The following is a 57,671-nucleotide window of genomic DNA, read 5'->3' as shown; positions in this document are numbered from 1 at the left end:
AGCTTGCAGCTTCTTGGCAATCGTGGTTTCGGAGAGGCTCAGGCGATCTGCCGCCGGAGGACAGAGCAATGGAAAGCCAGGCTTCATCCCACCAAGCTTGCCAATGGAAGCATTGATATAGTCCGTCACCCCTGTACGTTGCGGCCACTTGCCCGTGAGAGCCGATGCCCGTGTGGGTGAGCAGACCGGACACGCGGCGTAGGCGTTGGTGAAGCGCACTCCCTCCTGGGCTAGTTTATCCAAGTTTGGCGTCTCGTAGAACGTACTTCCCTGACATCCGAGGTCGGAGATGCCGAGGTCATCGGCGAGGATAAAGACGATATTGGGAGGCGTCATCAATTTTGTCTCCGGAGCTGGAGCTGCACGAGGCGCTCCTCGATCGCTTGCGAGGTAGGGCTGATGGAGAGTCCCCCAAGGTTGGTGCAGCGCAGCTCACGGGGCATCTGGGCGGAGACGCGCTTGGCGGTCTCGATCACTTCATCAAGGGGAATCAGTGGGTCGTAGCCGGAGAGAGCCATGTTGGCACACGAGAGCGCATTGCTGGCGGCCATGACGTTTTTACCTAAACACGGGGCCTCCACACGGTTGGCGATGGGGTCGCAGATCAGGCCGAGCATGTTTTGCAGTGCCATTGACGCCGCCGCGAGCGATTGCGTGAGTGTCCCCCCGCCGAGCTGCACTAGGGCTGCCGCTGCCATGCATGCCGCCGAGCCACCCTCGGCCTGGCACCCCCCCACTTCCGCCGCAAAGCTCCAGCGCGTGGCGATAAACACCCCGATCAGGCCGCTCGCTAGAAACGCCTTCGCCATCTCTATTTCATCCAGACCCAGCTCCTCCGCCATCGCGATCACGGCACCGGGAAGCGCGGCGCAGGCTCCCGCTGTGGGGGCGGCGACGATTACGCCCATGCTACTCTTCACTTCCATCAGCGCCGTGACATAGAGCACGATGCGATTCAGCGCCCCGCCCCCGAGCAACGTCCCCGCCTGCATCTTCTCCGCAAACTTGCCACACTGGTGCCCCAGAATCCGGTCTTCGTAGTGTGTCCCGGCGATCCCCTGGGCAATCGAGCGGCGCAGAATCTGGATGAGATTCAGCGCCTTGGCAAGCACCTCGTACTCGGTCAGCCCACCGCGCTGCATCTCGTACTCGGCGGCGAGCTTCCAGAGCGGCGTCTCGCGGCCCGCGTCGTAGCGCAACATTCCCAGGGCGCTCTTGAACGGGACGGTAGAGTTGGGGAGCGTGAGCACGGGCAAGACGGGCTGAAGAGTGCGCCCCGGTATTCCCAGCGCATCCAACGGCTCCGCGCGGTCGCCGAAAAAAGAGACTTTGTGGCCATCTATCCGGAGCACCTCGATCATCCCGCCGCCGGTGGAGATAGCGATGAGCGTGTGAGTCTCGGTGGCGTTGGTGAGCGTTAAACGGTAGGTATTGGGGTGCGGGTCGCCCACATCCACTGTCTCGATGCACACCTCAATTCCTGCTTCTCGGAGCGCTTTTGCAGAATCCGGCAGGCGCTTATCGGCGGCGTCCCATCCGAGCAAGCCGCCAAAGAGGCCCATGTCCGAGCCCTGGCTGGCGTGTGTGGTCGGCAGCGAGCCGCTGCGATCAAACTCCACCAACACTTTTTTGATCTTGCCACCCATCAGATCCCGCGCCAACCGCCCAATGCGCAGCGCCGCCGCGCAGTGCGAGCTAGACGGCCCGCGCATCACGGGGCCGAGGACATCGTTAAAAATACTGACGAGCATGAATTACTCTTTCGTTTTCTCTAGCGCCTGTTTCACGTAGGCATCCCACTGCGCCTGCCAGAGCGCGGCCATTTCTTTCACACGCTCCGGGTGCTTTTGGGCTAAGTTCTCCGTCTCCGCGCGGCTTTCCTTGAGGTTGTAGAGCTCCCACGGCGCGTCTTTGCCTGCCGCGACAATCTTCCAGTCTCCAACACGCAAGGCGCGGTTGCCCTCATGTGCCCACCAGAGCGAGTCGTGGGTAAGGCCAGTGTCGGCGGCGAATAACGGCGTCAGGCTCTTGCCTGGTGCGGCGTGGCCGAGTGCTGTGTTTCCCCCGGCCAGCTCTAAGATCGTCGGCACGACGTCCACTAAGTGTGCGGGAGCTGTGCGAAGTGCGTTATTGGCCGAAATCCCCTTGGGCCAGCTCACGATTAGCGGAGTGGAGATGCCGCCCTCGTGCACCCAGGTCTTGTGGCGACGGAGCGGGGTATTGCAAAGGCTCGACCAGCCGGGGCCGATACTGAGGAAAGTCCCGTCGGCACCCATTGGGAGCGATTGGTCGTTGCCGTCGCCGCGCACCATCATCTCGGCGCTCGCTCCGTTGTCGGAGAGAAACAGAACGAGCGTGTTGTCCTCCGCGCCCATCGTTTTTACTTGCGCTAGCACGCGCCCGATTTCGCGGTCCATTCGGTCCACCATCGCGGCGTGGATCGCCATCTTGGTCGCTTGAAACGCCTTCTGCTCTTTGGTCAGCGAGTCCCAAGCAACGGGCCGGTTGACCTCATTAGGGCCGAGCTTCTTAATGGCATCAGGGAACGCATACGGCGGCCCCACCTCGCGCTCGATCTCCGAGAGCTTACTGGCACCAATTCCAAGCTTCTTTTGCTTGGCATAGCGCACCGTGCGAAGCTCGTCCCAGCCTTTGATGTAGGCATTCTTATAACGCTCAATATCCTCAGGAAGCGCCTGAACCGGAAAGTGCGGCGACGTGAACGCGAGATAGGTAAAAAACGGCTGGCTCTTGTACTTTGCCTCGTGCTCTTTCAAGCACTTAATCGCATGGTCGGCGATATAGGTCGTGGAGTAGTAGCCGCTCTTCGGGTCCATCTCGGGAAGCGGCTTGTCGTCCTCGGTATGCTCTTTCGCGGCAAAGTAGCGGTCGTGGTCTTGCAGGCTGTAGCTGTGATCGAAGCCATTTTGCAGCGGCTTGCCATCAATATGCCACTTCCCCGAGTGGTAAGAGCGGTAGCCGAGCGACTTCAGCCGTGTCGAGAGTAGCGGTGCCCACTCGGGGCGCACGCCCGCATTGCCACTCTTAATCCCTGGAACTGTATCGCGGCGCACCTGCTGAGCGTAGTAGCCCGTGAGCAGACCCGCTCGGCTTGGCCAGCAGCGTGCGGTGTTGTAGAACTGCGTGAAGCGCAGGCCATTCTTGGCGAGCGTGTCTAGGTTCGGGGTCTTAATCTCGCTGCCGTAGCAGCCCAGATCCGACCAGCCCATGTCATCGGCAAGAATCAGCACGACATTGGGCTTCTCTGCCGCGTGAACCGTGAGGGGCAGTGCAAGGGCCAGGGTAAGTAAGAGAACGAGAATTCCGGTGCTCATAATTTATTTTGTGCTTTCTTCTTTTTGTTTTTCCCGGCAGGCTTTGCCTCACCTGAGAGCCTGGTAGCGAGCCGCTTCAGGTACTCGTTGGCGTTGTCGTCCTTGAGAGTACGATCCACCCAAGAGATCGGAATCGTGTCGAGGGCATTGAGCTGCGTGAGCGTATTGACTGCAAGCTGCGCGACGTACTCCTCCTTGGTCTCGTCTAGCTCGGTCGCGATCATTTCCTTTGCGGTTTTCTCGGCGCTAAGCAGCGCGATAGCATGGAGCGCGGTGATGCGCACCGTGGGGGAGGACTCATTGATCATCTTGATGGTGAGGGCCTCTTTCGCCACTTTTGCCTGCCTGCCCAGCGTGACACAGCCCAGCGCGCCCCAGTAGCGGACCACAGGGTGCGGGGATTCGAGCGCCTTGATCAGGGCGGGCAGGTTCTTGGGATCGCGCGCCGAGGCCAGAAACGCGAGGTTCAGCACTTCCTGAAGCGGGAAGGCGGGGCTATTCACGTAGCCACGGATGGTTCCCTGGCCGATGAGCTCGGCGAACATCGGCTCGGGAACAAGCGCTGTATCGCGTACCTCCGTCATGGTGGCTTTGAGCTGCGTACGCATCGTCGCGAGTCGTTTGGCTTGTGCGGGCTCACGGGCGAGATTCTTTATCTCCCAGGGATCGCTCTGCGTATCGAAGAGTTCCTCGGTGCTCTCAGCGGGCTCCCAGAGCGCTTTGTGGTAGCCCGTCAGCTTGCCGTCTTGCCAAGCCTTTTGCCACGCGGCCCAGCCGGGAATGGTCATCTGGTAGTAGCTATAAGGAGCCGACGGCAGGTGGGGCATGAAGCGCCGGATGTACTTAAAGCGTCCATCAGTAACGGCGCGGCGCATGCCGTAGAGCTCATCGAAACGATCCGCATAGAGAAAGACAGTTGACTTTGCGGGCGGCGCGGCTCGCTCGGTGCCTAAGAACGCACGGCCTTGCATTTGGGCGGGCTTCTTCAGGCCACAGAGTGAGAGAAGCGTCGGGGCGAAGTCCACAAACGAGACCAGCTCACTCACGCGCTGGCCCGGAGTAAACGGCGAGAGGGCTTGCCACTTCTTAGGCACATGGACAAGCAGCGGAATATGCACGCCGGTGTCTTCTAGATACCGCTTGCCACGCGGCGTCGGGCCACCGTGGTCGGCGTAGTAGAAGACAATCGTATTCTCCGCCTGTCCACTGCGCTCTAGCTCATCGAGCTTCACGCCCACTAGCTTGTCCATCGCTGTGATGGTGTCGTGGTAGACCGCCCAGTCCGAGCGCATCTCGGGCAGATCCGGCACATACGGCGGTAGAAAGAGCGTCTTGGGATCGAGGCGCGGCGTCTCTGGTGTCTGGCCCTTCTCGCGGTTTGTCTTGACCTTTGCCGGAAAGAGATTGCTCTCGTGGCTGATCTCGATATTGAAAATAGCAAAGAACGGCTTGCCTACTGGGCGATTCCTATAGTGCGCTTGGTTCGACGACATATCCCAGAGCGCATCGTCGTTGCCCTTGAAGTTATAGTCTGTTTTCGCGTTGTTGGTGCAGTAGTAGCCCTGTTCTCTTAAATAGGAGACATAGGGCTTGAACGTCTCCGTGGGAATAGCGTGCCGCGAGCGCATGTTCTGCGTCCCCAGTGTGACGGAGTAGGCTCCATTGAGGAGTGTACAACGTGACACGGCGCAGACCGGTGCATTGGCGTAGGCTTTCTCAAAGAGCACGCTCCGCTTTGCCAGGGCGTCAATGCGCGGTGTCTGCGCTTCTTTGTTCCCGTAGCAGCCCAGCCACTGCGCCGCGTTGTCCTCGCTGACGATCCATAAAATATTAGGCCGCTCCGGCGTCTGCGCCCAAGTCGTGCTGGCAAGCAGGGCCAGCGTCACAAACAAAATCAGTCTCTTATGCACGTCTCTCTCCCAGATTTCTCGAACGTCGCTTCATCGGGAGGCATACTCCCTCCGACTTCCTTGAGGAGATTGCTACCCTTCTCGGGGTTAGCGGCGGCGAGCACGGTGATTTTATGCCCGAAGCTATCGGTGAAGCGCCCTGTGATGCTTGCTCCCTCAGGCCACCAAGCGCGCGGCCAGCCGTTGGCGGTACCGGGCACCGTAGAAATTATACGAAGAAGCCACGCGGGCTGCAAGTTACTATTTCTTTTTACCACGCGCCGTGTTCAACATCGCTGTCAACCAATCTAAATACCAGTCCTTGAACGCGTACCGCTCCGGCCAAAGTGGCTCCCAGCAGTCAAGCTCGGCAGGTGTCTCGGGGGAATTCGTGGTTTCTTCGTGTGCTCCGGGAAGTCTTTTTCGTAGCGCTTCAGGAGATCAGGGAGGTTGTTGGGGACGAGATAGATTTTCCCCCGGATTTTCTTTGTCTCGCCCGGCAATAGCCCTCCGAGGCGAAAGTCGGAATGGAGGCAACGGATAACGCCCTGGAAGAGCTCTTGATACGGCTCCCAGGCGGTGGCAAAGAGCCATTTGCCGTCGCCACTGACCGCCCCGATCAGACCGTTGCTGGGAACAAGGGGGCTGAGGGGGCGCGGGTTGACATCGGTGCGGGGAATATGCGCCGGGCACCAAGTCTGGCCCGGCATGTAGCGGCCTTTCGTTGCCCAATCGCGTGTGGGGAGAGCGGTTTGCTTGCCGTCGAAAAAGAGAAAGCAGCGCGGCAGATAGTCCGTGGCATTGCTGGCGGATTTTTCATCGAGGCCCAGAAATGCACTGAGTCGGATGCAGGGCTGCGCCCAGTGCGCCTCGGAACGCTGCACACCGGGGTTATGCGCGACCAACTGGAAATCAATATTGTCCGCCTTTGCGGTGAGTGTGTGGGTCACGGTGACACCATCGGCAAGCGTATCCCTGAGCCGTACCTGTGTCCCCTCCGTGCGCTGCGCGAGCACCTCGGTTTTATGGGGAATCACCGTGTGCGTCACCCAGTCCGCATCGGTAGAACCCGCCCGGCAGTAGGCTTCCAGATAGTGAATCGTCAGCGGCCCCGGAAGATGTCCCCCCGATACTGTGAGCCAACCCGGCTCGTAGGTGAGAGTTAGCTTCGGCTTCATAGACGTTGCGGGATTTTCGGGAGGAGCGCTGCAACAAAATCAGGCTCACGACTAGCAAGATTTACCGTATTATCCAAGTCTTTCGATAGATCGTAGAGGGCGATGTCTGTAAAGCCTGTGCCGTCTTTGGTGCGCCGGGCGATGAGGCGGTGCGTGGCGGTTCGCACGGTGACGGTGTCTTGCCAGTAGCTGATTGCAGAGTCGCGGACCGTGGATTGCTTGCCTGCGAGCACTGCGGCAAAGCTCTTGCCATCGAGCGGATAGCGGGTCTGGGTGAAACTTGGCTGGCAGAGCTGGGTGAGGGTCGGGTAGAGATCGCCACTCTCGATCAACGCGTCGCTGATTTCTCCAGGTTTACCGACGCCCGGAGCGCGGACGATGAGGGTGCTGCGCACGGCGCGCTCGAAGGGGCTGTGCTTGCCCCAGATCTGCTGCTCACCCAGATGCCAGCCGTGGTCGCCCCAGACCACCACAATTGTATTTTTGTCTAAGCCCTCAGCCTTGAGCGCATCGAGCACTTTTCCGACTTGCCGATCCGTGTAGCGAACGCAGGCAAGATACGCCCGCCGCGCCGTGCGCTTGGCTTCGTCGTCGAGGGGCTGCGCTTTGGCAAACGGCAGAGAATATTTATAGAACTCGGAGCTGGCGTGCCAGTAGGGTGCATCGGGCTTCATCGGCGATTTTGGGAGCGAGATAGCCTTCCCTTCAAACGCGTCCCAGTCCTGCTTCGGAGTGACAAAGGGCAGATGCGGTTTGAAGAATCCCAGCCCGAGAAAGAACGGCTTACCGGAGTTTTTAAAACCCTTGAGCTGCGAGATGGCCTCCTGTGCCATCTGACCATCGGGGAGGTCATCGTCGTTCTTGGCGGTGAACTCCATCAGCGCGTTATTGCCCTGGCCATCCTCACGGTGCTTACCGTTTTCGTAGGCAAAGAAGATGCCCCAGCCACGCTTCCAACCGCCAAACGGGGTCGGGAGCGCGTCCCAGGCATGGGGCAGCTCAGGGCGACCGTCGCCCGTGCCATTGTAGGCGTAGACCCTACCATCGGCGGTGTGGGAGATTTTCCCGATATTGACGGTCTGGTAGCCACTGCGCCGAAAGAGCTCAGGCAGTGTCTGAGCGCCCGAGAGCAACGTGGGATCAAGCGCTGTCTTGCCTTGATAAAACGCCTCGTTGCTGGCCGTGACGCCGGAGCGAGCGGGCGAGCGCCCGGTGAGAAGTGCGTAGCGCGAGGCCCCGCAGGTCGCGACGGCAGCATAGTGGCGTGTGAAGAGCATTCCGGACTTGGCCAGACGATCTATATTGGGCGACTGTGCCTCTTTGACACCGTAGCAGCCTAGCTCCGGTCGCAGGTCATCCACGGCGATAAAAAGCACATTAAACCTCCCCCCGCTCGACTGCTCGCGACCCCCTCCGGCAAGCGAAGGGGGAACCAGGAGGAGGGTGAGGGCTACAAGCGCGAGCTTCACGGTCGGGTTGCTCCGACGCCACGAATTTTTTCTAGCGCGGCGGCCATCGTGATGACGCGTTCGGGGAACTTAGCGGCGATATTGATGGTCTCGCCGGGGTCTGTGGTGAGGTCATAGAGCTGACGATTCTGCTTGATGAACTTCCAGTTTCCCTCGCGCAGAGTGAGTGTCCCCGCATGCTCCACCAGAGTCGTGCGGCCTGTTTTTGATTCGCCCAGAAACGCAGCGAGGATGTTCTCACTATCAGGAGCAGTGCGCTTGTCGTAGCTCTGGCCTGTGAGGGCAGCAAGCGACGCCAGAAAATCCACTTGACAGACCAGCGCCTCGGAAGTACCCGGCTTGACACGCGCCGGCCAGCGAACCAAAAACGGGACGCGTGTCCCGCCCTCAAAGAGGCTATACTTGCCACCACGCCACGGCCCCGCGGGCTTGTGGTCGCCGAGCTTTTCGACCGCTCCATCTTTGTAGCCATCGTCGAGCACGGGTCCGTTGTCGCTAGAGAAGATCACAAGCGTGTTTTTCGTGAGCTTGAGCCGGTCAAGAGCCTTTAAAATCTCCCCAACACACCAGTCCAGCTCAGCAATCGCGTCGCCGCGTGGCCCCATCGGGGTCTTGCCGACAAAACGCTTGTGTGGGACGCGTGGGACGTGAATATCATGGGTGTTGAACGAGAGGAAAAACGGACGCGCTTTGTTCTTTTCTAGGAAGGCAACGGCTTTCTTCGTAAAGACATCGGCCATGTCCTCATCAATCCAGTGCGCCGACTTGCCACCTTTCATGTAGCCGATGCGCCCGATTCCAGTGACCACGGCCTGATTGTGTCCCTGGCTCCAGTCCATACGCAGGCTGGCTCTATCGCGGACACCGTCAAGCTCGCCATCGTAGTTTTCCTTGCCGTAGCGTACTTGGATGGGGTCGGTTCTGGTCAAGCCAACAACCTGCTCGTTCTCGATATAAACACAGGGCACACGATCTCCCGTGGCGGCCATGAGAAAGTGGTAGTCAAAGCCGACCTGGGATGGACCAGGAGTGATGCGCTCGTTCCAATCTGGCCCTCCCACGGCCCCAAGACCTAGGTGCCACTTCCCCACGATCCCTGTGGCGTAGCCTGCCCTCTGAAGCACCGACGCAACCGTGGTGCGTCCCGGCTCGATAATCATCGCGGCGTTGCCCGGCAGCACCCCCGTACCGGGCTTGCGCCAGGCGTACTCCCCCGTGAGCAAGGCATAGCGCGACGGCGTGCAGGTTGCTGACGGCGCATGGGCATCGGTGAAGCGCAGCCCCTCGCGAGCAATGCGGTCTATATTTGGGGTCTTCACCAACTTCGCACCGTAGCAGCCCACATCGCCAAAACCTAAGTCGTCGGTGTAGATCAGGACAATATTGGGTTGCATGCTTAGCTCTGTTTTCCCATCTTCACAAACTCCTCGCGGCTTAACACACCGTCTTTGTTCGCATCGAATTTTGCGAAGCGCTCTTTGGCCTGTTCTGGGTCTTTCTGGCCCATCATGAACTCCTCAAATGTCAGCTTGCCGTCTTTGTTGGTGTCGCGCTTGTCAAAGAGTATGTTTCGATCCGTCGCAGGCTTTGCCGCAGGCAGAATCTTTGGTATTGCTACTGCCCCGATTCCCTTGTAGGCCACCTCTAGCTCCGCCGTCAGTCGTGCGATTATTACCGCATTCTCGGGCTTGCTGGCGACATTGACAAGCTCTTTGGGGTCGTTTTGCTCATCGTAGAGCTCTGTGGCGATTGTCGCGTTGGTCTTTCGGCTCCGCCAGAGAGTGAGCCGCCAGCGCGGGTCACGGACACTGTAGCCCATCACCGGCTCACCGTCGGCACTGCGCGGGTACTGGCTGATCGCGACTTTCTTCACGGAGGCCGACGGATTGTCTAAGATCGGCTTCAGGCTCGTGCCATCCAGACCCACTGGTACGGAGAGTCCGGCCAGCTCCGCCAGCGTCGGGTAGATGTCCACAAACTCGGCAAGCGACACGGTTTTCTTCCCCGCGTTCTTCATGCCGGGGACACTGATAATCAGCGGCGCATGCGTGGCTCGCTCAAAGTTGGTGTGTTTGTGCCAGAGCCCGTGATCCCCGAGCTGCCAGCCATGGTCGCCCCAGAGCACGACAATCGTGTTTTTATCCAGCCCCTCGGCCTTCAGCGCATCCAGCACTTTCCCCACTTGAGCGTCCATGTAGCTAATCGCCGCGTAGTAGCCGTGGCGCAGCTCGCGGCTTAGCTCCGGCGAGATTGGGTTGCCTGCGGGGATATTGGGGTAGCCGTGAAGCTCGCCGTTGTCGTGTCCGGCGAACTTGGGCGCACCCTCGGGGAGCGTGTCGTTGTCCGCACCGGGAATCTTACTCGGGTCGTAGAGGTCCCAGTACTTTTGCGGCGAGATAAACGGCAGGTGCGGCTTGGCCATGCCCACCGCGAGAAAGAACGGCTTGCCCGTCTGTTTCAGGGAGTGCAGTCGCTTGACAGCCTCAGCGGCGGCAGCGCCGTCGGGGAGCTGGTCTTCGGGCTTGGGGCTGCGCTCAAATGCCGGGCCTTTCTTCGCCTTGGGATCGTCGGCATCGGCGGTGGGAAGCTCTTTGGAGAACTCTTTGACGCCGCCGGGAACTCGGACAACCGTGCGCTTGGTGTAGTCGGTTTGGTCGGTATCGATGGTCTGACCGCTGGAGTACCAGTGTGGCTCGCTCCACGAGCGCCCGTCTTCATAGCCGTGGTGGTAGATCTTATTGAGCGCTGCTGTGTGGTAGCCGTTTTGCTTGAACGTCTGCGGTAGAGTTACGGCATCAGGCAAGGCGGCGCGGAAGTGCGTCACCAAGTCCCAGACCTTGGTCGCATCGGGGCGACGGCCCGTAAGTAGCGAGCTACGAGACGGGGAGCACACGGCTTGCTGGCAGTACGCCTGCAAAAAGACCATACCGGATTTTGCAAGACGGTCAATATTAGGCGACTTAATAACCGTGTTGCCGTAGCAGCCTAGCTCGGGACGAAGATCGTCCACGGCAATAAAGAGCACATTGGGTTTCGTGGGTGGAGCCTGTGCCCGTGCCGGTTCGGTTAGCGTGCCCAGAGTCAAAGCGAAGGCGCATAAATTGAGGAATGAAGAGTGTTGCATAAAGATCCCATGTCTAACGGCGCGTGTGTTTATTGAAAAATTCGAGTGTCCGCTTCCACGCCAGCTTGGCGTTTGTTTCGTCGTAGCGCGGCGTGGTGTCATTATGGAAGCCGTGGTTGGCTCCCTCGTAGACATGGGTCGTGAACGGGACATGGTTGGCCTTGAGCACTTCTTCAAAGGCAGGCGAGCCGTCGAGGATGCGCTTGTCCAGACCGCCGTTCTGAATGAGCAAAGGCGATTTAATCTTCGCGGCATCGGCGGCAGGCGGCTGAGCACCGTAGAACGGCACGCCCGCAGCAAGTTCTGCCCCAAGAGTGACGGCTAGCATATTAACCACGCCGCCCCCAAAACAAAAGCCGACGGCACCAAGCTTGCCGTTGCTATCGGGGCGCGCCTTCAGCCAGTGTGCCGCCGCGATAAAATCCTCGTTCATCCTCTGCTTATCTACGGTCCGAAATAGTGTCCCGCCTTTTTCATCGTCACCCGGGTAGCCACCCACGGACGTGAGCCCATCGGGGGCGAAGGCGATAAAGTTCTCCGTCGCCAGCCGCCGCGCCACATCCTCAATATAGGGATTCAAGCCACGGTTTTCATGGATTACCAGCACCACGGGCAGCTTCCCCTTGGCTGTTGCTGGCTTTGCGAGATAGCCCTTGATACTCGTATTGCCCTTGGGCGAGGGAACTGTGACGATCTCAGTCTTGATCCGTTTGTCGTCTTTGGGGACTTGTTGAGCCCACGCATAGTTGGGCCGCAGGCTCTCCCAAATCATAGTCGCCGTGAGTGTCCCGGTGGCGAACTTCTGCGCTCCCTCCAGAAACGTCCGGCGGTCAATTCCCCCATGCACATAGATGTCAAATAAGTTGAGTAGCTCTTGCGGATAGTCTGTCGCTTTTTTTCGTTCCATAGCCAAAACTCCTTTCCAAAACGAGACTTTCTCCTACAGCGATTAAGCAATCCCACAGGAACTTTTCCTAGGCTTCTTTTCGCAATAGGAGGAGGCCGCATTTATTATGACACTAGGCTGACCGAAAATCTATGTTAAGTATGTCGGACTTTGTCTTTCTGATTCAGGAGCACTGTCCTATGCGGCAGTAGAGAAACTCACCAATCAATGGGCACATGCCCTTCAGTCGCGAGGCATCCGGCACGGTGATAGAGTTACTTTGGTGCTTCCTCGTGGCATCGAGACCATCTTAGCAATGGCTCTGCGACCTGAGAGACGCGGCACAAACCGAGTCGGAGCCGGGGCAAATCTGGATGGGCGTGCCCAGCTTGCGCCTCCCCCAGCGGGAGCACTTTGAGGGTTTCCCGGATACTACTTCCAGGCCCGGCCTCACTTAGCATTACGACGAGTGTGCTACTTGCCTTCGGGGTGGTCTTTGGGGCAAAAAAATCCTCATTCGAACCTATAAATCGCAAACCTAGCCGCTTTGAGGACCGCGTGATGAAATTGGGTACTATTTCTATCGGGGAGGGCTGTAGTGTCGGCAGTGGAGCGATTGTCCTCTACAACAAACAGCTGCAAGACGACTCACAGCTCGGCCCCCTCTCTCTCTGGTCATGAAGGGCGAGACGATCCCCGCCAAAGCCTCCTGGGCAGATTCGCCCGCCCAGCCAGTCACCGCAAAAAGTGCACTTGTCCCTATGGCTTTCACGACTCAAAAAATGCTCTGGTAAGCTCAGGGCTCTGGCCGTCTGTGAGAATCAGCAAGATATTGGGTTGTTTCATTTGTTCGTCTTGTTCAGAAGCTTAGCCATGGCCCAGCCCAGAGCATTACCGACTTCCATGTAGGTCTCCGCATTACGGAAGTAGTGGTAGTCCTGTTTTTGGTTCGGGGAGACTTCCTTGCTTTTCCAGAAATCCCGGGATTCCACGCATAGCACATTACCAGCAAACTCTGGATGCTTCTTGGTATCGTTCATCGCAAGCTGCGCCTCGGCGATCTGCAGCCCGAAGCTCGCACGCCCAGGGTTCCCGCAGCCCACAGCCAGCACGAACGGCGCTTTTGGGGCATTGAAGTCTTTGCGAAGGCTCTTGATCAGGTTCACCAGGTTTTGCTCGTAGCGGCTGGCATGCGCCGGATTCTGATCCTTGTGCCCCTGCCACCAGACAAACCCTGCGATCTCATACTTTTCTGCACCGGGATAGTACTTGCCAAGCTCGCTCAGGACTTTCTTTGCGTTGGTGGTATCGTCGTCGTACTGCTTGCCAGCATACCAGGCAACGGGCTTCTTTGCTTCCCCCTCCACCCACGATGGCGTATCGTCTTTGTATCCCGCGTAGGTCTTGCCCTCAAACACGAAGCGCTCGCTCCCCGGCGGAAGTAAGTCCCAGCCGAGGCTTCGGTTCCCAATGCAGGCTTTGAGAATCAGCACGGGCTCGTCCAGTGCCTGGCCTAGGATATGACCGAGCTGAACCTCGGGTCCGATCGCCTTGCCGCGCACCGAGAGCCAGTCGTTCTGCACGACCTGCATGCTCCCTCGGTTCTGCATGACAAAGGCGTAGCGGACATCGCGACGCTCCGTCCACTGCCCCGCCGTATCGACCAAGTGCGGGTACTTCTTCTCCGTCTTGGTCACGTACTCCAGAGTCCCCTTGGTCGCCTCGGGGCCAACGTCCCCCATTCCGAGCATGTTCGACTGTCCCAGCAGAATAAACACCTTGACCGGCTTTGTGAGGTCGGCTGGTTTTGCATCGGGCCTCGGTAGTGACTGCCCCGCCGCGCCATAGCCCGAGATAAACAACCCTGCCAGCAGGCAGAGCACCATAGATACTTTCTTCATTTTTTTCTCTCTGAAACTGTCGTCCGAGCAAGCTCGGTGAAACGATCGGTCTGGCGTTGCCAGAGACTCTCCAGCTCCTTGACTTTGCCCGGCAGCTTCGCGGCAAGGTTGAGCTGCTCGGCGCGGTCGGTTCGCATGTCGTAGAGCTCCCAGGGATCGCCCTTGGCCGCGACCAGCTTCCAGTCGCCTACACGCACGGCGCGATTGCCCTCGTGTAGCCACCAGAGGCTCTCGCGTGCGATGCGTGCATCCTTGGCAAAGGCGGCAACGAGACTCCGGCCCGGTGCCTCGGGGATCGGCTCACCCTTCCATTCCTTGGGTTTCTGGACACCGGCGAGATCCAGCACGGTCGGCACGATATCAATGACGTGCCCAGACGTGTGACGAAGTTCACCTCGGGCGCGGATGCCCGCAGGCCAGTGTGCAATGAGTGGCGTGGTGATACCGCCTTCATGTACCCAGGTCTTGTGCCGTCGAAAAGGTGTGTTGCAGGCACTGGAAAATCCAGGGCCAAGACACAGATAGCTCTTCGCACTGCCGGGCGGCGCAGCGGGATCGTGCCCGCCGTCGCGCACCATCATCTCGGCACTGGCACCGTTGTCGGACGCGAAGAAGATAACCGTGTTCTCGTAGGTCTGCATCGTCTTGAGCTGCGCGATAATACGTCCAATCTCCTGGTCCATCCGATCCACCATCGCAGCATGGATCGCCATCTTCGTCGCTTGGAAGGTTTTTTGCTCTTTCGTCAGCGAGTCCCACGCCACGGGGCGATTGACCTCACCAAGACCGAGCTTCTTAATGTCGTCGGGGAAGGCGTAGGGCGGGCCGATATCACGCTCCAGCGCGGAGAGAGTTGTCTGGGTAACGCCCATTTTTTTCTGTCGGCCAAAGCGCGCGCTTCGCATCACGTCCCAACCCGCGAGGTATTTATCACGGTACTTGGCGATGTCCTGCGGCAGCGCGTGCAGTGGGAAGTGCGGTGCGTGGAAGGCAACGTACTGAAAGAAGGGCCGGTTGGAGTAGTTGGCCGCGTGGTCCTTCAGGCACTCTATCGCATGATCCGCCGTGGCAATCGTGGCATAGTAGCCACTCTCATCCGCGGGGGGACGCACCGGCTTATCCTCTATGGCGTTGCCCCTCGCCGTGAAGAAGTTGCCTGGGTTGTTCATGTTGAGCGACCGGTCGAAGCCACCATCGAGCACCTTGCCATCGATGTGCCACTTGCCACTGTGGTAGCTACGGTAGCCTGCGGGCTTGAGGAAATCGGGCAGCAAACGGGCCCACGGTGGCCGTACGCCCTGGACCCCGCCAGGCACCGTGGGCAGGGCATCACGATGAACCTGCTGGGCGTAGTAGCCTGTGAGCAGGCCCGCTCGGCTGGGCCAGCAGCGCGCGGTGTTGTAGAACTGCGTGAAGCGCAGGCCATTTCGGGCGAGAGAGTCTAGGTTCGGGGTCGCGATCTCGCTACCGTAGCACCCTAGGTCGGAGTAGCCAAGGTCATCGGCAAGAATGATAACAATGTTGGGCTTGGTCAATTTAGGCATCTCTGCGATTATTTTCATGTTTGTTGTTTGTTAAGTGATCGTCAGCTTGCGCAGAACGGTTTGCGCTTTGCCTGAGTGGAGGGTGCATTCGAGGCCATCGGGTGTCCAGTGCAACCGACGCCCAGTGCAACCGACGCAATGAAGCCACGCTCTGGAGGCGTCACTGCGACGCTAGGTTTCACGGTCGCGATCTTTTCGAGGCGCTACGCCCCTGAGCCTTACTGCTTTCCAAAAGCGCCTTCAGCTCCTTGACGAGCTCCGGGTGCTTGAAGTAGAGATTTGTCGTCTCGCCGGGATCGGTTTCGAGATTGTAGAGCTGGCCGGGCGCGTCGGGGGCGGTGTCGGGTAGGGCGAAGCGCTTTAGCTCCGGGTTGTTGTAGTTGTTGCCCCCTGAGCCTTTGTGATCTAGGTACTTCCAGGGGCCTTTACGGATGGCGAGCGCGAGGCTGATGGTCTGATGCAGGGTGTAGGGACGGGCCTGCCCCCCACCCCCTTTACCGAGCAGCACGGGCAGCAGATCGAAGCTGTCTTGGGCGGAATTGTCCGGCAGCACGGTGCCGGTTATCGCCGCGCAGGTCGCCATGACATCGGTGAGGCAGATCGTCTGGTCGCTTTTACTGCCCGCAGCGATCTTCTGCGGCCAGCGGACGATAAAGGGGACGCGATGTCCGCCCTCCCACTGATCGCGCTTCACCCCGCGCCAGGGCCGTGCGCCGTCGTGGCCATAGTCGGCGCGCATATGGACGATACTGGTGGTCTCGGGGCCATTGTCGCTGGAGAACATCACCACGGTATTGTCCGCCATCCCAAGCCGCTTCAGGGTCTTCATCAGCTCGCCAACAATGTAGTCGAGCTCATGGATGAAATCCCCGTGCGGCCCGGCTTTCGTACTGCCCTGAAACCGCTTCGACGCAAACGAGGGCAGGTGCACCGCGTTCATGGAGTGCAAAAGAAAGAACGGTTTCTTTGGATCGCTCTTTTTATGTTTCTCCAAAAATTCCTGGCTTTTTTTCAGGAAGACCATGTCCACTTCCTCAAGATCAAAGCCCGGCGCGATCATGCCGGCCCGGTTGTCGTTGGCATAGGGGTGCTTAGGGAGCTTGGACTTATCGAGCATCCCGGTGGGCGGCACCGGAATCCGATCGCCCTCAATAAAGGCATAGAGATAGTCCGTACCCGGGCAGCACGCGGTGCCGAAGAACTGATCGAAGCCGCGATGGATCGGGGCATCCGGAATGGCACGCGAGTAGTCAATCTGCTTCACGCCCTCCACGCCACCTTGGGTGATGTGCTGCCCGTTTTTATCAAAGAAGCTCAGGCCGACATGCCACTTGCCCGTCATGGCGGTGGTGTAGCCCTGATTGCGGAGTAGCTGCGGCAGAGTGAGGTGATCCTCCTTAATCAGACAAGGGCCACCGACGCCCTCAAAGACACTCCGATACGGAATCCGAAAAGCCATCCGGCCCGTTAAGAGGCTATAGCGGCTGGGCGTGCAGACCGTGGAGGGCGAGTGCGCATCGGTGAAACGCATCCCCTCGCGTGCCAGCCGGTCAATGTTCGGGGTGGCGACTTTGGCTTCTGAGTTATAGCAACCGATATCGCCATAGCCCAGGTCGTCGGCGAGGATAAAGACGATATTGGGCTTGTTGGCATGGGCTCTCGCTGTAGCCAGCGATCCAATGCAGAGAGCAAGTGCGATAATTTTGACCAAGGCTATCCCAATCTTGACAGTCATGTTAAATCCTTCAGCGACGGCTCGTTTTTGTCTTTGTCGCCGGTGCGGCAGTGACGCGACGCTCGCCTGGTGCGCTCAGTCGGTTCTCTTGATGGCGTAGAGAGGTTCCCTCCCCAAGATAGAGTACCGTCGCCTGGCTTCGCTCACCGAGAGTGACAACCGCAAACTGCCCCATGAGCTCCAGGCCGAGCGTGGGGAGGCGACACGGACGAACCAGAACATGCTGGGTAAGTGTCCACCCGGCGAGCTTACTCACGACAGTCAGGCCCGCCAGCCCTTTCTCGTCGGTGAGAGGCGTGACGGAGACGATGCTTCCCTTGCCCTCACCGTTCCCTACCGGCTCATAGACCACGGCGAAGGGACGGTTCCAAGCCTCGCCGCGCTGGCGAACGACAAGAACCGGAGTCGGGGCGCTGTCGTAGGGAGTGGGAGCGTCGTGGGTAGACGGAGCGAGGGCGCGTGCGTACTCACGTCCCGCAACGCCAGGCAGAAAGAGCCGCATGCCGGGCAGTGCCTTGGCGTGAAAATGCGCTGTGATGCTCCCCGAAAACACCGCCGATGTCTGCACCTTGTCAAAGACATGCCAGCCGGGCCAGAGATAGCTACTGTTCTGCTTCCACACAGCGCCCGGCACCGGACGAAACCGCCCCGGGGCGTCAGAGAGTGTCAGGCCGGACGGCTCAGATATCAGCTCTACCCCATCGCCGACATTATGGTAGACATAGTCGTGAAACTGCTCCAGGGTGTCGGGGAGGGCGCGGGAGCGGAAGATATCGACGTAGTAGCCGGTGGTCGCCGACGTTCGCACCAGCGCAACGAGGCGCTCTTGGGTTGCCTTCGCCCCGGGGCTCTTGTTGTCGGTGAAGCGCGTGAGCGAGAAGGAGCACGACGTCGAAAGTGGCTTTTCTCCCGGCTTGGGCTCCATCGCGGCTATCTGCACCGTATCCGTTCCGAGGTTTACCCACCCGCCCGAGCTCCGGCTGGCCCCGTTGACAATCACCGTGTTGTAGGCGGCAAAGAGGCGGCGGTAGTTCTCGTGCTCATCGGTGGTGTAGCTGCCCTTACCCGCGTTCGCTCCGAGAACCTGCCCCTTGCCGTAGAGCTCCAGCGCCATCCCCGATGCGTGCCCATGAACATGCGAGCCACCACTAACCACTGCCATCAGGGCGTCTTTCGGATCCCGCGTCGGCGAGAGATTTCGCTGGAGAACGGCTCCCACAAACGGCAGTGTATCCGTCACCTTTGGTACGGGAGGCACGAGCTTGCCTGAGATTGAGATCTTCGGGGAGAACCAGAGAAGCTGTAGTGGCGCAAAGTAGGGATTGGCTCCTCCACTGTGGCCATCGGCCTTCGCACGATCGTACTGCTTGCTCGCCATTCCTAAATTGATCAGCCCCCCGAAGAGCGTCTGGAGTTTGGTATCACCGAGGCGCTGTCCTAGGGCGTAGGCGATCTCAAACGAGTCGTAGGGGGCGCCGCCCTTGCGGGGTCCGTCGCCGAAGCGAATATTCTCCCCATTAGGGAAGCGCAGCTCCTGAATCCGCGCCAGCGAGAGCGGGATATTGGCGTAGTTTTCGGTGAGCGAGGCGGCAAGTCCCTGGCGCTCCATCAGGGCCACAAGATAGGTAGCCAGAGACGACACCCCGCCCGAGTACTGGAACGACTCGGGCCAGATCTCGTCGGGCCTTGCGTACTGTCCCAACACTTTCTTGAGCGCGTCCTGGTGGCGCGTGCTCTCCTGGGTGACAAAAGTCAGCAAGTGCGCACGCTCAGCGGGATCGTCCAGAGCGAGGACATTGTGCGCTAGAGACGGCATCTCCAAGACGGGCCAGTTGCAGTTGATCAGCCCATGGTCAATGGCGAGCCTTGCGTAGCGCCGAAAGACCGTCTGCCCGTTCTCGAAGTTAAAGCGCCGTGCCTGACGAGTCGCCAGATCGTAGACCGTGGCTCCAGCTTGCAGATAGCTTGCCACGAAGTCGTAGACTAGCGGAATCTGCGCCCCAAGAATACGTGCCTCGAGCAGATGATCGCTGGGGTAGAGATAGCCGCCATTGCCGACCGCCTCGGAGGGCTTGAGCTGCACCATAGCCTCGGCGAAGACGGTTAGAATATCCGCGGCGCAGGCGGCGTAGGCCTTGTCCTCGGTCAGAAAATACAGCACCCCACAGTCGATCCCCACCTGGACATAGTGCATGAGCTTCTGCCGGGCCGCCTGGTTGGGACGTGCGCCGTTTGCCCCCTGGTAGGCAAAAGTGGGGTGGGCAGTGGGGCCAGCGGGGCTTGGGATCAGCGGGAAGCCGCGCAGGTAGGCATCACGGTCGCGCTGGTGCTGCACGAGCTCGTCTTTGACCCCGGCTTGGAGGGCGGAGAAGACTGTCTTGGCCCAGGGCTGCGCGGCAATCTTCGCCAGAATCGGGGTACGGTCGGCCGGAGTCACCCAGATCAGCGGTCGTGTGGTGGGGAGCGGACTCACTTGCTCCCCCACCGTGCCAGCACCTTGGGGCTCTCCGGTAGCCCGGCCCGATCCGCCCCAGGCGTATGGAGCAGCTCCACGGCTGTCACCGGGCCATCGTCGCCGCGCAGGTTCACCGCCGCTGTCGCCAGCCCGAGTGGCTTGCTCGTGTCGGCGCCCTCGGTTCCACTCACCGGAAGCAAGTACAAGCGCTCTTTACCCCCTTGGGTGACCTTGAGCGAGAAGTCACAGCCGCCCTTGGGAGCGAACGCGGCGCGCGCAGCATCCCGGTCGGCGGGGACGCGCGGGTCGAAGGTGCGGATACGGTTGCCTTTGTACGGACCGATGGGTGGGTAGGACAGGTTGACATCGGGGAAGGCCAGCGAGACTGAGACCATCACACTGATGACCGGCACCTCCACCTCGGTTGGGTAGTGCACTCCATCGGTCTGCACTTTCTTCGTGTAGTCCCCCGTCGCCTCATCCCACTTGAAAAACTGCCCCGCGCGTGCGACCGCCACTTTTCGCTCTAGATACGCCTGCATCTTAAAGACATTGTAGTCAGAGAAGTGGCGCAGGCGGAACGGTTTCTCCTGGTCGCCGCTACCGCCGCCTTGCATGGGGTCGGCCTTGTAGGTTCCTGCCACCCAGCGCCCTGACGACTGCTGCACTGTGGGGGGGAGAAAGGTCTTGGACGGCAGGTCAAAGCCCCAGGTCGGCCCGACATGGACTTCGTGAAAGACCTTGGGCGGGGGAATCCCGTACATCGCGCCCCGATACGGGTAGGTTTTCTCCTCCCCGATGTGCGGGAGGCTGAAGGCATGCCCCAGCTCATGGTTCATAATCCCCACACTCGGGCTTCCCACGCCATTGTAGCCACCCGCTTGTCCACCGGCGGGCACGCCCATGATGGTGACATAGGACATCGCCACATCCTGGTTGCCCCCCGCACGCGAGAGCGCCCCGACCCACTGGAGCGCCGCGGCCTGCTCGCCATCGAACTTCTTCCCGGTCTTTGCCAGATACTCCTCGGGGGAGGCCACCTTCACGGGCGGGTTCTCCACCGCAGCCCGGTGCGGAATCACCAGCTCCGGGAAGTTGATATTCCGCACACGCTCCAGTTCAAAGCCCGCCACGGGCCACTTGGCCTCCAGCTCCTTGAAGATGCCCTCGGGGTAGTCGTTGCCCTTGCGCCCGAAGTAGTGGATGTCGAACATCTTCATCTTCACCAGAGTGGGCGCTCCTACCACGAGCTCGTGCCGGACGCTCTGGTCGCCTGTGCGCACCTCGATACTCAGCCCCGGACGCACGAGGCGCGCAGGGATCATCGCCGTGAAGCTGTCCTCAAAGCGGTGCTGCACCACGCCCGGCTCGGAGGGGAGCGCTTTGGGCAGAGTCGTGGGTCCTTTGAGGGTCAGCATCGCCGTCTCCCCTTTGCTCCGAACAAGCGCCTGCACCGGCGGCGCCGCCGCGCCGCTCGCCGAGACCACGTGCACCTTGAGCAGTGCTTCCCGGTTGCCCGTCAGGCGAAAGTAGGGCTGGCTGGGCTTCATCACATGGGTCTGGGCGAGATAGACCGCCTCAATGCGGGTGTCTATCTGTGTGTTTTTCATCATCGCAGTGTCTTTCGGTAGCTATCGCAACGCTCGCGTAGCTGGCGCAGTGTCTTCGTGTGCGCGGTATCCCCGGCCAGCTCATGCTCTTCCTGCGGGTCGGCGGCAAGGTCAAAGAGCTGCTCCAGCGGCGGCTGTTGTTCTGTGTAGCGGATGTACTTCCAGCGCTCGGTGCGGACGCCCTCACTCTTAGGGATCGGCTTGCGCGGCGGATCGGTGTTGTAGGTGTGTTCGTAGTACCAGTCAGCACGGCCCCTGGCTTTGGGGCTGCGCAAGATCGGCTGGAGGTCGCGCCCCTGCATGCCCTTGGGAATTGGGACTCCCGCCATCGCCAAAATGGTCGGGGCGAGGTCTATATTGAGCGCCATCTGAGAGCGCCGTCCCCGTATTGACTTTGGCAGGCGCGGGTCGCAGATGATCAGCGGCACGTGAATCGCTTCCTCGTACATCAGCCACTTCCCATCGAGCCCGTGCGCACCGTCCATCGAGCCGTTGTCCGAGAGATGGATCACCACGGTGTTCTGTTCCAGCCCCTGCTCCTTAAGTGCCCGGCAGATCTCGCCCACGGCAGCATCGGCGCGGTCGGTGTAGGCGTAGGTCTTGCGCAGCGCCGCCTGGTAGGTGGCGGGCTTCTCAAACCACTCCGGAGTTGCTCCGAGACTGCTCTGGACTTTCTCGGGGAGTGCCTCAAACGACGCGCGGTTGAGATTCTTCGGCGGCGGGATAGTCGCGTTGGTGTAGGCGTCTTTGTACTCCGGGTCGAAGTAGTCCAGCGGCCCATGCGGCTCCTTCAGCGCGATAATCAGACAAAACGGCTGCCCTATTTTCGTCTCCTTCAGAAACGCAACGGCTTTTTCGGTCATGATGGTGGTCAAGTAGCGCGGTTTGCCATTGATCACTTGCTTGAAGGCGATACTCTGCGGGAACCCGTACCAGAGATCAAACTGGTCGGCGGGGAGAGCCAGTGCGCCATTGGGCTGAGGCGCACCAATGGCAAACTTGCCCAAAAAGCCCGTGCGGTAGCCCGCTTGTCGCAGAAGTGCGGGAAAGGTCTGCTGCCACTGTGCCGCCGAGAGCGGTGTCTTAAAGTCTCCAACCCCATGGCGACGCATGTGCTGGCCCGTGTAGAGACTCGCGCGGCTGCAGCAGCAAATCGCCGTGGTGACAAAGGCTTTCTCAAAGAGCACGCCCTCGGCGGCAAGCGAGTCTAAATTCGGAGTCTTTAGGACAGGATTGCCCGTGCAACTCAGGCCATTGTACGGCTGGTCATCGGTGAGAAAGAAGACGAAGTTAGGTTTTGTTTGCATATTACGAGCCTGTGATCTCCTTGAGGAGCTTGAAGGAGCCGCGTTTTCGCGCTGAGTTACTGCCCCAATCACAGGGCATGGACTGGTAGCCCTCCTGGAAGCCTTCCTCCTTCATCCGGTAGTCAAAATAGCCCCAGCTCGCGTACTGCTTACGGCTTATCCTTTACACAACGAAACCCGACATGGGAGCTGCCCGTATTGATATCCCCCTTGCCACGGCCACCGGGCATGTAGCGGGAGCAGTACTGGTCGCAGCACAGAAACGAGCCACCTTTTTGGACACGCTTAGAGATTCCCGGCTCATCAGGATCCAGGCTGTCTTCGGGGCCTTTCGGGCTCTTTTCCAGACTCTTTGCAAAATAATCCGGGCGGTACCAGTCCGAGCACCACTGCCAGACATTACCCGCCATATCGTTCAGACCAAAAGCATTAGCCGGGAAGCTCCCCACAGGCGATGTGTGTGCAAAGCCATCGGTGTTTTCGTCCTTGTTAGGAAAGGTTCCCTGGAAGGTGTTGGCCATCTGCTTGCCCTTAGGAGTGAGCTCATCCCCCCAGACAAAGGGCTTCTGATCTAGCCCACCACGCGCGGCAAACTCCCACTCCGCCTCAGTCGGAAGCCGCTTGCCGGCCCACTTTGCGTAGGCCGCCGCGTCCTCATAGGCAACATGCACTACAGGATGACTCTCTCGGCCTTTCAGATCACTCGTCGGCCCTTCGGGGTGCTGCCAGCTTGCCTTGGGGACATAGCTCCACCACTGGGTCATATCATCGAGCCGCACCTCATGATCAGGCGGCGTAAAAACCACGGCTCCGGGCACGAGTTTATCGAGTGGCACCCCAGGGAACTCTTTGGGATCAAGCGGCCGCTCCGCAATCGTCTGGTACTTGGTGGCCCTGACAAATTCTTCAAACTCGGCGTTCGTGACAAGATTTTTGTCCATCCAGAAACCCGCCAAGGTCACTTTATGCACCGGCTGTGCATCCTGAAAGCGTGGATCGTCACTGCCCATCCGAAAGCTCCCCTCTTTGATAAAGACCATATCCTCTGTGCTTTCCATGACTGCCACAGGCAGTTTGGGAGCCGATTTCGTACAGCCGGTTATCGTCAACAAAGCACAGCCGAATAAGAGAGTCGTTTTCATCGTTTTATTTTAGGGACCAGGAGATCCTAAAGCTCGTGCAGCTCCCAGTAGAAGTACTCTCTTTGGGGCGCTTTTCCTCCTTTCAAGAGCGAGACAACTTAGATATCTTCGTTGAACGGCCCGCCGTGCCCATATTGGTACTCTTACGGTAGACAATGCATTGCGGTTCAGGGCAGGTAAAATAAACACGATGATACGCCCCTACCTTCCTGTACCCGGTGCACCCGCATTTCTGGACGCTTTGGATGAGATTCGGGTGTGGCTACCCGAGTCCGCACACCCCAAAGCACTGGCGGGAAAGTTCCGCGCCCAGGTGAACGGTCACGCGATTGCCGTTATTGGCGTGCAAGGCAGCGATAAGGTGATGCCCGTGCGTGATCCCAATCGCGTGGTGCTAGCGGGAACACTTCAGAAGGCCCTAGGCGGGCAAGAGTGGAACCCAGCGGGGAGCGAAACCCAGATGACGCGCCTGAGTGAGAGCCGCTTCGAGCTGGTGGCCAAGCTACCTGCCGGAAGCTATGCCTACAAACTCACGCGAGGCGGCTCCTGGGACGAGAACTACGGCGCGGGCTTTGTGGCAGGGGGCGCGAATCTCACCCTTCTCCTGTCTCAGGAGCAGCTCGTTCGCTTTGTGGTGGATTTCGCGCAGAAGACAATCGCAGACTCAGTGAACCAGCCAGAGATCGTGGCGGCTCCGACGGCACTCCCTGCACGCTTGAAGCCCACGGAAACCGATACAAAATACCAGTCGTTTCGTCTCAAGCTGGCCCGTAAGCTCACCGCGCTCGAAGTAGCCCAGCCGATTCAGGCGCAGTTTGACAGCGAGCCCTGGCGCACGGTCTATGTGCGCGAGGCGCTCTCCGACTCCATTTTCCACTACGCCCCTGCGTGCGGACTTAGGTGCCCGCTGGAGCCGCGCACAAACCACGTTTCGTCTGAGCACCCGCGAGCAAGTGCAGCGTGCTCTCACCTTCGTGCCCATGGAGAACGGAGTCGCGTTTCAGCTCAACGGCGCTCTGGTGGGCGACTCGTGGCGGCAGATCTTAGTGGCACTGCATGGAAGTAAGAAACCCAGTGTTTTTCCCCTGCCCAAAGGGGCTTGGAAACAGGTAGTGGATCACCAAAGCGCCGGAATCCGCAGCCTACGCGTACTTCAGGGGCGTATTGTTTTAGAGCCGCTCTCGGCAATTGTTTTGTTCCAGAAATAATCTCAGTGAGGCTGGAGCTTAGCAGTAGGCTTTTTCTTCGCAGGTGGTGCCTCGACCACGTCTACCACCCGGGAGGCTGAGTACGTGCGACCAAATTCATCCTCGAAGCCCGCCTGTACCTGCAGCATCCCCGTCTCACCAGGAGGCAGTCGCAAGGAGAGCTCGGAGAAACCACGCAAAAGATCACTTGCATTGAACTCCTCACGCCAGAGTGCCCACTCCTGGCTCTTCACAGGCCGCGGTACACGACTTCCTCCTTGCTCAAACCAGACCGGAGTCACCCAAGTGGTTGCCGGATGGCTTCCCTGCTCTTTGCCCCAGCCATTGCGGTAGAGTGCCCGCCAGCGCACGGTTTCCCCGGGATAGTAGGGGCCGTGTGTCCGCTCCATGATTTGAAAGACTCCCCGTGGCTGCCCGCGCGGATCCCAGAGCAGCTTGCCCAGCCAGACTGCTCCCCCACAAATAAGTGCCGCAGCGAGTGCTACTATGCCATACCCAAAACGTGCACGGTGTGGTAAGGGATCCTCCCCCGTCTGTCGAATCACCCCCATGAGCACCCCAGCCAGTGACCAAAAAACTGCCCAGACCCCACAGAACTGGAAAGCGGGAGAACCGTTCACCTCCACCAACCCTCCGCTCAACGCTGCAAGGCAGGCAATTAGCAACGTGCGCTCCCCCGGGTCTCGCACCCGTGCCAACGCTCGCCACCCACTAAAAAGCAGCACAAAAACCGAAAATAATAACAGAAATAACCCGACAACTCCCGTCTCCGCCGCCCACTGAACATAGTAGTTATGCGCAATATTCTGATGTCCCGTACCATTCAGTGTCACTTGCTCAGGCCCATCTCCTAGGTTAGTCCAGCGCCCCTGCAACAACAGGTAGCTACCCAGCCCCCACCCGAACAGCGGCTTCAGTGAGAGCATGCGCAGTCCCCCACTCCACATGATCATACGGATACCCAGTGAGCCATCTTCCAGCAGGTTAACAAGACCCGTCACACGATTTGAGAGCAACGGTGCTAGGCCTCCCACAAGCGCCATCACAACCAGTGCCCCAATCACAATCACAATGGGAGAGGTTATTTTTTGCCGCCAAGAGTGTGCACCACGGTGCTCTTTTTTCTTCGAAAGCGGCGGATAACGCCAGAACAGATAGCCAATCAGAAGCAGGCCAATACTCCCCCCCAGCCATGCGGAGCGGCAACGCGTCATGATCCAGGCAAAACCCAAAATAAGCACGACAGCCTGAGCTGCCAGCCGCGCCCAGTCAGGCAGCGCACCAGAGAGCCCCAGCCCCAGCGCAAGTGGTAAGAGCAGTGCCAGAAGCGACCCGATACTCTCATGTGTCCCCAGAATACTGATATTATCCGCCGTGAAGTGATTTGTGAAACCGATCTTCTGGGCAAAATGTGCAATATCGTAAAGTGCAATCCCACAGGCAATGGCTAAGATTCCCCCAAGTGCCAAGCCAAGCTCACGTCGCTCACGCAGAGCATAGGATGTCACCAGGTAGGCCCCCGCCCCGGCAAGTAACCGGATTCCTTCCCCCAGTGCCACAGTCCGATCCGGAGCAAGAAAGAAACTGACACCTCCCCAGAGCAAGCAAACAGCCCATGCAACTGTCGGCCCACGCCTCACATAGCGTTGAAAGGGCTCTGCATAGTCTCGGCACGAAGCAAGCAGTAGCAGTAACCCGACCACTGCCCCCACCGAGAGAAAAAGTCTCACGATGGAGGAAATCAGAGGAATTTCTGCCGCAAGAAGCACAGCGAGGCAGATCAAGAGTCCTAGAGGCCTCTGGCTTCGCTGCAGCTCATCAAAAAGATCGAGGGGCTCGCCTTGTTTCTTACGAAACCGAGCCCGTTCCGCGTCCCGTCGCTCCCAGGGATCAGAAGATTTACCCATAAAAAGACCTCAAGATCACAACGGCCCCTTCGGTTGAGGAGAGATCTGATCGTAACGGGCACGGTGCTCTGCCAAACGTAGACCCACTAGCACTTGCAGGCGTTTCTGAAATGCTTCCAAACTAAATGTTTCCGCATGCGCCCTCAGACGTTCCGGCGCAAAAGTAGAATGATCCAAGCGACCAATCGCCTCCACTAAAGATGCAGTAGTCGGTTCGTTAAAAAAGAGTCCCGTATCTCCCTCCAGGACCGTCTCCATAGCTCCTCCGGCACGATAAGCGATAATAGGACGGCCCGCAGCCATCGCTTCTAACGGTGCAATACCAAAATCTTCTTCCCCAGGGAATAGAAAAGCCCGGCAGTTCGCAAATAACCCCTCAACTTCACCATCGGGAACACGCCCTAGTACTTCAACTGTTGGCCCCGCAAGACTCTTTAAGCGCTGTAAATCTGGCCCACTACCAACAACTTTCAGTCTAATTTTCAGTTGATTACATGCTTCAATCGCCAAGTCCACTCTTTTGTAAGGCAACAACCGCGACACAACCAGTAAATAGTCAGAGGAAGGATTCTCAACAACAGTAAAACGCATCACATCAATAGGAGGGTAAAGAATATCAGAATCTCGGCGATAAAATTTCAGCACACGCCGAGCAATATTGTATGAATTAGAAAAAAAATAATCTATCCGTTGCGCGGCAAGCTGATCCCATTGACGTAAATGATGAATAATAATAGGCAATAGGATTCGAGCAAGACGTCCGAATTGGCCTTCTTCGACATACTCATAATAACGCCAAGCAAAACGAGCAGGAGTATGACAATAATGAATATGGCAAGTCTCAGGTGATGTCAACACTCCCTGAGAAAATCGTGTCCCATGAGATAGGACAACATCATAACCACGCAAATCAAGTGTCTCAAAAGCAATGGGATAGAGGGGCAGGAAAAGCTTACTATACTTCGCCCGCGCAGCAAAAGGGATATTCTGCATGAAAGATGTCCGTACATCCATCTGAGCAAATGAAGAAAAAGTCCCCGCAGGATCGTAGACAGATGTATAGACAGGTGCATCGGGCCAGATCTGGTGCATTGCTTCTACAACCCGTTCGGCTCCCCCACGCTGGGTTAAGTCATCATGGACAATCGCAATCCGCACGTCTTCTCTTTACCTCAACCTATTCTCTACCGAGCAGCTCTCGATAAAATGATTCTACAGCACGTGCCGAATGTGCAGCGGTAAATTTTTCACGGACGTGCTTGTAGGCCGCCTGGCCCAGAGCACTTGCCTCCGCTGGGTTCAGAAGAAGCCGTTCCAGAGTATCTGCCAGAGCACTTGCATCACCCATAGGTGTACGTAGACCATTTACCCCATGCTGGATGATTTCTTGAACCCCTCCTCCGTCACTTGCGACGACAGAGAGTCCCTCCGCCATCCCCTCAATCACAACTTGCCCAAATGGCTCAGGAGTAATACTACAGTGTGCCAATATATCTAATCCCCGAAGAAGCTCAGGGACATCGCTACGAAATCCCAAGAAACTCACTTGATCTCCGAGACTAACAGCCTGCTGCCGTAGCTGTGCCTCATACACGGCTTCCCCAAAAAGAGGAGCACCAATCACCTGGAAATGAGCCTTGACCCCGCGATCTGTGAGCTTCCGTGCTGCCTCCAAAAAGATATGCTGCCCTTTCCAGGGGACAATTCTCCCCAGTAAGCCAATCTGAGGTAACGGATGATTCCAGTGATCAAAGGGCAATGGGCAGGGCGTTTGTAGCTCACTGTCCATCAAACCATCATAGATAACTCGGCAACGCTGCTTACCAGAACCTGAAGGAAATAATTTTTTCTCAGTACTAAGAGAATTCGTAAGGACACCCGAGGGAATACTTCGAGCCAGCCGTCGAAAAACAGTTACCGCGCGTTGAGGAAGGTAGGAAGGATCAATATGGTCACGAACATGCCAAAGCACAGGCACACCAGCGAGTTTTCCCGCCAGCGCTCCATAAATATCAGATTTCAGGGAATTACAGTGAATCAAATCTGCCTTTTGACGGCGTAGAATAGCAGATAGTGCGAAGGCGTAGCGCAAATAGGACATCCCAAACCCCACAGACCGCAAAGTCGGATTTTGCAAAGTATCCTTACGAACCTCACGCAAACGCTCCTCAAGAGGCACAATAATCGTCTCGAGAGACGCTCTGCGCAATCGTGTAGCAAATTCTCCCTCAACACTCAACAAAACCACGGGATTAATCTGTTCATGATTTAGTGCAGTCAGTGTACGAAACAATGCAATTTCCCCGCCTGACCATTTCGACGTATGATCAAGATAGAAAACGCGAAGAGGTTCAGACACTCGCATTGTCAATTAACCGGCTCGAAAGTTCCGGCAATTCCAGTTTTCTTGCAGGTAAAACAAGCTCTTTTGCAATAGACTGGCGATACTGCCAGTTCACACGATCCATTGTCCCAATTAAAAACCAAAGGATCATTGACTGCGAATAATGCGCTCCAGCTAGCCAGTTTCCTTGGCAAACTGTCATCAGCGCAATAACACTCAGGGCAATATAATCACGCGCATCATGCCAATACCGCCCTATTGTTACACAGATTCGAAAACATATTAGGATATAAAGAATTCCTCCAATGAATCCCAGTGACACAAACATATCTGAGAAATCAGCTTCCGTCGCCGTCTGACCGGTACCAAATTTGGTTGCGGCAATTGTCCCAGTTCCCAATCCCATACCAGTGGGAGTAAGAAAACCACGAAGAATCCCGTTCCCAATAAGTGATATATGCGAGCCACCGGTTGAATTTGAACCTAAGGGATCACTCAATCCTCTGATTTGATGATTTAGCAACACTGCAGTTCGGTCATCAACGTCTATTTCCTTCGCCTTTTCTATTCCAAGAGTCAGTCCCCAAAAGGCTATGACAATAGCGACAACAAGACGAGGTATCCAAGCCCGATAACTTTTGGCTTGAACAGCCCAAACCACAACCATCATCAGGAAAAGATTAATTACTCCTCCGCGGGAAGAGGACAAAACAAGAGCACCAGCAAGAATAGTGAATGGTATGAGATAAACATAGCGACGTCGTAAAATAGCAACCCAGCACAACGCCACCCCCATATTCAGAATAGTAACATACTCAGAAAACGAGAGTAATGTCCCAAAGGAACGGAAGACATCTCTTGATACTGCCTGAGTAGCGCCTCGGTTCACAAGAGTCCAAAATTTCTCAACCTCAGTCAAACCAGCAGTTTGTCTTAAACCGATAAATGTTTCAAAAATACCGAGTATAATGAAAACAATAAAAACTTTTTTTGCAACACTACGGCTACCTTTATTAATACCAACATAATACCAAAATAGGGGAGTCAATTTGAAAACAGCCCCACCAATACCAACAGCAATCCCTCCCTGCAATGGATTGAAAATTTCCAGAATCATGAGAATAATCAGAACAGATATTAGACGTGCGACAGGAGTATGCCTTGGTATTTTGCGCATCAATACCATGCGTAAGAAAAATACTCCCCCTACTAAAACGCTAACAAGCGTAATGGGGTCGTTACTAATATAACCCGTAGAAGGAATCAGTCCACGTCGTATGGCCCCAAGTAAAACGAGATAGACAAACATAGCAACCACACCAATTGTGGCAGAAAATTCCAACGAAGCCCAGATCATTACAAATACCAAAATAGCAATGCAGTAATGGATTGGTAAACTCATTGAGTCACCAGCACGTGCTAGTTCACTGAAACTCCCCATCAAAACCGGGGACATTAACGCCAAATTAGCAATACCTACTTGGCAGCCAACCCCTCCCCATCCAGCAAATTTAGCCTTCAGATATATCAGTATGTTTTTCGCGTCAGACATTATGTGACCTCGCACATAAAAGAAGCTGGTAGGAGATGCCCACTACCAACTTCCTTTTCAAACCTCTTATCACTAACCCCGTCCACGGAAAATAAAATACAGGCTGGGCAAGAGCCCAAGCAAACCTAAGAAATCCTGTGTGGAACCCCATTTACGTTTATTTGGATCAGTTGCAGGGACGAAAATTTCATCATCAGGCTGAATTTCCTTATCTCGAGAACGATCGCCTTTAAGCATCTTCTCAATATTGATTTCCTCAGTGGTACTGACTCCTTTTTCCACACGTGTGAGCTTCACCTTCTTGAGGTCCGCTCCAGTAGGGGGAATCCCAGCAATTGTTAGAGCATCAAAAAGGGTAAGAGTACGATCATCGGGATAATCTTGCTCACCTTGTTTCCCAACGGCTCCGTTGATCTTGTAACGAGCCTCTAATTTCGGGATCGTCAAGACATCTCCACCTTCAAGTAGGATATCGTTTTCAATTTTTCCCTTTTTATAGCCACGCAAGTCAACTTTAAGAACCTTCCCCTTACGCAGGATTGTCGCCTTAGATAGTGCCGCCTTATCCGTTACCCCACCTAAATCGTTGAGTAACGAGAGAATCGCGCCATCTTTAGGGAGTTCAACAGTACCACCACGCCCTGCGCCCACTTCTCCAATCACAGTAACAGTGATCTGATTACGATCAAGAACCGTCACATTAATCATGTCTCCATTTTTCAGAAGTAAGTTGTGCGCAGAGTCATTGGCATAGATCTTAGCAAGATCAAGAGGGATTACTTTTGCATCACGAAATAAATCGGCTTTATAAAATTCATAACGAGTTGTTGCCGAAGCACTGCCTGAAGCAATTCCACCGGCAGCCCCTAAGGCATCTAATATAGTCCAGTTCTCCTTGAGAACTAGCTTACCCGCTCCACGAACAGTTCCTAAAATTGTGATTTCACGTGGTTCCCGTTGAACAACATTCACCGTCACATTGGGACGGGTGAGCTGTTTTTTCTCCTTCAGCCCCTTGGCAATCTCACTAGCAATTTGATCACGTGTGCGCCCCGCAGCAGTAATTTTCCCTAGAATAGGGAAAACAAAAGTCCCATCCGGTAAAACCTGACCATTGAGGGAAAACTCAGGGTGATTGATGACGATGATTGAGACAACGTCACCTGGATTAATTCGATAATCTTCAGCAAGCTTCTCTTGAGTTACTGTAGGACTACCATGCGCCCAACCCGACTGCGGCAAGACCGCTCCTAAAACGACGAGTGCGAGCACATTGCCGCAGAGTACCTTTGCAAATATCATCAATCACGTCCCTTTCCCAGCGGCTCGTTTTCCGATGTCTCGCTACTTGCTTCTATCCCTCGGGCTGTTGGCTCCGCAACCCCTCGTCCAGTCCGACTACTCTCCACAGAGGCAGGGACATAGTACTTCCCATAGTAATAACCGGAACTTGTACCCTCCACACGGTTGAGAACGGTTCCCAATACGCGCGCATTGGCCCGTTGCAGTCGCTCAGCTGCCTGACGGGCGTTTGTTTTTTTTGTCTCTCCGTAACCAATCACCAGTAGTACACCATTTGCTCGGGCGGCTAGAACCACACTATCTGCCACCGCTAGAGTTGGCGGTGAGTCAAAGAGAACGATGTCAGCCAGAGACTCCAGCTGTGCAATAAGCTCAACCATCCTCGCCGAGCCTAAAAGCTCAGCAGGGTTGGGGGGGGGCGAGCCTGCTGCAATCACACTTACATTCTCCACACCGCAGGGGCGTATGACTTCAGAGATCTCATGGGTTCCCACAAGTATATCGGTCAGACCTGGAGACGACTCCTGCCGGAAGAGCTTATGCAGGCTTGGACGACGCAAGTCCGCGTCCACGATAATGACTCGCTTGCCATCCAGTGCCATCGCCATCGCCAGGTTGGCTGCAGTCGTGGACTTTCCTTCCGCTGGCACCGATGAAGTCACCACTATGCTTCGCAGAGTGGTGCCTACGGCGGCAAAGTTAATATTGGTTCGAAGACTTCGGTACGATTCCATCAAGGGCGAGAAGGTGCTGATATCCCGAATCAGGCGCAGCCCCTCCTCCTCAACAAGCGGCACATGCCCCAGGTTTGGTAGACGTAGCACACGTTCTGCTTCTTCCGGGCTGTTGATACGATCATCCAATAACTCCTGAAGAAGTGCAAGACAGAGCCCCAGAAAGACACCTAACAGCCCTGCAAACATAATATTCTGAGGTTTGTTTGGACGAACAGGGTTTCCCGGTACAACAGCGTCTTCAATGACGCGACTGCTCTCAACCTTAGCATTTTTACGCAGCTCAATATCCTGCATTTTCGTACTAAAATAGTCGATACGGCCAGCAGCATTTGTTTGGATCTGTTTAAGATCAGCAATACGGCTTGTAAAGTCGGGAACCTTATTAAGCCGACTGCTTAATGTTTGAATTGCAGCTAAATTCGGCTGAGCTGAGCGCTCAGAACTAGCCAAGTCAATCCGTAGTTTCTTAAGTTCAACATCAAAACCTTCGTAAGTGGGATCACGAATTAAATTCTTCTTTTCAAAGCCTTTCTTATAGGCTGTAGCATACTGTGTAATACGGCTATACTCCGCTTTTAATGCACGCATCCGATCATTATCGTCGCCAAGTTCTTCTTTAGCAGCGGCCATAATCGCATCTTTATCGGCGATTGTTCTTTGGATACTTTCCCAGTTTGGATCCTGCTCAATCCCGAGAAGACCAGGGCGCAGACGCTCTTTCTTCTGCCGATTCATGTAGCCAACAATCTCGCCGATACGTGTCGTGAGATAGTTGATCTCGCTAAGCTGTTTCTGGTAGAGCTGACTCACTTCACCAAGCTGCTTCTGATTGGCCTCAGCCTGAATCGTCAGCTCGGAGATTTGATTATCCTTTTGATATTTCAGCAGATCCCTTTCTGCCTTGTTCTTTGCCAACCGGTGCTTATTAAGATTTTTCTCCGCTTCTGCATAGACCAAGTCAAGCTTTTCTGACCCCTTGTCCTTGACCTCATCAATATAGGCTTTGAGAATTTTATTCGCAGTCTCAGTGACCGCATTGGGATCGTCTCCCTCAGCTATCACTTCCACAATGGATGTCCCACCCTCGACAGGAACGACGGAGTAGTTGGTGAGAGACTTCCCATTGGTCATGAGCTCCCCGGCCCGTTTCTTGATAGCGCTGCTCTTGAGGAGCTCTACCTGGGTCGGAGGTGAGTAGGGGGAATTGAGCTTGAAAAGCTCAGCAAGCGGATCGTTGTTGGCGGTCTGAATCAAATAAGATGGGGGTTCCAGTAAGACACGCGCACTCGCCTGGTAGACCAGCGGTTGAAAGAGGGTTATCAGTACCCCCGCAACCAAGACGATGACGAAGGTCTGCAGAATAATGGCACGCCGCCGCCGCAGGATGCCGCCGTATTCGCTCAGGGATATAGATGGGGACCCCTCAGCCGATAAATCAGTTCGCTCTTGCATACACTTTCCTAAAACTCAAATGCCCTCTGCCAAAAACCATGACACTCTCTGCGCAACTTTGAGCGTTGAGTGAATTGGAAATCCAGCGGGGACAAAAACACAGAGGACATTTAAACACAAGGGAGTCTTACGAAATCACGCTGTCAAGCGTTCCCAATTTTTTCGCAGCTTCCTTATCTTCCTCTAAATTGTGAAATCATCCCAAGACGCACACTTGCGCCATTGTAACACAGGCAGAATGACTTAGCATCTCAAACAGAAGATTAGAATGAAAAACTAGCCCGCACGACGCATTTGCTGAACCACATCGCCCAGCAATGTATACGTATCACGATCCGCCTTACCCAGCGAGATTACCTGGCGTAAAGCCCCCTCTGCCTTTTCAAACTCGCCCCGACGAATATAGAGGTCGGCGAGCTCACGAAATCTTAAGGGATCAGCTTCACCGAGTTTCAAGTACTGCTCCAGAGCCCACTGTTCCATCTTTGAATTTCCCTGAGCGCGGTACAGATCAACCATGTTCCTGTAGGTTTCGGGGTTATCGGGGGCAACACGGGCGGCGCGCTCGTAAAATGTCTCTGCGCGTAGCATTCCTAGCTCCTCAAATTTGAGATTCAGGCGAGCCAGATGCAGTAATGTTTGTGTATGGTTGGGATCAATTTTCTCCACAATAATCTGGAAGATCCGCCGGGCATCCTCACGTTTTTCCAGACCTAGAAGGCTTTCCGCTAGACCAAAATGTGCTTCCAGGTGCTTAGCTCCTCCTGGCAAGATCACCGCGCGCGCCAGAATGTTGACTGCCCCTGTGAAGTCGCTAAACTTCTCTTTCAAAAGAAGACCATACTCCAATAGAGTGACGAAGTGGCCGGGCATCGCTTGCTCCGCTTCCTGGTACCAGCGAAGCGCCATCGGTAGATCACCGCGTAGATGCCACTCCTGGGCAACCCGTAGCAGCAGCGAGTCTGGAATACTCGCACCCGGGCGTGTGTATTTCTGTAATAGCTCCAGCGCTGTATCGCTCAGACGCTCCTCGCTCAGATACACCTCGGTCAGTGCAGCGAGAACGTCGTCTGTGGCCGTCCCCTTACGGTAGAGTGTCTCCCAGAGAGTCAGTGCCTTACGGCGATCTGGGGTCTCGTGAATGCGATTTTCGTGGTAGGTACGCGCTAGAGCAAGCAGAATCCTCTCATCCGCTTGTTTATAATAATGCGCTTTCTCATAGATCATCATTGCCTTGTGGGAGTAGTCTCCGGTCTCCAACAGGGCGACCGCGTAGTAAAACCAAAGTACTTTTTCCTCAGGACAGAGTTCTGTGGCACGCCCATAGATAAACGATGCCAGCGAGTCACGTCGCCCCACCTGCCCCCAAGCGAGAGCAAGAGCACGCGGAACCACGGACCACTGCCACTGGCGCTCTGCAAAATGCGGCACCAGCTCCGACTCGAAGGCAATCGCCATCTCCAGGTGTTTAAGCAGCGATGAGTCGAGCAAAATAATATCGCTCCGCCCAATTGAGTAGGCCAGTGCCGCTTCCAGAAGGTGATCCCCCGGTGAGAGAGCCAGCGCTACCTGAAGGGGCAAGACCGCCTCAACACCAAGCCGGTTCTGGGCGATATAAGCGTGTGAAAGGCGCAGACTCCAGTAGGCACGAGCCTCCTGCTTGTTCTCTTTGTTGGCCTCAGTGAACATCCGTAAGTAGACCGCACAGGCATTAGCATCATCGAGATCCCGCCCCGAAAAGAGATTGGCGAGGTACTGGTTGTTCTCTTTATCCTCCGAAACGTGAATAAACAGATAACGGTAGATAATCTCCGCTCGATCATCGCTGCGACCACTGGCACGGTAGGCAACTCCTAGCCAACGAGCCACCCGAATGCGTTGTTCTTCCGTGAGAGTCGTGGAATCAAAAGCGGCCTCAAGAATAGGTAGACGCTCTGGCGTGATCCGAATATCTTCTTCGTCCAGACAATCAGTCATGCGTTTGAGGATCTCATGACGCGGTAGATCTAGCTTATTCCAGTAGATGGACTCGCGCCAGTCGGGCTTCATCAACCGTCCCACACTCTGTTCTAGAGCCGTATTGCTGGGTGTGATCAGACCATGGTGGTACAGAGCGGCCACATAGAAGGCGCACCGCTCATCCTCGGGGAAAGCTTCCGCAGCCAGAGGGTACCAAGAGGCGCAACGCGAGTGGAACTGGCGTGTCTTCATATCCGCCCAGAGGAGTGCTTTCGCCACCCGCGCCAGTGCGGGCTGAGGTGTCTTTCCTACCAGAGCGCTGTAGTAGTGGACTACCGCATCTGGAGTCAGAGGAGGGTTTGCTATCTTCAGGTGACGTGCGGCCTTGGCTCCACCCACTAAGCGCTGCCAGAGTGTCGGTGGTTGCTTGATCTCTTTGAAGATTCCCTTAGCCATTGGTTCTTTGTTTAGTATCGGTCAGCACCACGAGAAAACTCAGCGGACTTGCGAAAACGCAGCGGGTATACTCAGACGCTATGCCTTTATCTGTTGATGTTCCTGCTGAGCTGAGCGAGTTTGCCCAGTTGTTAGGTTTCTCACTCGGTAAGCACGCCTCCCCCCTCCCGCCACACCCCCGTGCCGTCCGCCGCGCCTGGGCCGAAGGAGCGCGCTCTGCCATCTGCGCTGCCCCTACTGCCGAGGCACTCTGGCAGCTGCGCCCCCTAGCCCTCTTTGCCGCAGCGTTTGGCGAGCCGCTCCGTTCCGGTACTTTTCACTCCGGGCTGCGTGTCCGGGGCGGCCTTATCGCCACCGAGTGGCGCACTGCCCAGAAAGGCGCACTACTCTTTGCCCACAACCCGATGGAAGCGCCTTGTGTCGGCAGTGTCTTTCCCGCCTTCGACGAGCGCACGGTGGCGGCAGGCGAGACACTGATCTGGGCACATGACTTTCCGCTCGGGCCTTCGGAGAACTACTTGGCCGCCTACGCCGGTCTCGTCAAATCCGATGCCACTCTGCTCACAGCGCACCTCAGGCCTGATCCTTTCCCTGGCGCACGGTTTTTTGTGGTGGGCACACCCAGCGAGCGACGCGAGGTTTCGGTTTTCAATGCGGGGCCGGGTGAGGTTATTGAAGTGGTCTTTAGCGAAACACCTGCCGTCTTTGCTGCGGGCGTCTCCCAGGTCGTTGCCGTCCCTGAGGCGCTCGCCCCACATCTCTGGATTCTGGAGACCGCCACCTGGCTCGGCCCGACCTGGGAGCTCTCTCATGCTGGAGAGATCATCCACCACGCTACGGGCTGGCGCGAGACCGTTTTTGTTGGAGACGAAACACCGCGTAGTGCCCAGCTTCAGTTTGAGCAGAACTCTCCTGAAGTGGTCTGGCTCAATGGGATTCCCGTAACTGGGAGTGACGTGCTGCTTCTGCCCAGCGAGAACCATCTGCTCGTGCGCGGAGCACATGGCCCAGCGTTTATCATCCCAGATGGGGCTTGCTTCCAGGTGGAGCTGACGTTCACCCCACAGCCCCCCTCCGGCTTCACCAAGCAGATTAGTCGTCCCTCTTTTTAGCCAAATGACATCGGGCTCGCTCTCGGGTACAGTTGAGTAGCTAAACTAAAACGCACCAAAAGAAACCCGATGTCACAGCCAGTTTACCGTCGAACGCTGCCCGAGGGATGGGGAGTAGCGTAGCCAGAGCCAGAGTCCAAGTGTGACGAGCAAATACTCGGTGAGCGCAATCACTTGAACGGTTCGGCTGGCCTGAAACGACCAGAGATCGGGGTACTGACAGGCGCTGGTCGGCGGCGTGAAGAGCGGGAGCGGTGAGTGGGCGCTGCTCGGAAAGTCCGGAAGTGTCCAGAAAATCCGGTGGGAGAGAAACTGGAGCGCGACGAGGACGATATAAAAGCTCTTGGGCAGTGCGTGCTTCTCCAGAATCACGCCAAAAAGCACGTAGAAAATCGGCATCGCCCAGTAGACAATGCGCTCCGTGTCTGAGCCGCCGACCCAGCCAAGCGCCAGAAAGACGATTAGCATCCACGTCAACACTGGTTGGTGTTTCAGCCACGCCCACGCCGTGCGCCAGAAGAAAAGCGGGAGCACCAGCGCGGGGCCAAAGGCGATAAAGAGCCCGTGAACATAGACGGGAAGTGGCTTGTTGTAGGCCCACTGCCCGATTGTTCGTGCAAAACTGTAGCCATCGGTCTGACTCGCTAGTGCGTGCGTCGCCGCTACGCCCAGAACTCCCGCGAGCAGCGCGGGCCACTGTCGCCCTCGGCTGGCAATCGCGACGGCGAGCGGCACTACCACCGCACTTTCCCGAAACAGCGCCCCGACAAAGCAAAGCAAAACGAACCATCCACCCCCTCTCGTCCCATGGAACATGGATACAGAGCGAGAGGGGGTCGGCTGAAGTGAGGAACGAACGGAAGCCGGGGGGAGTGCCAACAATCCCCCCAGTAAAAACACAAACAGCCACGGGTCGGTGTAGGCGGCGTAGTGCGCGGTGAAGCGCAGCGGGGCATGCCACTGTGTGAGAAACGCCCCGATCAGTGCGAGTCGAAGCCAGGGACTTTCCACGAAGCGCCGCAGCCAGAGTGTGAGTAAGATTACTGAGAGCAGACACGCAGCCAGATTGACGAGGCGAAAACCGAGCAGGAGATGACTTGGAAAAAGCCACGCCACCAGCGCGGGCGTCCCCAGGCGAAAGGCGAACGGGCCGATGGCGCTTGGATGCTCGTGGTGGGCCACCTGCTGGGCCATCTGGAAGTAGGCAACTCCGTCCCAGCCCTTACCGTCGTGGTAGGTCAGCGGTTTCTGGAAGGCGACGCTTAGCCCCGCCACCAGGGCAAACAGCACGAGAACCCAAATCAGCTCGTTTTTCTTTGTCACAGGGTTATTTTCGGTACAATAGCGCCATGGTCTCACCAGAAATGATCCGCCACGCCTACGAGAGCTGTGTGCGAGACAGAGTGCGCCGCACGCCGCTCTACACATCGGGCGCGGTCTCGGCACAGACAGGCTGCCTTGGGCTCCACTTGAAGATGGAAAATCTCCAGGCGACGGGCTCGTTCAAGATTCGTGGCGCCACCTGGCGCATTGCCACCATGACCGACGACGAAAAAGCGCGGGGCGTCATCGCGGCATCGGCGGGCAACCATGCGCAGGGCGTCGCACTGGCGGCGCGGATGGCGGGGATTGCGGCGACGATCTGGATGCCGGAGCGAGCGAGCATCGCCAAAGTACAAGCCACTGAGGGCTACGGCGCGACGGTGATTTTAGAGGGCGCGAACTTCGATGAGGCGGTCACGGCGGCAAAAAACCGTGCGGCGCAGACGGGCGCGGTCTTTATCTCGGCCTACGACGACGACGGGGTGATCACGGGCCAGGGTTCGCTGGGGCTGGAGCTACTCGATGAGTTGCCGGAGCTGGACACGGTGATTATTCCCATTGGCGGCGGCGGGCTTTTCTCAGGCGTCGCGCGGGCCGTGAAAGCGGCGCGGCCTCACTGTCGGATCATCGGGGTGCAAGCGTCCGGTGCAAACGCGGCGGCGCAGTCGTTTCATGCGGGCAAGCTCCTGCCGCGCCTGACCCCGTGCGACACTATCGCCGATGGCATCGCGATCAAGGCCCCGAGCGAGCGCACGTTCGAGTACATTCAGGCCCTCGCCGACGATGTGGTGACCGTGAGTGACGAGCGCATCGCCGAAGCTATTTTGCTGCTCCTCACCCGCATGAAAGTGCTGGTCGAGCCGTCGGGCGCGGCGGGGCTGGCGGCGCTGCTCGCGCATCCGGGGCTTGGTGTCGGGCAGACGGCGTGTATTCTCTGCGGTGGCAACATTGACCTCAAGCTGCTCTCTGATCTGATCGAGCGCGGAATGATCCGCACCAGCCGCTATTTTCACTTCTTCACGTCGTGCCCCGACCGTCCCGGCGGCCTCGCGGCGCTTCTGGACACCATTGCAAAAGCGGGCGGCAACGTCATGGAAGTGACCCACAACCGCATCAGCGCCGAGATTCCCTACGGTCGCACCGGTGTGGAGATGCTGATCGAAGTGCGCGGCGAGGAGCATATCGCCCGCCTCGAAGCCTGTCTCCAAGCAGGCGGCTACCCCGTAAGACGCCTGGACTGAGCCCTACGGAAACCCAGGTGGCAGGGTCAGGCGGTAGTGCGAGGGTCTCCTCTGGTAGGTTCCCTGTCCCAAAATAAAGCGTCCCTCCACCCGAAGAACTGAGGTCAGGTGCCAGCCCGAGATCGGCGGAAGTAGCCTTTGCAGATCGAAGTAGCGACCGGCTTTCCAGAGAAACAGGCTCGTGGTCTCCGTAATGGGGTTGGTCATCACCCCTACCACTTTGCCTTCGTCATCGGCATCCGTGCACGCCGTGGGCATCGGGCCAAAAGAAAAGCTCTTCTCCCAGAGCGGGCGGGGAGAGGCTGACGGTGAGGTCCAGAACGCTACCTGGGTCACTCCCCCACGAGACATGATTCCAAAAATCATCCCATTTTTTCCTAAAAACTTAGGATCGGCCTCCCACATCAAGTTTTTATTCTGATCCCGTTCCTCGCGTAGAACAGGGATGCGCTTGTTTCCTGAATAAATGCAGTAGTGTTTGGTCTTATATGGGTTTGAGGTGATCAAAAATTCGCTCTGTGCGTTGGCATCAATTGGATGGGGAGAGTCCTGGGGTGAAAAAACAAAATCTCTCTCTAGAGGCTCCAGCTTACTGCCGTGCCAGAGTGTCCCCACTTCCTTTGGGGATTTACCAGGGAGTTGAGCCATCCGGCTATGTCCAATGATTCCGTCGGACAGAACAAAGTCAGCACTTGTCGACACGTAGCCCGCCAGAGGCTGTAGCAGACGAATGTTATCCCCTTCCCAGAGTGCGGAGCTGTACCCCGATTTCTTGTCAAAGACAGACCCGACGACGGTGCCATTTGAGAGAATCCCTCTTACCACTGCCAGCCCGATCCTCTTGGGGCGGGATTGACCAGGCTTCCAGAGTGTACTGTGCTTAGCCTTCCGAATTCCCTGAATCTCCTGGGTGGCACCTGCCACGGTGCCATCGGGGCCAAGGCTCAGGGTATTTACGATCCTCTCTCCTGGAAAGATCTCCAGCGGCTCGATCTTTATTGATTTCGCCAGCCGGTAGTCGCTCAGTACCGTCACGGCTACTCTACCCAGAGGAAGGCTTGCAAGGGCTACGACGGCTCCAGTGACTTGCCAGCAGCGGCGGGTACGGGCGGCGGGGAGCGCGGCTTGTAGGCGTGCTTCGAGCGGCGCGGCCTTGTGCGGCTTCAAGGTGCTCTCCACGTGCCAGAGCCGTGCTTGTTGATCTAGCTCGTTCTCGGTCATTTAATTTCTTCCTCCGAAAGCAGCTCCCGTAGGCGGCGGGTGGCCTCAAAGACACGGGCCTGTACGGTTCCTTGTGGCACACCTAGAATTTTTGCCGCCTCTTTATGCGTCCAGCCCTCCGCCTTCACCAGTACAAACGCTTCGCGTTGGCTGCCAGAAAGAGTACGGATCGCGCGATCCAGATCGAGCCGCAAGGCGATGTCTTCCGGCGCAATGCCTTCCGATTCGTCCAACGACTCAGTCTTCAGCGGCAAGCGTTTCTGCCGGGCACGCCAGGTACGAATCGTGATGGTGTGGAGCCAGGTGGTGAGCCGAGCGCGCCCCAGAAAGAGCGGGAGGGTCTTGAGCGCTGCGAGAAGCGTCTCCTGCGTGATGTCCTCCGCCTCGGAAACGCAGCCCGCACTCAGGCGCAAGGCGAGTCGGTAGATGCGGTCTTTGTGCTCCAGAAGGAGTTTTAGGTCGGGCGTGAGCATTGCTTTCAGAGAGTTAGTGGGCATTGTGCCCGATTTTGTTGGAAAATAAAAAAATCCCCTCCGCAGGCCGTCGGCCTGCGGAGGGGATTCGGAACTCTAGCCTTTCTTGAAGACCACACTGTCTTGGGTGGCGCTAGCAACCCGCAGGTTGAATGCCTTGAGAGACTCCTCCGCCAACAAGCTCCCCACAATTCCTTTGAGAGTCTTCGCACTCCCTCGGACGGTAATCTCCGTCAGCTCCGGGGTGTAGCTCTTGAGATCGGCTCCCCCGATTCCAGCAAGCTTTCCTAGAACCTCCACGATCTGTGTGGCCTCACTGTAGTCCCCAAGCCCCTGGAACTGAAGCGCGGTAACTCTCATATCCTCAATATCGGTCTCGGAGGCAAGGGGGATCTTGTCCATCAGCCGTGCCACAAGCTGCTGTACCGCACGCTCCGTACACTTACCCGCTTGCGACTCATTCCATGCCGTATTCTTATCCGCAGGAGGCGCGGCCTGCGAATTCTGCTCCGTTTTCTTGCTTCCCAGCACCGCACTCAGGCCCAGCTTGAGCAGCTCGGTCCCTCCAAAGCTCTTGCTCAGCAGGGAGTTGATATCGCTCTCATCCGTGCCCTCGGTTACTAGCACACTGGATGCCGCCAGAATATCCCCAGTCTCGATACTCACCAGGCGGACATCCATGCTCACCCGCAGCTCGAATGCCTTACTCACCACTTTATCTTTTACGGGCTTGAACCTGCCTAGCAGTGATTTAGTAACCTCGTTTCCCGGAGAGCTTTGTTTTTCAACAATACCAAACTCAGTGATCTTGCCCATGATAGCCACGGCAGCTCCCTTGAGCTTCCCTAGCTCCAGAACAGCTCCTTTATCGCCATTGCCTGCAATCAAGCCACGCTCTTTCTCGATTGCAGCTAAGTCGGCACGCTCCACCACGCGGGCTCCTTGTTGAACGAGCGCCAGTGTCACTCGATCCGCAACTTCCTGGCCCAGAGGGATATTGTCTTTGACCTTGCGATCAAGCTGCTGGAAGGTTACGACCATGACACGCTTGGTCTTAGGGGCTTCGGAGGACGCTTTGAGGGGTTCCGTGGCAGTCTGTGCCTGGCAGATTCCAGGGAAACTGACCAGGAGGGTTGCAAGCGCTGTGAGCGCAAAAATAGTCTTGTTGTTGATGTTCATCTTAGGTCTTTCACCATCAGGTTGTAAAGTTATCCCCATCTTAGGCGGCTTGCGTAAAGGGTCAGTGAACCTAACGTGAAAAAACCGTGAAAAATAATTCGTGAAAACGGCTCAGTTACTTTGAAAATACTTCCCCTAAGCCTTCGGCAGAAAGGTCGCCGATTCCCCCGTCAGCTAAAGCAGACAGTCCTCTCGGTCGTTTAACTATGGCTATTTCGGCGGTGCCCAGCCGCGCGGGTCGTAGTCTAGGCCGAAGGCATCGGCCATTCGGTTGAAGAAGGCGAAGAGGGCGGTGTCAAACGTTGCCTCGAAGATCTGCTCATCGGTCCAGCCCGCTTTTCGTAGCGCCTCAACATCGAGATCAGAGACCTTGGCAGGCTCTAAGGTCAGCCGCTTCACAAAGCCGAGCAGCTCACGCTCCTTGGGAGCTAGGCCCTTGGCTTTGGTCAGATCGCCCGTCCCGACCGCGTCCACATCACTGAGATCTTGTCCCTGCGACCGCAGGAATCCGCCATGGCTGGACACTCAGTACTTACACCGGTTCAGCGCCGAGACATAGGTCGCGACCAGCTCTTTCTGGCGGCGTGTCAGGGCACCGTCGGAGAAGTGCATCATTCCTGCAAGCTGCTGCACCATCACCATCGCCTCGGGTTTGACGCTCATCGTGCGCATGATGCCCGGAATCTGCTGCGGCATCTTGAAGGGCATTCCCAGCTTCTTGAGAGCGTCAAAGTGCGGGTCTGCTGTGTCCATTACCCAGTCAATACGCGCCACGTCGCTGGCCGCACGGATAAACTTCATCAGCTCATCAGGGTTGGCCGCCTTGCCTGTCTGACGGCCCCGACGGTCGAAGATCAGCGCCATCGGTGTCGCGGTAATCTCGTTTTTCTTGGCAATGGGCTCGTCACCCGTCTTTAGGTGAATAACTTTAAGCGCGACGGGCTTTCCCTCAAGCTGCTTCTGGACACCCTCGTAGAACTGTTGCTCTAGCAGGCTACTGGGTTTGTAGAAGAAAAATACCGTGGGTTGCTCAGGCACAAGGTGATTGGCGAGCACCACATCGGCTCCGGTAGAGAGCGGGGTCTGTCTCATACCCGCTATGGTACCATGACGCATGTTCGTCCGCGCCTATCCCGCCGGCAAGCCTCTTGTGCTGCCCACTGGCCCGTATCTGCTTCTGCCGTTTGTCGCTGACGGCGAGCTTCTTGTCCACCACAACCGCCACGGTGCGAGCTTGCTCCGTGGCGACAGTGCCCCCGACAATGCGCTCTTTATCGGGACACTGGACGGCCTGCCGTGCCTCGCCTATTTCCAAGTACCTGCTGCGGATGACGATGCCGTGGAGCCTGAGGGCCTCCGTCGCTTGGGGCTGCGTGCGCTCTTTGGGCACCTCGCCGACGAGGAAACTACCGTGGCAGGCTACGCGTCGCAGCTCATCCGCTGGCAGAAAAACGCAAGGTTCTGCCCGTCGTGCGGCGGCCCGACGCACAACGACGACGGCTGGAACCAGAAGTGCGCGGCGTGCGGCTTCAACCACTACCCGCCCGCTACCCCCGCCGTACTGATTCTTGTCCACGACGGTGCGGGCAATATTCTGCTCGGCCAAAAAGAAGGCTGGGGGAAGCGCTACTCTATCTTAGCGGGCTTCGTCGAGCCCGGTGAGTCGCTAGAGGACTGCTGCCGCCGCGAGACCATCGAGGAAGTGCAAATCACCATCGGCGAGTGTGTTTATGATGGCAGCCAGCCCTGGCCGTTTCCCCACCAGCTCATGGTCGGCTTTATCTGCCGCTACGAATCCGGCCAGATCGTCCCCGACCCTACCGAACTCTCTCACGCCGCCTGGTTTCATCACACCAGCCTCCCCGAGCTGCCCCCATCCTACGCCCTCTCTCGCCAGCTTATAGATCGCTGGATCGCCAAACAGGCGGAGCGGCGGAATGCGACACTTTTGTGAAAAAATGACACTGAGGAACAAACTTGAGCCAGCCGAGGTATAATGGTTGAGTCCATCGCGCTGTGCCCTGGGTCAGCCTCCAAAGTTGGCGGCTGTTTACCGGGAGGCATAGCGGCTCTCGACGATGAGTGCGCGGAGCAGATGGAGACAGGGCGCGGCGGGTATCCCGTCGCGCCTTTCTCATGAGGTTTCGGATTTTAGGTTGAAGGAGAAAGAATAAGATGAAACGTTTACCAGTGGCTATTTTTGCGGTAGGGATGCTCAGCGGACTTGTGATTGCGCCTCAGGCTAGTGCACAGCTCGACAAGCTGCTGAAGGGCGGAGCGATTATTATCGCCATAGACAAGTTTGGCGGCGAGATCAACAAAGCCGTCAATAAAGTGATTGGCGGAACGACTAAGGACGCCGAGACGCGGATCGTACCGATTCTCTCGATTGGTAAGGGAACATACGCAGGCGCGGCCCAGATCACCGGCCCGAGGGAGCAGGTGGAGAAAGTCCGTGCTATCGCGCAGGTGGAGGCGGATGCTCGTGCAGGCCTACAGCTTCGCATCAAGGGAATGATTCCTATCGAGAGTCGCGAAGTGAAGGATCTGGACTCCCTGAGGCGTGTCTCCGGGGTCGGGATCACCGGCTTGATAGACGCGAAGCTCTAGTTTTAGCGGAACGTATTCACTTGCTCGGCGATAGAGGCGATCTGTTCGTCGGTGAGCTCGGGGTAGAGCGGGAGGGAGAGAATCCTTCCCGCCTCCCTGTCCGCCACCGGGCAGGTGTCTTGCTGGTTGAGATGCGCCAGTGCGGGCTGACGGTTCTGGGGAATCGGGTAGTGGATCTGGGTTCCTATCCCACGCTCCGCGAGATGCTGACGCAGGGCATCGCGTCGTGTGGCATCTGTGCGGATGACATAAAGATGCCAGGTGTGGTGGCTGTAGGGCGCCTCGCAGGGCCGCTCCACGCCTTGCAGAAGCGTGTCGTAGAGCGCCGCGATCTCTCGTCGCCTAGCCAGGGACACTTCCAAGTGGCGTAGCTTCACCCGTAGAATTGCTGCCTGAAGCTCATCCAGGCGTGAGTTCACTCCCTCAACGAGATGCTCGTAGCGCTGTGATCCCTCACCGTAGTTTCGCAGGCTCCGCACCCTTGCGGCAAGCTCTGGATCGCTCGTTGCCACCGCGCCACCATCGCCGTAGGCTCCCAGATTTTTGGTGGGGTAGAAGCTAAAGGCCGCAATCGCTCCGAGAGTTCCCGTCATCCGCCCCTCCCAGCGCGTCCCGTGGCTCTGGGCACAGTCCTCCAGCACAGGAATCCCACACTCCAGAAGTGGCCCTAGATCGGCGGCTTGGCCGTAGAGGTGTACCGGCACAAGGGCTTTTGTCTTTGGCCCAACTCTCTCCAGTGCTTTCTCAGGATCGAGGCAGAGTGTCTCGGGCTGAATGTCTGCGAAGACCGGGATCGCGCCGAGCTGCCGGATCGCTGCCACCGTGGGAAAGGCCGTCAGCGGGGTGGTGACCACCTCATCGCCTACGCCCACGCCCAGTGCTCGTAGCCCCAGCGCAATGGCGTCCGTGCCGCTACCAACACCGACCACGCCCTCCCCGCTCCCGATAACGGGAGAGCGGGGGGCTAGCCATGCGCCGAACTCTTGCTCGAAGGCTTTTCCTTGCTCGCCCAGTACGAACCAGCCCGCATCCAGCACACTCTGGATCGCCACATCTATTTCGAGTCTCAGCGTGGCGTACTGGCTCTTGAACTCCGCAAAAGGAATGGGCAGTGTACTCACGTGTAGTGCTCTCGGTAGCGACGATAGAACATGAGCATAGTCTCCAGCCCCTCGCGCAGGCCCACGCGTGGCATCCAGCCCGTGGCGGCGGCGAATCGGGAGAAGTCGGCGTAGTAGTCGCCGATATCAATGCGCTTCTTCTCCTCCGGCCAGGGGATGTCGCAAATACTCAGAGCAGGGCAGAGGCTCTGGAGCGTCTCCGCAACCTCGCGCAGGCTGACCACCTCCAGATGCCCCAGATTGAAGGCGAGCCCGAAGCAGGAGGGAGTCGTGGCGGCACGGAGGAGGGCATCCACCACATCACTCACCTCGTTCATATCGCGCCGCTGCGCGCCATCGCCGTAGAGCGCGATCTCTCCACCATCGAGTGCCGCTCGGGCAAAAGTGGAGAGGAAGCCTTGTGTGCTGTTTTTAGCGAGCAGCATCCGCGGGCCGTAGGTGTTGGTCAGCCGCAGAGAGACCGTCCGAATCCCATAGACATCGTGGTAGAGCAAGTGATACATCTCGCCCGCGACATTGTTGACACCATTTACATCCACGGGGCGGATCGGGTGTGTCTCGGTGACGGGCAGCTCAATGGGCTTGCCGTAGATCTGGCGTGTGCTGGTGTAGACCACGACCGCCTCGGGGTTTTCTTTGCGCACCAGCTCCATCAGGATCATCTGGCTGCGGCAGTTGATCTGCAGATCCATCTCGGGATCGTTCATGGAGTCAATATGGCTAACCTGACCGGCGAGGTTGAAGATAAAGTCACGGCGGCGTACAAGCGAGCGCATCGCCTGATCGCGAATATCCGCCTCGGTGACGCTCACTTTGTCCTCGATACCATCAAGGTTGAAGTAGTTACCGCCGTGGCCAGGGATGAGTGCGTCCACGATGTGCACCCGTGCTCCTTGCGCGATCAGAGCACGTGCCAGGTTGCTTCCGATAAAGCCAAGGCCCCCCGTGATCAGGCAGTCTTTTCCTGCAAAGTCCATACGCTACTTTCGCAGCCCCAGCGCCCGTAGCACCCGCCCGCCGAAGCGCCAGAGGATCAGCTTGCGCCAGAGCGCCAGGAGCTTACCGAGCGATGCGAGAATCTTTGTCGGCTTGAAAAACTGAGACGCGCCCGAGACACGCGGGTAGTGATGCACCGGAGCTTCGACAATCTGCATCTTAGAGTTCTTCACTTCAAAAACCAGCTCGGTGCAGATAGAGCCACTGGACGAGGTGAGGGTGAGGGAGCGCAACACCGAGAGGCGCATCAGGCGGAAGTCGCAGTCAATATCGCGGACGGGTAGGCCAAAGAGCAACTTCGCTGTCCAGTGGTAAGTACGTCCGACAACCACCCGCACCCAGCTATCGCCACGCTTGAGCTTGTAGCCATTAACCATGCCCACTCCCTCGATCATCTGGGGAAGAAGAAGCACAAGCTCGGTGGGGTCGTACTGACCGTCACCATCGGTGTAGAAGAGATAGGTCTTGCTTGCCGCCTCAAAGCCGCTACGGAGCGCTGTGCCATAGCCCCCATTTTTCTCGTGGCTGACCACCCGCAAAAACGGGTATTTTTCTTGCCGACTCGCCAGAACTGCTGCTGTTTCATCGAGGCTGCCGTCGTTGACCACGATAATCTCGTAGTCGCTGGCGACGCGGGCTAGGATTTTTGCAGACCAGTCCACCAGTGCCCCGATCGTGTGAGCATCATTGTAGGCAGGAAACACAACACTCAGGCTCTCGCCCTCCGGCAGGCGCGGCAAGATATCCCGCCCGGCACGATCCTGGGCCACAGGCTCCCAGGGCATAGGAGTCTGCTCCAGTCGGGATAGGGTCTCGGGATCAGGGGTATCCTGTGGCATGGCCATCTTCAGAGCCTATTTAACGTCGCAAGCAACATACTTTATATTTTTTGCCACTGCCACACGGGCAGGGCTCATTTCTGCCCGGCGTTTTCTTTGCCGCCTCCGCTGTCTCTCGCTGTAGGAGCATTCCCATCAGCTCGGCGGGAGCACGGCTTGCCTTCAGTAAGCTACCCATTGTCTTCATGTAGGGATCAACATGCTTGAAGAACTTCAGGTAGCCTGCGCAGAGATAGTTCAATCCCCACTCGCCATCGGGGGCTTTTAGGAACCGGTGTTTGGGACACTCCCCGTGGCAGGCAAAGCGAACATCGCACTCACGGCAGTACTTTGGGAGTAAATCACGCTTGTCATTGCCGAACTTGACCATCTGCTCACTGTTGACCAGCTCCTCAAGCGGAGTCTCCATCAGGTTGCCCAACTTGTAGTCCGGATAGACATAGTGATCACAGGCGTAGAGATCACCGTTGTGCTCCAGCGCCAGCGCCGCGCCGCAGGTCTCGGAAAAGACGCAGAGGCTGGGGCCTGCTCCCACCCAGTTGCCCAAGGCGACATCGAACATCTGCACAAATGTCTTGCCAATATCGCGGCGCACCCACTCATCGAAGATCGTGTTTAAGAACTTGCCGTAGTCTTCCGAGCGCACCGACCATTCTGTCACGGGGGAGCGTGGCTGCCCCGGTTGCGCGGGTGTGGCGAGGCTCAGTTGGATCAGGCCGTCTTGTGTCTCGATTGGTGCAATGGGATTGCGCTCCACCAGCGGAATAAACTGAATAAACCCGGAGCCGACTTCCCGTAAAAATTTATAAACGGCGAGCGGCTCCTGCGAGTTTTTGCGATTGACCACGGTGAGCGTGTTGAACTCGACCGCGTGTTTCTTTAAAACGTTCATTCCTGCCACCACGCGCTCAAAAGTGGGGCGCCCCTGTTTGTCCACTCGGTAGGCATCGTGCAGGTGTGCGGGGCCATCTATCGAGAGCCCGATGAGAAAGTTATTTTTTGCCAGAAACTCGCCCCACGCATCGTCTAAGAGGGTGCCGTTGGTCTGGAAGGCGTTGTGAATGGTCTTGCCATCGGCATATTTTTTTTGCAGCGCCACCACTTTTTCAAAGAAGCGCACCCCGAGAAGCGTCGGCTCTCCGCCCTGCCACGCGAAGCTGATCTCCGGGACACTCTGGCTGGCAATGTACTGCTGAATATAGCTTTCGAGCACCTCTTCGGGCATCTCCCACGATGGGCGCTGCTTGCGCTCACTCTGGTAGAGATCCTCTTTTTCCAGATAAAAGCAGTAGCGACAGTCAAGGTTGCAGATAGGGCCGATAGGCTTGGTCATGACATGGAAGGCAGGACGGCGCCCAACGCCCGTCAGCAGTGGGGTGGATGGCATGCGGCCATTATACCCAACGTGCTAAGGTGGCGGATTGACGTGTTTGAAGGGGAAGGGGAAACGAAATCGCGTATCTGCTTGAAACATTCAGTGGATGCGGGTAAACTGTACCGGTTTTCACAAACTCAAATTTTCGCTTAAGACATAAAGGTATACGATGGCAACAGGCAAGATCGTCCAGGTCCAGGGTCCCGTGGTAGACGTCGCGTTTGAACCGGGGCAACTTCCTTCAATTCTCAACGCAATCCGCATCCCGATCAAAAACGGCGACGATCTGATCGTCGAGGTTTCTCAGCATCTGGGAAATGATGTGGTTCGCGCAGTGGCAATGGACTCCACTGATGGGCTCGTTCGTGGTCAGGAAGCAATTGACACCGGGCAGGCTATCTCTGTCCCCGTCGGCCCCGCCACGCTAGGACGTGTTTTCAACCTCCTCGGTCGTCCCATTGACGAGCGCGGACCAGCCAATGCCACAGAGTACTGGCCCATTCACCGCGATGCTCCGGCATTCGAGGATCTAGCAACCGCCCCTGAGATTCTGGAGACGGGTATCAAGGTTGTTGACCTGCTCTGCCCCTACCTCAAGGGAGGGAAGATTGGCCTCTTCGGGGGAGCGGGCGTCGGCAAGACCGTGACCATGCAGGAGCTGATTCGTAATATCGCTGTTCAGCACTCTGGTGTTTCGGTGTTCGCTGGAGTCGGCGAGCGCACCCGTGAGGGCAACGACCTCTGGCTGGAAATGTCTGAGGCCGAGTTCACCGATTCCTCGGGCAAGAAGGCCCACGTTATTGACAAGACCGCTATGGTCTTCGGCCAGATGAACGAGCCTCCGGGTGCCCGCCTGCGTGTTGCACTCTCGGGCCTGACAATGGCCGAGTACTTCCGCGATGTTGACGGTGCCGACGTGCTGCTCTTCATTGACAATATCTTCCGTTTCACTCAAGCGGGTTCTGAAGTGTCCGCGCTCCTGGGCCGTATGCCCAGCGCCGTGGGCTATCAGCCGACCTTGGCCAGTGAGATGGGCGCCCTCCAAGAGCGCATTACCTCCACCCGCAAGGGCTCGGTCACGTCCGTGCAGGCGATCTACGTCCCCGCCGACGACCTCACCGACCCGGCTCCTGCCACCGCGTTCTCGCACCTGGATGCGACCACGGTTCTAGAGCGCAACCTGGCGGCTCAAGGAATCTTCCCCGCCGTGGACCCGCTCTCCTCCACCAGCCGCGCCCTGACTCCTGCCATCGTGGGAGCCGAGCACTACCGCGTCGCCCGTGGGGTTCAGTCCATCCTCCAGCGCTACAAAGAGCTTCAGGACATTATCGCCATTCTGGGAATTGACGAGCTCTCCGACGAAGACAAGTTGATTGTTTCTCGTGCTCGTAAGATCCAGAAGTTTCTCTCCCAGCCCTTCTACGTGGGGGAAGCCTTCACCGGAATCGCCGGGAAGTATGTCAGCCGCGAGGATGCCGTCCGCTCCTTTGATGCTATCCTCGCCGGAAAGCATGACGACCTACCCGAGCAGGCTTTCTACATGGTCGGCACCATTGAAGAGGCCATCGAAAAAGGCCGCTCTCTGTAAGTGGGTTAGCTCTCCTCTGTCATTATTAAACAGAGGAGAGTTCGTCAGTTTGCATTTTTAGGATTTATTTACAATGAATTTCCGCCTAGGTTATCGTAGCCGTTATCCTTTCACCTTTATTATGGGGATTCTTAGCCGGAGAAAACTTTCTCGTTTTAGTAAAATCGAGGCTCCGCTGAACAATTTTGGCAAATCTGCCTCGTCTACTGTAATCTCGAACTGAGCCATTTCTTTCTCCTCGTTGTTGAAGTTTTATCACTCCAATTGTCGGGAGAGGGAGGTGGCTTTCTGTCATGAATTCGCCAGCAGTATCACTATAAGGACTTGGCCGAAAATCGTCCCACTTTGGGGCTTCGTACCTCAGCCGCCTCCCTCGTACCTTGGTCGGTACGTCTGAGGCATGACCAAACATCTATCTCTACCGACGAGGCACGAGGAGGCAGCCGGAGGCTCCAAAGCCCGACGTTTACCGTCTGGGCATATTTTGATCAGGCGGTTTTTGCGGCTTCTTGCATAATCAGCGAGATCAGGCTGTAGAGCTCCTGCCAAGCGAGCTGCACTTCGTCGGTGAGGCATTCTGAGCCGAGCTTCTGCTCCAGTGCCCAGAGCAGTGCCTCGCCCACGACCGGGTAGTGGGCGTCTTCAGCTCCGTAGTGTTTATGGCTGCGCCCGGATTCCCAGAGAACAGGAACCAAGTGATCCAAGCGATCCAAGCTGGTGAGCAGCGACTCCAGCATCTGGGTGAACTTCGCCTCCTGAAGGCTCAGCTTATTACTGAAAAGAGGACGAACGCCGGGGGCGACGATGAAGAGCCGCTGGTAGAACAGCGCCGCTAGTGTTTGCTTATCGTCGGAGGTCTTAGTGAGGGCACTCTCTAAAAGTATGCGTAGACTTGCTTTTTGTTGCTCGGTCATTGTTGTGCCTCTTCCGGTTCCGGATAAAGCTGGGGAATCAAGACGGCCTCCGCCAGCTCGTATCTCAGCGCCCGATCTCGCTCGGCCTGAAAGACTTCCGTGCCCAGCGCCTCTTCCAGCTGGCTCAGGCTCTCGTCGAGCGGCTCTTCATAGTCGTAGCGCTGCTGGGGCTGGAGCAGCTCCTCTAGGCGCAGGAAAACCCCGTAGAGGTGTGCCGCCTCTCGCTGGCGCAATAGAGTGGGAGTTTTGCTGGCTTCTCGTAGCGCAAGGCGAACCAGCCAGAGTGCAGAGTGCAGGAGCTGAATGGTGGCTCCCATCGCTTCGGCTTGTTTGAGCCCTTGCCGGAACCAGTGACGGCCTTGAGCAAGCTCACTACGGAGGAAGTGCAGACGCCCCTGCCCCATTTGAAAGAGAGTCTGGCTGGCCCCCATACCAAACTGCTGTGTGGTCTGGAGACCTTCTTGGATATAGCGTTCTGCCGCCGGATAGTCCTCCAACTCCAACAGGATTTCATAGAGATTCCAGAGAATCACCACCGAAAAATGGTCGTCCCCGATCCGTCGTGTTAGTCCTAAAGCCTCTTCTACCAGAGGCACCGAGTCTCTTAAATTGCCACAGTTGCGCTCCGCGTACCCTAGGATAAAAAGTGCAGAGCCAATATTGCGCTGATTGCCGATGATGCGATTGAGTGCTAGGCTGCGCTCCAGAACCCCCCGCGCTTTAGGAAGATCACGCAGAGTTGTGTAGAGAGCACCACAATGGATTGCCGCAGCGGCCTTTTGGGGGAGACTGCCCTGACTCTCCAGAAAAGCATACCCTTCCAGACACTCTTGCATGATGGCGTTCATATTTATATTAGTGATACTATGCCGAGCCGCCGCCGCCGCCTGGCACTGGGCGAGTGCGGCACTGGCGAGGTCTCCCGCCTGCTGATAGCACTGCTGGCTCTGACGGTGGTAGTTCAGGGCATCGTTGAAGCGAAACCGAACCGTCAGCATTCTCCCGAGTGCCTCGCTGGTACGCGCCTTGAGAAGAGCTTCTTGTGGAGGCAGAGCGGCCAGAAAGTTCTCCATCAGGCGGATTCCTACTTCGTGTTGCCCGCGGCGATCCCAGTAGCGCCAGTAAGCAAACCCAAGACGTGCTCCTAGGATGGGCTCACTCTGGCGGGCGTACTCCAGAGCAGTCAGAAGGTTCTCTTGCTCCTGCGCGACTCCCTCAAAGTAGCGATACTGCTCGGGGGACTCAAAGAGAGTTGCAAGCTGCTCCGCGTAGGTGCAGAAGTAGCTCAGGTGGCTTTTTTGTGCCGCTTGAAGTCCCTCAGGGTGCTGACGCTGCTGGGCATAGTGGCGCACCGTCTCTAGCATCTTGAAGCGCCGCTCCCCATCGGGCTGGGTAAAGGCACTGATGAGGGAAGCCATCCGAAGCGCTTCAAGGTCGAGGAGTACCAGAGGGCTGAGTTCCTCACAGACATGCTCGGCGGCCTCCAGAGTCCAGCCGCTCCGGAAGACCGCGAGCCGCATGAGGATCGCTTGCTGATCGGGAGTAAGACGCGCAAGACTCTCCTCCAGTGCGGCATTTAGGCTACTGTGGCGTGCACCCGCCTCATGGGCGCGTCTTGCAAGCAGGCGCTGATCCCGCTTCAGGCGGCTTCGTACTTGCTCCGGGGAGAGCATACCCAGCCAAGCGGCTGCCAGCTCAAGAGCTAGTGGCAGCCCATCCAACTCACGGCAAAGCTCAAGAAACTCGGACTGGTTCTGGGGAGTCAGAACGAGATCAGGCCGTGCTCGTCGCGCACGGTCCAGCAGGAGCGCCAGTGCGGCATCTTCCACACCAAGTTCCAGCGGCTCCAGCACCAGCTCTTGCTCGCCGGATACCTGAAGAGGTCGCTGTGAGGTCACCAGGCTGCGAAGCTCTGGGACTCCCTGGAGCAGGGACTGAAGCGACTCTCCCAACCCAAGCACTCCCTCTGCATTGTCCAGCACCAGAAGAGGTTGCCGGTGCATCCGGAGAAGCTGGGTCAGCGCAGGCAGGAGTGCGCCTTTTTCCCTCTGCCCCCCGGCTGCCTCATGAATCGCGGCAAGAGCCTGCTCACCTGTGGCTATCTGCTCCAGAGCCACAAAGACGACACTACATGCGACCCTCTCCCTCTCAAATCGCTGTCCCAGTTCCAGAGCAAGCCGAGTCTTTCCCACTCCGGGCGGGCCGGTCAGAGTCACGAGGCGGGCGCTTCCTTCCTCCACCAAAAGATTCCACAGGTGTGCTTGTTCCCTTGCGCGCCCCACGAAGGAATCCAGAGGGTGGGGCAGTGTCCTGAGGAGCGGTGCGAGTGCGGCAGGTGGTGCCTCTGGAGTCGCGGGGGGCACGGGGTCAGCGGATGGTGTGCGTGCGGGAGTGGGACGCAGAGCCACTTTGAGCGAATCGGGAGACGATGTGCGTAGTTCTTTCCAGAAAAGGCGCTCTACTTCTTTCTCATGGCGTGCCGCATCCGCAGGGCGCCCCGCCTGCACCAGCAGACGAATGAGCTGCTCCTGAGCCACTTCACTCAAGGGGTTCAGGGCTACTGCACCACGTGCGTAAACAATGGCGGCCTCAGGCTCTGTTTCCCCTAAAGATTGCGAGAGCTGGATCAGAGCCATACGAAGCCCATCCTCTAGGCGCTCGCGCTCACTCAGAACCCAGGTTTCGTAGAAACCGGGGAGCAGGTGGTGCTCGTAGAGCTCCAGTGCTTTATCTAGCGCTTCACGTCGCAGTTCGGGATTGAGGTTTGCCCGTCTTAGGCAAGACTCCAGCTCCACCACATCGCTACTGACCTGCTCAACAGCAAATCCCACGCTGGCACGGCTGGAGCGCAGTACGTCCTCTTCCTGAGTTCCCGTCTCCTCCAGTGCACGCCGCAGGCTGGCGAGTGTCTGTCGAAAACGTGTCCGGGTCACGCTGGGATCTTCATCGGGCCAGAGAAGCTCGATGAGCTCCTCACGAGGCCAGTCTCGTAGCGGAGGGAGAGCAAGTCGTGCCAGAAGTAGCGCGGTTCGGCGTGTCTCAAAGTGCGTTGTGGCTCGGGTGCCTGCACTCAGGCGCAGTTTTCCCAACAAATCTACACGTAGCTTAGACAGTGGAACCAGCATGCTATCAATTATTCAAGAGAGGGTGCGCTCACTCCTGCATGGCGAAAAAATAGGAACTTATCCTGGCCTTGCCCCATTATCATAGTTGCCGTGCAAGAAAATGTAATTCTAGTGGATGCGAACGATAACGCGATTGGTAGCTGCGAGAAACTGGCCGCGCATCTCTACGGTGGGCAGCTCCACCGGGCGTTTTCTGTCTTTATCTTCAATGATAAAAATTGCCTGCTGCTCCAGCAAAGAGCGCTGGAAAAATACCACTTTGGTGGCCTCTGGACCAATACCTGCTGTAGTCATCCCCGCCCGGGCGAAACCACGCTCACGGCGGCGCAGCGGCGGCTCACCGAGGAACTGGGTTTCACTGTGGCACTCACGGAGCTCGGGCAGTTTCTCTACCGTGCGGAAGATCCCGCAACCGGCCTCACCGAGCACGAGCTGGATCATGTCTTTATCGGGCACTTCACGGGCGAGCCTACTCCAAACCCCGCTGAGGTAATGGACTGGCGCTGGCAAGCGATGGAGCAAGTGGAGGCGGAACTTCTGGCCTCTCCAGAGCGCTTCACCCCCTGGTTCCCTCGGGCGCTTGCCTACACCCGTCGCGCTTTGCTCTAACGCCACTCTAGAGCAGTGAACCATTTGTGAAAACTACTCGTCTGGCTAGTAGGTATTTTTATGCCCGCTGGCGAATCTTCTTAACTGATAAGAAAGGTTACTCTATTCATGCAATCTCCCTGTACCCTAGCCCCTGTCCGACGGGGAAAGGCTGCTTTTACGCTCATCGAGCTTCTGGTCGTGATCGCCATTATCGCGATTCTCGCCGCGATTCTCTTCCCCGTGTTTGCTCAGGCGCGTGAGAAGGCCCGTCAGACTTCCTGCCTCTCCAACCTGAAGCAGTATGCGCTGGCGAACCTGATGTATGTCCAGGACTATGATGAGACTTTCCCGATGTCGGCGTACCTCAATGTCTCGTGCGTCGCGACTTTCTACTGGGCGGTGAACCCCTATGTCAAGAACAGCCAGATCACGCAGTGCCCCAGCGAGAAAGAGGCGATGAATGTTCAGCTTCTCACGGGTGCTCCCTGTGCCAACACGCCACCCTTCAATAGCTACGTGGTGAATCCCGCGCTCTACGCCAATGGCTTTATCCCGGGTGTCTCGACTCTGAGCCTTGCCTCTGTCAATCGTCCGTCTGAGACTGTGATGCACTACGATGGCAATACCAACACGAGCCAGCAGCAGATTGTCCAGGCGCGGCACCAGAATATGTTTGATGCCAGCTTCGTGGACGGCCACGCCAAAGCCCTACAAGCCACTCTGACCACGATAACCACGCAGCAGTTCACCGTGATGGGCCCGGGCAAGGCACTCAAGACGTATCGGGTCGGTACAAGCGGCGGGTTCTACGCCGGACAGACCGAGTGTAACGGACTTCCCCAGTAACTCTTTCAGGCCCATTTATGGGCCTTGCCGCAACAGCGGGCTGCTTTAGCTGCCCGGGAGAAATCGAATGAAAGCAGCACGTATCGTTTCTAGTGTCATCGCATTGGGCGCAGTCTCCGTCGCCGTTGCGGCAGACTGGCCGCAGTTCCGAGGTCCCGAGCGAACGGGGCTTTCCAAAGAGACAGGTCTTCTGAAGAGCTGGGCGGAAGGTGGCCCCAAGCTCGCCTGGAAAGCCACGGGCTTGGGCTTGGGCCATACCACCGTTTCTGTGGCGAAGGGCAAGATCTTCGGGATGGGGCTCGTCGGCGAGGACGAAAAAGTCTGGGCGCTGGACGAGAAAACGGGCAAGGCACTCTGGAGCGCCAAGATTGCAGGTTCGACGAGCCTCCAGGGGCGGCAGGGTGGCTATGGCTCCCGCGCCACTCCAACTGTTGAGGGCAACTTCCTCTACACCGTGGGGGTGGGCGGCGAGGTGCTCTGCATGAAAGTGACGGATGGGACAATTGTCTGGCGCAAAAGCCTCGTGAGCGACTTTGGCGGTCAGGTGCCCACGTGGGGCTACAGCGAGTCTCCGCTGATTGATGGCGAGAAACTCATTGTGACGCCGGGCGGAGCAAATGCCGTG

Annotated in this window: 47 protein-coding genes (2 of these 47 cut by a window edge); 11 read left to right on the top strand and 36 right to left on the bottom strand. The window is 57.3% G+C overall.

The features are described 5' to 3' along the window. The 10 genes from ACH2ED_RS22630 to ACH2ED_RS22585 form a co-directional block, all read right to left on the bottom strand. Positions 1-336, bottom strand: partial view of a sulfatase gene (locus ACH2ED_RS22630; protein WP_395095014.1) — the 5' portion only. The gene continues 1,002 nt to the left of window position 1, outside the view; the window shows 336 of its 1,338 coding nt (coding positions 1-336); the start codon lies at positions 334-336; its stop codon lies off the left edge, out of view. After that, entirely contained in the window at positions 336-1,751 is a 1,416-nt protein-coding gene (locus ACH2ED_RS22625) for an L-serine ammonia-lyase, iron-sulfur-dependent, subunit alpha (RefSeq protein ID WP_395095013.1), read from the bottom strand. The genes ACH2ED_RS22630 and ACH2ED_RS22625 overlap by 1 nt, the downstream gene beginning before the upstream one ends. Positions 1,752-1,754: 3 nt before the next feature. Continuing rightward, on the bottom strand, positions 1,755-3,335 hold the full coding sequence (locus ACH2ED_RS22620; protein WP_395095012.1) for an arylsulfatase: 1,581 nt from the start codon (positions 3,333-3,335) through the stop codon (positions 1,755-1,757). After that, the gene (locus ACH2ED_RS22615; RefSeq protein WP_395095011.1) at positions 3,332-5,245 is read right to left on the bottom strand and encodes a sulfatase-like hydrolase/transferase; all 1,914 of its coding nucleotides are present in this window, start codon (positions 5,243-5,245) and stop codon (positions 3,332-3,334) included. The genes ACH2ED_RS22620 and ACH2ED_RS22615 overlap by 4 nt, the downstream gene beginning before the upstream one ends. Continuing rightward, a complete protein-coding gene (locus ACH2ED_RS22610; protein ID WP_395095010.1) occupies positions 5,230-5,445 on the bottom strand; it encodes a hypothetical protein in 216 nt (71 codons plus the stop codon). Before ACH2ED_RS22610 ends, ACH2ED_RS22615 begins: the two co-directional genes overlap by 16 nt. Positions 5,446-5,532: 87 nt before the next feature. Next, positions 5,533-6,402 (bottom strand): hypothetical protein, encoded by an 870-nt coding sequence (locus ACH2ED_RS22605; RefSeq protein WP_395095009.1) that lies wholly within the window; start codon positions 6,400-6,402, stop codon positions 5,533-5,535. Beyond that, the gene (locus ACH2ED_RS22600; protein WP_395095008.1) at positions 6,399-7,871 is read right to left on the bottom strand and encodes a sulfatase; all 1,473 of its coding nucleotides are present in this window, start codon (positions 7,869-7,871) and stop codon (positions 6,399-6,401) included. Before ACH2ED_RS22600 ends, ACH2ED_RS22605 begins: the two co-directional genes overlap by 4 nt. Then, positions 7,868-9,265 (bottom strand): arylsulfatase, encoded by a 1,398-nt coding sequence (locus tag ACH2ED_RS22595; RefSeq protein WP_395095007.1) that lies wholly within the window; start codon positions 9,263-9,265, stop codon positions 7,868-7,870. The genes ACH2ED_RS22600 and ACH2ED_RS22595 overlap by 4 nt, the downstream gene beginning before the upstream one ends. Positions 9,266-9,267: 2 nt before the next feature. After that, on the bottom strand, positions 9,268-10,995 hold the full coding sequence (locus ACH2ED_RS22590; protein ID WP_395095006.1) for a sulfatase-like hydrolase/transferase: 1,728 nt from the start codon (positions 10,993-10,995) through the stop codon (positions 9,268-9,270). Between the two features lie 13 nt (positions 10,996-11,008). Further along, positions 11,009-11,902 carry a dienelactone hydrolase family protein gene (locus tag ACH2ED_RS22585; protein ID WP_395095005.1) on the bottom strand — a complete coding sequence of 298 codons (894 nt, stop codon included), beginning with the start codon at positions 11,900-11,902 and terminating at the stop codon, positions 11,009-11,011. A gap of 127 nt (positions 11,903-12,029) precedes the next feature. Here ACH2ED_RS22585 and ACH2ED_RS22580 point away from each other — a divergent pair, with 127 nt between their 5' ends. Then, positions 12,030-12,299 (top strand): AMP-binding protein, encoded by a 270-nt coding sequence (locus ACH2ED_RS22580; RefSeq protein WP_395095047.1) that lies wholly within the window; start codon positions 12,030-12,032, stop codon positions 12,297-12,299. Positions 12,300-12,723: 424 nt separating this feature from the next. On the opposite strand, the gene ACH2ED_RS22575 is transcribed toward ACH2ED_RS22580, so the two are convergent. The 7 genes from ACH2ED_RS22575 to ACH2ED_RS22545 all read right to left on the bottom strand — a co-directional run bounded on the left by ACH2ED_RS22575 (position 12,724) and on the right by ACH2ED_RS22545 (position 23,575). Next, a complete protein-coding gene (locus ACH2ED_RS22575) occupies positions 12,724-13,782 on the bottom strand; it encodes a sialate O-acetylesterase (RefSeq protein WP_395095004.1) in 1,059 nt (352 codons plus the stop codon). Continuing rightward, entirely contained in the window at positions 13,779-15,326 is a 1,548-nt protein-coding gene (locus ACH2ED_RS22570; protein ID WP_395095003.1) for an arylsulfatase, read from the bottom strand. The genes ACH2ED_RS22575 and ACH2ED_RS22570 overlap by 4 nt, the downstream gene beginning before the upstream one ends. Before the next feature lie 178 nt (positions 15,327-15,504). After that, positions 15,505-17,061 (bottom strand): sulfatase-like hydrolase/transferase, encoded by a 1,557-nt coding sequence (locus ACH2ED_RS22565; RefSeq protein WP_395095002.1) that lies wholly within the window; start codon positions 17,059-17,061, stop codon positions 15,505-15,507. A 10-nt stretch (positions 17,062-17,071) separates the two neighbouring features. Further along, on the bottom strand, positions 17,072-19,534 hold the full coding sequence (locus ACH2ED_RS22560) for a heparinase II/III family protein (RefSeq protein WP_395095001.1): 2,463 nt from the start codon (positions 19,532-19,534) through the stop codon (positions 17,072-17,074). After that, complete coding sequence (locus tag ACH2ED_RS22555; RefSeq protein ID WP_395095000.1) at positions 19,531-21,129, bottom strand: M66 family metalloprotease; 1,599 nt, start codon at positions 21,127-21,129, stop codon at positions 19,531-19,533. The genes ACH2ED_RS22560 and ACH2ED_RS22555 overlap by 4 nt, the downstream gene beginning before the upstream one ends. Further along, entirely contained in the window at positions 21,126-22,433 is a 1,308-nt protein-coding gene (locus tag ACH2ED_RS22550; RefSeq protein ID WP_395094999.1) for a sulfatase, read from the bottom strand. The genes ACH2ED_RS22555 and ACH2ED_RS22550 overlap by 4 nt, the downstream gene beginning before the upstream one ends. A gap of 149 nt (positions 22,434-22,582) precedes the next feature. Further along, on the bottom strand, positions 22,583-23,575 hold the full coding sequence (locus tag ACH2ED_RS22545; RefSeq protein WP_395094998.1) for a formylglycine-generating enzyme family protein: 993 nt from the start codon (positions 23,573-23,575) through the stop codon (positions 22,583-22,585). Between the two features lie 190 nt (positions 23,576-23,765). Here ACH2ED_RS22545 and ACH2ED_RS22540 point away from each other — a divergent pair, with 190 nt between their 5' ends. Together ACH2ED_RS22540 and ACH2ED_RS22535 are read left to right on the top strand one after the other, a co-directional pair. Next, positions 23,766-24,641, top strand: coding sequence for a hypothetical protein (locus ACH2ED_RS22540; protein WP_395094997.1), 876 nt, complete (start codon positions 23,766-23,768; stop codon positions 24,639-24,641). Next, the gene (locus tag ACH2ED_RS22535) at positions 24,556-24,783 is read left to right on the top strand and encodes a hypothetical protein (protein WP_395094995.1); all 228 of its coding nucleotides are present in this window, start codon (positions 24,556-24,558) and stop codon (positions 24,781-24,783) included. The genes ACH2ED_RS22540 and ACH2ED_RS22535 overlap by 86 nt, the downstream gene beginning before the upstream one ends. A 2-nt stretch (positions 24,784-24,785) precedes the next feature. Here ACH2ED_RS22535 and ACH2ED_RS22530 read toward each other — a convergent pair whose 3' ends face one another. The 7 genes from ACH2ED_RS22530 to ACH2ED_RS22500 all read right to left on the bottom strand — a co-directional run bounded on the left by ACH2ED_RS22530 (position 24,786) and on the right by ACH2ED_RS22500 (position 36,492). Next, complete coding sequence (locus ACH2ED_RS22530) at positions 24,786-26,690, bottom strand: O-antigen ligase family protein (RefSeq protein WP_395094993.1); 1,905 nt, start codon at positions 26,688-26,690, stop codon at positions 24,786-24,788. A 15-nt stretch (positions 26,691-26,705) separates the two neighbouring features. Next, positions 26,706-27,848, bottom strand: coding sequence for a glycosyltransferase (locus ACH2ED_RS22525; protein ID WP_395094992.1), 1,143 nt, complete (start codon positions 27,846-27,848; stop codon positions 26,706-26,708). Between the two features lie 19 nt (positions 27,849-27,867). Continuing rightward, positions 27,868-29,049: a glycosyltransferase family 4 protein gene (locus ACH2ED_RS22520; protein WP_395094991.1), complete on the bottom strand. Its 1,182-nt coding sequence runs from the start codon at positions 29,047-29,049 to the stop codon at positions 27,868-27,870. Beyond that, entirely contained in the window at positions 29,042-30,586 is a 1,545-nt protein-coding gene (locus tag ACH2ED_RS22515; RefSeq protein ID WP_395094990.1) for a hypothetical protein, read from the bottom strand. Before ACH2ED_RS22515 ends, ACH2ED_RS22520 begins: the two co-directional genes overlap by 8 nt. A gap of 72 nt (positions 30,587-30,658) precedes the next feature. Continuing rightward, on the bottom strand, positions 30,659-31,888 hold the full coding sequence (locus tag ACH2ED_RS22510) for a polysaccharide biosynthesis/export family protein (RefSeq protein ID WP_395094989.1): 1,230 nt from the start codon (positions 31,886-31,888) through the stop codon (positions 30,659-30,661). Next, positions 31,888-34,077, bottom strand: a complete 2,190-nt coding sequence (locus tag ACH2ED_RS22505) for a polysaccharide biosynthesis tyrosine autokinase (RefSeq protein ID WP_395094988.1) — start codon at positions 34,075-34,077, stop codon at positions 31,888-31,890. Before ACH2ED_RS22505 ends, ACH2ED_RS22510 begins: the two co-directional genes overlap by 1 nt. A 276-nt stretch (positions 34,078-34,353) precedes the next feature. Further along, a complete protein-coding gene (locus ACH2ED_RS22500) occupies positions 34,354-36,492 on the bottom strand; it encodes a tetratricopeptide repeat protein (RefSeq protein ID WP_395094987.1) in 2,139 nt (712 codons plus the stop codon). Positions 36,493-36,572: 80 nt separating this feature from the next. Here ACH2ED_RS22500 and ACH2ED_RS22495 point away from each other — a divergent pair, with 80 nt between their 5' ends. After that, entirely contained in the window at positions 36,573-37,604 is a 1,032-nt protein-coding gene (locus ACH2ED_RS22495; protein WP_395094985.1) for a hypothetical protein, read from the top strand. A 72-nt stretch (positions 37,605-37,676) separates the two neighbouring features. Here ACH2ED_RS22495 and ACH2ED_RS22490 read toward each other — a convergent pair whose 3' ends face one another. Continuing rightward, positions 37,677-38,927, bottom strand: a complete 1,251-nt coding sequence (locus ACH2ED_RS22490; RefSeq protein WP_395094984.1) for a hypothetical protein — start codon at positions 38,925-38,927, stop codon at positions 37,677-37,679. Between the two features lie 26 nt (positions 38,928-38,953). Between ACH2ED_RS22490 and ilvA the strand changes: the two genes are divergently transcribed. Beyond that, entirely contained in the window at positions 38,954-40,168 is a 1,215-nt protein-coding gene (ilvA, locus tag ACH2ED_RS22485; protein WP_395094983.1) for a threonine ammonia-lyase, read from the top strand. Positions 40,169-40,171: 3 nt separating this feature from the next. Here ilvA and ACH2ED_RS22480 read toward each other — a convergent pair whose 3' ends face one another. From ACH2ED_RS22480 to ACH2ED_RS22460, 5 genes are all read right to left on the bottom strand, one after another. Beyond that, a complete protein-coding gene (locus tag ACH2ED_RS22480; RefSeq protein ID WP_395094982.1) occupies positions 40,172-41,389 on the bottom strand; it encodes a hypothetical protein in 1,218 nt (405 codons plus the stop codon). After that, positions 41,386-41,886: an RNA polymerase sigma factor gene (locus ACH2ED_RS22475; RefSeq protein WP_395094981.1), complete on the bottom strand. Its 501-nt coding sequence runs from the start codon at positions 41,884-41,886 to the stop codon at positions 41,386-41,388. Before ACH2ED_RS22475 ends, ACH2ED_RS22480 begins: the two co-directional genes overlap by 4 nt. Positions 41,887-41,958: 72 nt before the next feature. Next, the gene (locus ACH2ED_RS22470) at positions 41,959-43,041 is read right to left on the bottom strand and encodes a CsgG/HfaB family protein (RefSeq protein ID WP_395094980.1); all 1,083 of its coding nucleotides are present in this window, start codon (positions 43,039-43,041) and stop codon (positions 41,959-41,961) included. A gap of 210 nt (positions 43,042-43,251) precedes the next feature. Next, complete coding sequence (locus ACH2ED_RS22465; protein ID WP_395094979.1) at positions 43,252-43,566, bottom strand: carboxymuconolactone decarboxylase family protein; 315 nt, start codon at positions 43,564-43,566, stop codon at positions 43,252-43,254. Continuing rightward, the gene (locus ACH2ED_RS22460) at positions 43,567-44,133 is read right to left on the bottom strand and encodes a hypothetical protein (RefSeq protein ID WP_395094977.1); all 567 of its coding nucleotides are present in this window, start codon (positions 44,131-44,133) and stop codon (positions 43,567-43,569) included. It lies immediately after the preceding gene. Between the two features lie 22 nt (positions 44,134-44,155). Between ACH2ED_RS22460 and nudC the strand changes: the two genes are divergently transcribed. Both nudC and ACH2ED_RS22450 read left to right on the top strand, forming a co-directional pair. Next, positions 44,156-44,995 (top strand): NAD(+) diphosphatase, encoded by an 840-nt coding sequence (gene nudC / locus ACH2ED_RS22455; RefSeq protein ID WP_395094976.1) that lies wholly within the window; start codon positions 44,156-44,158, stop codon positions 44,993-44,995. A gap of 221 nt (positions 44,996-45,216) precedes the next feature. Continuing rightward, entirely contained in the window at positions 45,217-45,651 is a 435-nt protein-coding gene (locus ACH2ED_RS22450; protein WP_395094975.1) for a hypothetical protein, read from the top strand. Between the two features lie 2 nt (positions 45,652-45,653). Here ACH2ED_RS22450 and ACH2ED_RS22445 read toward each other — a convergent pair whose 3' ends face one another. Genes ACH2ED_RS22445 through ACH2ED_RS22430 form a run of 4 tightly spaced genes read right to left on the bottom strand, consistent with a single transcriptional unit; the run spans position 45,654 to position 49,994 of the window. Next, entirely contained in the window at positions 45,654-46,772 is a 1,119-nt protein-coding gene (locus ACH2ED_RS22445; RefSeq protein WP_395094974.1) for a DegT/DnrJ/EryC1/StrS family aminotransferase, read from the bottom strand. Beyond that, a complete protein-coding gene (locus ACH2ED_RS22440) occupies positions 46,769-47,749 on the bottom strand; it encodes an NAD-dependent epimerase/dehydratase family protein (RefSeq protein ID WP_395094973.1) in 981 nt (326 codons plus the stop codon). The genes ACH2ED_RS22445 and ACH2ED_RS22440 overlap by 4 nt, the downstream gene beginning before the upstream one ends. 3 nt (positions 47,750-47,752) lie before the next feature. After that, positions 47,753-48,607, bottom strand: a complete 855-nt coding sequence (locus ACH2ED_RS22435) for a glycosyltransferase family 2 protein (protein WP_395094972.1) — start codon at positions 48,605-48,607, stop codon at positions 47,753-47,755. Positions 48,608-48,626: 19 nt separating this feature from the next. Further along, positions 48,627-49,994 (bottom strand): anaerobic sulfatase maturase, encoded by a 1,368-nt coding sequence (locus tag ACH2ED_RS22430; RefSeq protein ID WP_395094971.1) that lies wholly within the window; start codon positions 49,992-49,994, stop codon positions 48,627-48,629. Positions 49,995-50,151: 157 nt separating this feature from the next. Between ACH2ED_RS22430 and atpD the strand changes: the two genes are divergently transcribed. Beyond that, on the top strand, positions 50,152-51,570 hold the full coding sequence (gene atpD / locus ACH2ED_RS22425; protein ID WP_395094969.1) for a F0F1 ATP synthase subunit beta: 1,419 nt from the start codon (positions 50,152-50,154) through the stop codon (positions 51,568-51,570). Between the two features lie 488 nt (positions 51,571-52,058). On the opposite strand, the gene ACH2ED_RS22420 is transcribed toward atpD, so the two are convergent. Beyond that, positions 52,059-52,484 (bottom strand): globin domain-containing protein, encoded by a 426-nt coding sequence (locus ACH2ED_RS22420; protein WP_395094968.1) that lies wholly within the window; start codon positions 52,482-52,484, stop codon positions 52,059-52,061. After that, the gene (locus tag ACH2ED_RS22415) at positions 52,481-55,609 is read right to left on the bottom strand and encodes an ATP-binding protein (RefSeq protein WP_395094967.1); all 3,129 of its coding nucleotides are present in this window, start codon (positions 55,607-55,609) and stop codon (positions 52,481-52,483) included. Before ACH2ED_RS22415 ends, ACH2ED_RS22420 begins: the two co-directional genes overlap by 4 nt. 90 nt (positions 55,610-55,699) lie before the next feature. Between ACH2ED_RS22415 and idi the strand changes: the two genes are divergently transcribed. The 3 genes from idi to ACH2ED_RS22400 form a co-directional block, all read left to right on the top strand. After that, entirely contained in the window at positions 55,700-56,218 is a 519-nt protein-coding gene (idi, locus tag ACH2ED_RS22410) for an isopentenyl-diphosphate Delta-isomerase (protein WP_395094966.1), read from the top strand. Positions 56,219-56,326: 108 nt separating this feature from the next. Further along, positions 56,327-57,046 (top strand): DUF1559 domain-containing protein, encoded by a 720-nt coding sequence (locus tag ACH2ED_RS22405; RefSeq protein ID WP_395094964.1) that lies wholly within the window; start codon positions 56,327-56,329, stop codon positions 57,044-57,046. 67 nt (positions 57,047-57,113) lie between these two features. After that, on the top strand, positions 57,114-57,671 hold the beginning of the coding sequence (locus ACH2ED_RS22400) for a PQQ-binding-like beta-propeller repeat protein (protein ID WP_395094963.1). Its footprint extends 660 nt past the window's final position; the window shows 558 of its 1,218 coding nt (coding positions 1-558); its start codon is at positions 57,114-57,116; the stop codon falls past the right edge of the window.

The organism is Armatimonas sp. (assembly GCF_043757465.1).
Classification (GTDB): Bacteria; Armatimonadota; Armatimonadia; order Armatimonadales; family Armatimonadaceae; genus Armatimonas.
Note: the sequence above shows the minus strand (reverse complement) of the source record. Positions and strands in the feature narration are given on the sequence as shown.

Excerpts from the sequence above, each read along its gene's own strand:
- ACH2ED_RS22625 (WP_395095013.1), bottom strand. The coding sequence starts at position 1,751 with ATGCTCGTCAGTATTTTTAACGATGTCCTCGGCCCCGTGATGCGCGGG.
- ACH2ED_RS22620 (WP_395095012.1), bottom strand. The coding sequence starts at position 3,335 with ATGAGCACCGGAATTCTCGTTCTCTTACTTACCCTGGCCCTTGCACTG.
- ACH2ED_RS22605 (WP_395095009.1), bottom strand. The coding sequence starts at position 6,402 with ATGAAGCCGAAGCTAACTCTCACCTACGAGCCGGGTTGGCTCACAGTA.
- ACH2ED_RS22595 (WP_395095007.1), bottom strand. The coding sequence starts at position 9,265 with ATGCAACCCAATATTGTCCTGATCTACACCGACGACTTAGGTTTTGGC.
- ACH2ED_RS22590 (WP_395095006.1), bottom strand. The coding sequence starts at position 10,995 with ATGCAACACTCTTCATTCCTCAATTTATGCGCCTTCGCTTTGACTCTG.
- ACH2ED_RS22585 (WP_395095005.1), bottom strand. The coding sequence starts at position 11,902 with ATGGAACGAAAAAAAGCGACAGACTATCCGCAAGAGCTACTCAACTTA.
- ACH2ED_RS22575 (WP_395095004.1), bottom strand. The coding sequence starts at position 13,782 with ATGAAGAAAGTATCTATGGTGCTCTGCCTGCTGGCAGGGTTGTTTATC.
- ACH2ED_RS22570 (WP_395095003.1), bottom strand. The coding sequence starts at position 15,326 with ATGCCTAAATTGACCAAGCCCAACATTGTTATCATTCTTGCCGATGAC.
- ACH2ED_RS22565 (WP_395095002.1), bottom strand. The coding sequence starts at position 17,061 with ATGACTGTCAAGATTGGGATAGCCTTGGTCAAAATTATCGCACTTGCT.
- ACH2ED_RS22555 (WP_395095000.1), bottom strand. The coding sequence starts at position 21,129 with ATGATGAAAAACACACAGATAGACACCCGCATTGAGGCGGTCTATCTC.
- ACH2ED_RS22550 (WP_395094999.1), bottom strand. The coding sequence starts at position 22,433 with ATGCAAACAAAACCTAACTTCGTCTTCTTTCTCACCGATGACCAGCCG.
- ACH2ED_RS22545 (WP_395094998.1), bottom strand. The coding sequence starts at position 23,575 with ATGAAAACGACTCTCTTATTCGGCTGTGCTTTGTTGACGATAACCGGC.
- ACH2ED_RS22540 (WP_395094997.1), top strand. The coding sequence starts at position 23,766 with ATGATACGCCCCTACCTTCCTGTACCCGGTGCACCCGCATTTCTGGAC.
- ACH2ED_RS22535 (WP_395094995.1), top strand. The coding sequence starts at position 24,556 with ATGGAGAACGGAGTCGCGTTTCAGCTCAACGGCGCTCTGGTGGGCGAC.
- ACH2ED_RS22530 (WP_395094993.1), bottom strand. The coding sequence starts at position 26,690 with ATGGGTAAATCTTCTGATCCCTGGGAGCGACGGGACGCGGAACGGGCT.
- ACH2ED_RS22515 (WP_395094990.1), bottom strand. The coding sequence starts at position 30,586 with ATGTCTGACGCGAAAAACATACTGATATATCTGAAGGCTAAATTTGCT.
- ACH2ED_RS22510 (WP_395094989.1), bottom strand. The coding sequence starts at position 31,888 with ATGATATTTGCAAAGGTACTCTGCGGCAATGTGCTCGCACTCGTCGTT.
- ACH2ED_RS22505 (WP_395094988.1), bottom strand. The coding sequence starts at position 34,077 with ATGCAAGAGCGAACTGATTTATCGGCTGAGGGGTCCCCATCTATATCC.
- ACH2ED_RS22500 (WP_395094987.1), bottom strand. The coding sequence starts at position 36,492 with ATGGCTAAGGGAATCTTCAAAGAGATCAAGCAACCACCGACACTCTGG.
- ACH2ED_RS22495 (WP_395094985.1), top strand. The coding sequence starts at position 36,573 with ATGCCTTTATCTGTTGATGTTCCTGCTGAGCTGAGCGAGTTTGCCCAG.
- ilvA (WP_395094983.1), top strand. The coding sequence starts at position 38,954 with ATGGTCTCACCAGAAATGATCCGCCACGCCTACGAGAGCTGTGTGCGA.
- ACH2ED_RS22480 (WP_395094982.1), bottom strand. The coding sequence starts at position 41,389 with ATGACCGAGAACGAGCTAGATCAACAAGCACGGCTCTGGCACGTGGAG.
- ACH2ED_RS22475 (WP_395094981.1), bottom strand. The coding sequence starts at position 41,886 with ATGCCCACTAACTCTCTGAAAGCAATGCTCACGCCCGACCTAAAACTC.
- ACH2ED_RS22470 (WP_395094980.1), bottom strand. The coding sequence starts at position 43,041 with ATGAACATCAACAACAAGACTATTTTTGCGCTCACAGCGCTTGCAACC.
- ACH2ED_RS22460 (WP_395094977.1), bottom strand. The coding sequence starts at position 44,133 with ATGAGACAGACCCCGCTCTCTACCGGAGCCGATGTGGTGCTCGCCAAT.
- nudC (WP_395094976.1), top strand. The coding sequence starts at position 44,156 with ATGTTCGTCCGCGCCTATCCCGCCGGCAAGCCTCTTGTGCTGCCCACT.
- ACH2ED_RS22450 (WP_395094975.1), top strand. The coding sequence starts at position 45,217 with ATGAAACGTTTACCAGTGGCTATTTTTGCGGTAGGGATGCTCAGCGGA.
- ACH2ED_RS22440 (WP_395094973.1), bottom strand. The coding sequence starts at position 47,749 with ATGGACTTTGCAGGAAAAGACTGCCTGATCACGGGGGGCCTTGGCTTT.
- ACH2ED_RS22435 (WP_395094972.1), bottom strand. The coding sequence starts at position 48,607 with ATGCCACAGGATACCCCTGATCCCGAGACCCTATCCCGACTGGAGCAG.
- ACH2ED_RS22430 (WP_395094971.1), bottom strand. The coding sequence starts at position 49,994 with ATGCCATCCACCCCACTGCTGACGGGCGTTGGGCGCCGTCCTGCCTTC.
- atpD (WP_395094969.1), top strand. The coding sequence starts at position 50,152 with ATGGCAACAGGCAAGATCGTCCAGGTCCAGGGTCCCGTGGTAGACGTC.
- ACH2ED_RS22420 (WP_395094968.1), bottom strand. The coding sequence starts at position 52,484 with ATGACCGAGCAACAAAAAGCAAGTCTACGCATACTTTTAGAGAGTGCC.
- ACH2ED_RS22415 (WP_395094967.1), bottom strand. The coding sequence starts at position 55,609 with ATGCTGGTTCCACTGTCTAAGCTACGTGTAGATTTGTTGGGAAAACTG.
- ACH2ED_RS22405 (WP_395094964.1), top strand. The coding sequence starts at position 56,327 with ATGCAATCTCCCTGTACCCTAGCCCCTGTCCGACGGGGAAAGGCTGCT.